This is a genomic window from Anaerovibrio lipolyticus, assembly GCF_021531495.1.
Taxonomy (GTDB): domain Bacteria; phylum Bacillota; class Negativicutes; order Selenomonadales; family Selenomonadaceae; genus Anaerovibrio.
On sequence record NZ_JADYTY010000015.1, the window covers coordinates 1 to 53,460 of the forward strand.

General features: G+C 43.4%; 44 protein-coding genes and 3 tRNA genes. 39 read left to right on the forward strand and 8 right to left on the reverse strand.

The window, feature by feature from the left end; all coding sequences use genetic code 11:
- Positions 1–145 precede the first annotated feature (145 nt).
- From I6E26_RS06595 to I6E26_RS06625, 7 genes are all read right to left on the reverse strand, one after another.
- Positions 146–1,369: a DUF401 family protein gene (locus I6E26_RS06595; RefSeq protein WP_235321061.1), complete on the reverse strand. Its 1,224-nt coding sequence runs from the start codon at positions 1,367–1,369 to the stop codon at positions 146–148.
- 214 nt (positions 1,370–1,583) lie between these two features.
- Positions 1,584–2,555 carry an ABC transporter permease gene (locus tag I6E26_RS06600; protein WP_235321062.1) on the reverse strand — a complete coding sequence of 324 codons (972 nt, stop codon included), beginning with the start codon at positions 2,553–2,555 and terminating at the stop codon, positions 1,584–1,586.
- A gap of 10 nt (positions 2,556–2,565) precedes the next feature.
- The gene (locus tag I6E26_RS06605; protein WP_235321063.1) at positions 2,566–4,065 is read right to left on the reverse strand and encodes a sugar ABC transporter ATP-binding protein; all 1,500 of its coding nucleotides are present in this window, start codon (positions 4,063–4,065) and stop codon (positions 2,566–2,568) included.
- A gap of 14 nt (positions 4,066–4,079) precedes the next feature.
- Complete coding sequence (locus tag I6E26_RS06610) at positions 4,080–5,048, reverse strand: ABC transporter permease (protein ID WP_235321064.1); 969 nt, start codon at positions 5,046–5,048, stop codon at positions 4,080–4,082.
- A 99-nt stretch (positions 5,049–5,147) separates the two neighbouring features.
- Positions 5,148–6,290: a sugar ABC transporter substrate-binding protein gene (locus I6E26_RS06615; RefSeq protein ID WP_235321065.1), complete on the reverse strand. Its 1,143-nt coding sequence runs from the start codon at positions 6,288–6,290 to the stop codon at positions 5,148–5,150.
- A 543-nt stretch (positions 6,291–6,833) separates the two neighbouring features.
- Positions 6,834–7,898 carry an HD-GYP domain-containing protein gene (locus I6E26_RS06620; RefSeq protein WP_235321066.1) on the reverse strand — a complete coding sequence of 355 codons (1,065 nt, stop codon included), beginning with the start codon at positions 7,896–7,898 and terminating at the stop codon, positions 6,834–6,836.
- Positions 7,899–8,075: 177 nt separating this feature from the next.
- The gene (locus I6E26_RS06625) at positions 8,076–9,137 is read right to left on the reverse strand and encodes an aldose epimerase family protein (protein WP_235321067.1); all 1,062 of its coding nucleotides are present in this window, start codon (positions 9,135–9,137) and stop codon (positions 8,076–8,078) included.
- Positions 9,138–9,578: 441 nt separating this feature from the next.
- On the opposite strand from I6E26_RS06625, the gene I6E26_RS06630 reads away from it, so the two are divergent.
- The 29 genes from I6E26_RS06630 to I6E26_RS06770 all read left to right on the forward strand — a co-directional run bounded on the left by I6E26_RS06630 (position 9,579) and on the right by I6E26_RS06770 (position 42,004).
- Positions 9,579–10,583, forward strand: coding sequence for an ABC transporter substrate-binding protein (locus I6E26_RS06630; RefSeq protein ID WP_235321068.1), 1,005 nt, complete (start codon positions 9,579–9,581; stop codon positions 10,581–10,583).
- A gap of 117 nt (positions 10,584–10,700) precedes the next feature.
- On the forward strand, positions 10,701–12,209 hold the full coding sequence (locus tag I6E26_RS06635) for a sugar ABC transporter ATP-binding protein (protein WP_235321069.1): 1,509 nt from the start codon (positions 10,701–10,703) through the stop codon (positions 12,207–12,209).
- The gene (locus tag I6E26_RS06640) at positions 12,209–13,270 is read left to right on the forward strand and encodes an ABC transporter permease (protein WP_235321070.1); all 1,062 of its coding nucleotides are present in this window, start codon (positions 12,209–12,211) and stop codon (positions 13,268–13,270) included. Before I6E26_RS06635 ends, I6E26_RS06640 begins: the two co-directional genes overlap by 1 nt.
- Entirely contained in the window at positions 13,267–14,274 is a 1,008-nt protein-coding gene (yjfF, locus tag I6E26_RS06645) for a galactofuranose ABC transporter, permease protein YjfF (protein ID WP_235321071.1), read from the forward strand. The genes I6E26_RS06640 and yjfF overlap by 4 nt, the downstream gene beginning before the upstream one ends.
- A 32-nt stretch (positions 14,275–14,306) precedes the next feature.
- Complete coding sequence (locus tag I6E26_RS06650) at positions 14,307–15,008, forward strand: L-ribulose-5-phosphate 4-epimerase (RefSeq protein WP_328228037.1); 702 nt, start codon at positions 14,307–14,309, stop codon at positions 15,006–15,008.
- A gap of 27 nt (positions 15,009–15,035) precedes the next feature.
- Positions 15,036–16,646: a xylulokinase gene (locus I6E26_RS06655; RefSeq protein ID WP_419179913.1), complete on the forward strand. Its 1,611-nt coding sequence runs from the start codon at positions 15,036–15,038 to the stop codon at positions 16,644–16,646.
- A 68-nt stretch (positions 16,647–16,714) separates the two neighbouring features.
- A complete protein-coding gene (araA, locus tag I6E26_RS06660; protein ID WP_235321073.1) occupies positions 16,715–18,139 on the forward strand; it encodes an L-arabinose isomerase in 1,425 nt (474 codons plus the stop codon).
- A 218-nt stretch (positions 18,140–18,357) separates the two neighbouring features.
- Positions 18,358–20,367 carry a GAF domain-containing protein gene (locus I6E26_RS06665; RefSeq protein WP_235321074.1) on the forward strand — a complete coding sequence of 670 codons (2,010 nt, stop codon included), beginning with the start codon at positions 18,358–18,360 and terminating at the stop codon, positions 20,365–20,367.
- Between the two features lies 1 nt (position 20,368).
- Positions 20,369–21,259, forward strand: coding sequence for a hypothetical protein (locus I6E26_RS06670; RefSeq protein WP_235321075.1), 891 nt, complete (start codon positions 20,369–20,371; stop codon positions 21,257–21,259).
- Positions 21,252–23,069, forward strand: a complete 1,818-nt coding sequence (locus tag I6E26_RS06675; protein WP_235321076.1) for a DUF2194 domain-containing protein — start codon at positions 21,252–21,254, stop codon at positions 23,067–23,069. Before I6E26_RS06670 ends, I6E26_RS06675 begins: the two co-directional genes overlap by 8 nt.
- Positions 23,069–24,496 carry a GT4 family glycosyltransferase PelF gene (gene pelF / locus I6E26_RS06680; protein ID WP_235321077.1) on the forward strand — a complete coding sequence of 476 codons (1,428 nt, stop codon included), beginning with the start codon at positions 23,069–23,071 and terminating at the stop codon, positions 24,494–24,496. Before I6E26_RS06675 ends, pelF begins: the two co-directional genes overlap by 1 nt.
- Positions 24,497–25,945, forward strand: coding sequence for an exopolysaccharide Pel transporter PelG (gene pelG / locus I6E26_RS06685; protein WP_235321078.1), 1,449 nt, complete (start codon positions 24,497–24,499; stop codon positions 25,943–25,945).
- A gap of 18 nt (positions 25,946–25,963) precedes the next feature.
- A complete protein-coding gene (locus I6E26_RS06690) occupies positions 25,964–28,006 on the forward strand; it encodes a transporter (RefSeq protein ID WP_235321079.1) in 2,043 nt (680 codons plus the stop codon).
- Positions 28,007–29,017, forward strand: coding sequence for an endo alpha-1,4 polygalactosaminidase (locus I6E26_RS06695; protein WP_235321080.1), 1,011 nt, complete (start codon positions 28,007–28,009; stop codon positions 29,015–29,017). It begins immediately after the preceding gene.
- A 171-nt stretch (positions 29,018–29,188) separates the two neighbouring features.
- Positions 29,189–29,536 carry an Hpt domain-containing protein gene (locus I6E26_RS06700; protein ID WP_235321081.1) on the forward strand — a complete coding sequence of 116 codons (348 nt, stop codon included), beginning with the start codon at positions 29,189–29,191 and terminating at the stop codon, positions 29,534–29,536.
- A 133-nt stretch (positions 29,537–29,669) separates the two neighbouring features.
- Positions 29,670–29,746: transfer RNA gene (locus I6E26_RS06705), tRNA-Pro, on the forward strand.
- Positions 29,747–29,752: 6 nt separating this feature from the next.
- Positions 29,753–29,829: transfer RNA gene (locus tag I6E26_RS06710), tRNA-Arg, on the forward strand.
- A gap of 98 nt (positions 29,830–29,927) precedes the next feature.
- Positions 29,928–30,004 (forward strand) — tRNA-Pro (locus I6E26_RS06715).
- A gap of 480 nt (positions 30,005–30,484) precedes the next feature.
- Complete coding sequence (locus I6E26_RS06720; RefSeq protein ID WP_235321104.1) at positions 30,485–31,990, forward strand: acetyl-CoA hydrolase/transferase family protein; 1,506 nt, start codon at positions 30,485–30,487, stop codon at positions 31,988–31,990.
- An 18-nt stretch (positions 31,991–32,008) separates the two neighbouring features.
- Entirely contained in the window at positions 32,009–33,655 is a 1,647-nt protein-coding gene (locus I6E26_RS06725) for an acyl-CoA mutase large subunit family protein (protein ID WP_235321082.1), read from the forward strand.
- A 23-nt stretch (positions 33,656–33,678) separates the two neighbouring features.
- Positions 33,679–34,071, forward strand: coding sequence for a cobalamin B12-binding domain-containing protein (locus tag I6E26_RS06730; RefSeq protein WP_235321083.1), 393 nt, complete (start codon positions 33,679–33,681; stop codon positions 34,069–34,071).
- Positions 34,072–34,176: 105 nt separating this feature from the next.
- Positions 34,177–35,199 carry a methylmalonyl Co-A mutase-associated GTPase MeaB gene (meaB, locus tag I6E26_RS06735; RefSeq protein WP_235321084.1) on the forward strand — a complete coding sequence of 341 codons (1,023 nt, stop codon included), beginning with the start codon at positions 34,177–34,179 and terminating at the stop codon, positions 35,197–35,199.
- Positions 35,200–35,222: 23 nt separating this feature from the next.
- Positions 35,223–35,645, forward strand: coding sequence for a methylmalonyl-CoA epimerase (gene mce, locus I6E26_RS06740; RefSeq protein WP_235321085.1), 423 nt, complete (start codon positions 35,223–35,225; stop codon positions 35,643–35,645).
- 39 nt (positions 35,646–35,684) lie between these two features.
- Positions 35,685–37,220: a methylmalonyl-CoA decarboxylase subunit alpha gene (gene mmdA, locus I6E26_RS06745; protein ID WP_235321086.1), complete on the forward strand. Its 1,536-nt coding sequence runs from the start codon at positions 35,685–35,687 to the stop codon at positions 37,218–37,220.
- A gap of 38 nt (positions 37,221–37,258) precedes the next feature.
- Positions 37,259–37,651 (forward strand): biotin/lipoyl-containing protein, encoded by a 393-nt coding sequence (locus tag I6E26_RS06750; RefSeq protein ID WP_235321087.1) that lies wholly within the window; start codon positions 37,259–37,261, stop codon positions 37,649–37,651.
- Positions 37,652–38,081: 430 nt separating this feature from the next.
- Positions 38,082–38,846, forward strand: a complete 765-nt coding sequence (locus tag I6E26_RS06755) for a carbohydrate binding domain-containing protein (RefSeq protein ID WP_235321088.1) — start codon at positions 38,082–38,084, stop codon at positions 38,844–38,846.
- A gap of 81 nt (positions 38,847–38,927) precedes the next feature.
- Positions 38,928–39,809 (forward strand): ROK family protein, encoded by an 882-nt coding sequence (locus tag I6E26_RS06760; protein WP_235321089.1) that lies wholly within the window; start codon positions 38,928–38,930, stop codon positions 39,807–39,809.
- 195 nt (positions 39,810–40,004) lie between these two features.
- Complete coding sequence (locus I6E26_RS06765) at positions 40,005–41,033, forward strand: 3-deoxy-7-phosphoheptulonate synthase (protein ID WP_235321090.1); 1,029 nt, start codon at positions 40,005–40,007, stop codon at positions 41,031–41,033.
- A 26-nt stretch (positions 41,034–41,059) separates the two neighbouring features.
- Positions 41,060–42,004 carry a nitronate monooxygenase gene (locus tag I6E26_RS06770; protein WP_235321091.1) on the forward strand — a complete coding sequence of 315 codons (945 nt, stop codon included), beginning with the start codon at positions 41,060–41,062 and terminating at the stop codon, positions 42,002–42,004.
- Positions 42,005–42,062: 58 nt separating this feature from the next.
- On the opposite strand, the gene I6E26_RS06775 is transcribed toward I6E26_RS06770, so the two are convergent.
- The gene (locus tag I6E26_RS06775) at positions 42,063–42,263 is read right to left on the reverse strand and encodes a DUF1858 domain-containing protein (protein WP_235321092.1); all 201 of its coding nucleotides are present in this window, start codon (positions 42,261–42,263) and stop codon (positions 42,063–42,065) included.
- Positions 42,264–42,407: 144 nt separating this feature from the next.
- Here I6E26_RS06775 and I6E26_RS06780 point away from each other — a divergent pair, with 144 nt between their 5' ends.
- The 10 genes from I6E26_RS06780 to I6E26_RS06825 all read left to right on the forward strand — a co-directional run bounded on the left by I6E26_RS06780 (position 42,408) and on the right by I6E26_RS06825 (position 53,357).
- Complete coding sequence (locus I6E26_RS06780; protein WP_235321093.1) at positions 42,408–43,268, forward strand: polysaccharide deacetylase family protein; 861 nt, start codon at positions 42,408–42,410, stop codon at positions 43,266–43,268.
- 127 nt (positions 43,269–43,395) lie between these two features.
- The gene (locus I6E26_RS06785) at positions 43,396–44,565 is read left to right on the forward strand and encodes an FprA family A-type flavoprotein (RefSeq protein WP_235321094.1); all 1,170 of its coding nucleotides are present in this window, start codon (positions 43,396–43,398) and stop codon (positions 44,563–44,565) included.
- A gap of 8 nt (positions 44,566–44,573) precedes the next feature.
- Positions 44,574–45,272: a YjjG family noncanonical pyrimidine nucleotidase gene (locus I6E26_RS06790; RefSeq protein ID WP_235321095.1), complete on the forward strand. Its 699-nt coding sequence runs from the start codon at positions 44,574–44,576 to the stop codon at positions 45,270–45,272.
- Positions 45,273–45,664: 392 nt separating this feature from the next.
- A complete protein-coding gene (gene glyQ / locus I6E26_RS06795) occupies positions 45,665–46,546 on the forward strand; it encodes a glycine--tRNA ligase subunit alpha (RefSeq protein WP_235321096.1) in 882 nt (293 codons plus the stop codon).
- Positions 46,543–48,603: a glycine--tRNA ligase subunit beta gene (gene glyS / locus I6E26_RS06800; protein WP_235321097.1), complete on the forward strand. Its 2,061-nt coding sequence runs from the start codon at positions 46,543–46,545 to the stop codon at positions 48,601–48,603. Before glyQ ends, glyS begins: the two co-directional genes overlap by 4 nt.
- A 72-nt stretch (positions 48,604–48,675) precedes the next feature.
- Positions 48,676–48,885 carry a hypothetical protein gene (locus I6E26_RS06805; RefSeq protein ID WP_235321098.1) on the forward strand — a complete coding sequence of 70 codons (210 nt, stop codon included), beginning with the start codon at positions 48,676–48,678 and terminating at the stop codon, positions 48,883–48,885.
- A gap of 427 nt (positions 48,886–49,312) precedes the next feature.
- On the forward strand, positions 49,313–49,576 hold the full coding sequence (locus I6E26_RS06810; protein WP_235321099.1) for a hypothetical protein: 264 nt from the start codon (positions 49,313–49,315) through the stop codon (positions 49,574–49,576).
- A 124-nt stretch (positions 49,577–49,700) separates the two neighbouring features.
- Positions 49,701–50,156 (forward strand): hypothetical protein, encoded by a 456-nt coding sequence (locus I6E26_RS06815; RefSeq protein ID WP_235321100.1) that lies wholly within the window; start codon positions 49,701–49,703, stop codon positions 50,154–50,156.
- A 439-nt stretch (positions 50,157–50,595) separates the two neighbouring features.
- Positions 50,596–51,990 (forward strand): MBOAT family O-acyltransferase, encoded by a 1,395-nt coding sequence (locus tag I6E26_RS06820; protein ID WP_235321101.1) that lies wholly within the window; start codon positions 50,596–50,598, stop codon positions 51,988–51,990.
- A 14-nt stretch (positions 51,991–52,004) separates the two neighbouring features.
- Positions 52,005–53,357 carry an alginate O-acetyltransferase AlgX-related protein gene (locus I6E26_RS06825; protein ID WP_235321102.1) on the forward strand — a complete coding sequence of 451 codons (1,353 nt, stop codon included), beginning with the start codon at positions 52,005–52,007 and terminating at the stop codon, positions 53,355–53,357.
- Positions 53,358–53,460: the final 103 nt, after the last annotated feature.

Consider the following 53,460-nt stretch of genomic DNA (forward strand, 5'->3'; position numbering starts at 1 on the left):
AAAGTCGTTATGACCGCAGGCTGTATTTCGAGAACCCACTGACATAACGACTTTCATTTCCAATATTTAGGGAGATAGGCCACTCTGCAAATCAGAATTTTTACTCTTGTAGATTACAGCACTGTGGGATTTGCATATAAAAGAATTAATACACCCAATAGGTTATGATAGAGAATATTGTCAGCACAATAATCTCTATCATAACCATTTTTTTCAATACGGCAAAGAAATCTGCTTTGAAATAATCAGTGGTTACCGTGAAGCAGACATGGGTTGGGGTTATCATCTGGCCAGCTACGCCATATACCATAGCTATAGCCGCCAGAGTAAGGCTGCCAGTCTGCATAGCTGCTACAATGGGCATAACAATGGCTACATGAGCCTGGCTCATGCCTGTAAGCATACCCACCACCAGAGAAATGCCAGCGATAATTACCGGAATAGGCAGAGGGGCTGCCTGAAAGGCTGTTACCAGCTCTGCCAGAGTGTTGGTAACAGTCAAGATCTGAATGAAATAGAGAATGCAAAGAACATTGATAAACATCTTTTTATCAATAGAGCCAGTAATCATTTCCTTTAGGGAAACCTGACGGCCCAAGGCTTTCAGAATGCCATAAAGCAGCAAGGTAGTAATTCCCATAGCTACAGATGCATTAAGACCAGCAAAAACTACCAACAAAAAGGTAAAGCCAATAGGAAAGATAGCCAGTAGAATATCCAAATAGGAGCCGGATGATGTACGGCTTTTATTCTGCATCTCTACTTTGGCAGAGCTTTTCATTCGTAAAGGTGTTAAGAGCACCAGCCAACCTACCATAAAGCATAACAGGGATACCCAGGCAGTCTGGCCCACAAAGTGAGCATAGGGTACCTGAGCAATGCTGCAGGCCATAATCATGCCAGGAATAATGGGATTGGAAAATTCATAGGGATGACGGAACCAGAAATTAATAGCCGCCCTGTCCTCTGGCGTAGCCTCCAGCTTGCCGCAGGCTTCCTCCACAATAGGCGCCGAGAATCTTGCTCCACCGAGAGAGGGCAGCAGACCTAGAAAGCCTGGCATAATAGCCAAAGTAACCTTGGCACTGGAAAACAGCCTTTGCAGGGCCATTACCATTTTGCTAAGAGTGCCACTGGTACGCAGGGCAATTTCTAGACACATAACCAGATAGAGGGAAAATACCAAATCGTAGGTGCGTCCCATCATCATAGTTTGCTGTAGAGCGGTTAGCAAATCCAGAGGCTGTCCAGACCGCATTAGCCAGATAAAGCCACCACCAGCCAGCATACAAAGGCCCACATAGATATGCCGCCGCATTAAGAGTATAATAATTGTCATGGAAATTACAAGAAGCAAAAAAATATTCATGAATACATCTCCTAGGGTTAAGATTTAACTATTTGTCATTATAGCACCTAAACTGGCCCAAGAAAATGCTTCTATATTTTTTGCATGGTATAAATAGATAGGAGAATATATTAGCCAAATAAAATGAGACTACCTGGCGATAGTCTCATTTTGTAAGTCCGATTATGAATATGGGGGATAAGGTATAGTAAATCTCAGGGAGAGGTGGATAGGATTATTTAATTACCTTCAGGGACTGGCGATCAGCAAAGACAGCTACGAAAATCAGGAAGATAACGCCCTGAATCAGCTGCATGGTCTGAGTAGTCAAGCCCATCATGGTCAAACCGCTGTAGAGTACATAGTACAGCAGAGTACCAACAATAATATTGGAGAAGCGAACCTTGGCACCGCCGGAAATAGGCATACCGCCCAGAACCAAAGCAATCAGAATCTGGGTTTCCAGCTGATTACCTACATTAGCTGTAGCAGAGCCGTTTTTGGCAATATTGATAAAGGCTGCCAAACCAGTCATAGCACCAGCCAAGGTGTAAATCAAGAATTTCATGCGGTCAGTACGGATACCAGCAAACATAGCACCCTTTTCACCAGCACCAATAGCCTTCAAATAAGTACCGAATTTGGTGTAGCGGAAGGCTACAAAGGAAATAGCAATAATCAACAGCATCAAAGGCAGCTTAATTTCAATGTGGTCAAAATTGTACACATCCATGCTGGCCCGGATAGGGGAGTCGGAAGCCATGTACTTGATGAAGCCACGGAACAGGAACATGGTACAGATGGTAACTATAAAGGAAGCAATTTTGCGGTTTACATAGAAATAGCCGTTAATCGCACCAATCACCGCACCAGCCACTACGCCACCGGCAATGGCAATACCAATACCATATTGGGAAAGAATACATACAGCAATGGAGGCAATACCCAGAATAGAGCCTTGGGAGAAATCCAAGCCTCCCATAGTCATGATAAAGAATACACCAGTTGCTGCAATCATACCTACATAAATCTGATTCAAAAGCAAGGTCAGATTTCTTTGACTGCTCATACCTCCATCGGTAAGGAAGTTGAACAGGGCAAATATTGCCACCAGGCCAACTACCGGCAGATAGGTCCGGATTTTATTCATACGGGAAGCCTTGGCCAGTTCTTCCTCTTTGGATAATATTTTTTCTTTGTCAGCCATAACTTTCTCCTTATACCATCTTGGAAATGAGCAGGTTCTCATCCAAATCTCTGCTTCTTGGCAGCTCACCGTTTAGCTTGCCGTCTTTCATAATAATGATACGGTCGCACATACCAATAAGCTCCATTAGCTCCTCAGAAATCATAATAATGGATTTGTTGTGCTTGCGCATGGTATCCATTAACTGATAAATATCCTGCTTAACCTTGATATCAATACCACGGGTTGGAGAATCCAGCACTAGAATATCAGAATCCTTGCCAATCCAGCGAGCCAATACAACCTTCTGCTTGTTACCACCGGACAAATCAGAAACAAACTGATCAATATTCTGCATCTTAACAGACATCTGAGCAGCAAACTTGTTGGCAAAATCGCTGAGCTTCTTGTCGCTAAGCAGCTTGCATTTGCCAGCTAAATCATCCAGGGAAGGGAGGGTAATATTATCACCAATGCTCTGGTTCATAATAATGGATTCATTATCACGATCCTTGGAGGTATAGGCAATGCTATGTTTGATAGCAGTAGGAATATCATTGATTTCAGTGCCGTCTGCCAAAGTAACAGTACCGGTACGGTCATAGGAAGCACCAAAGATGGCCTTGCCGATTTCGTGCATACCAGATTCAGACAGACCTCCAAAGCCTAAAATCTCGCCTTTGTGTAAGTCAAAGGAAACATCCTCCAGCACATTTGGTACAGAAACATTACGGACAGAAAGTACAACTTCATCAGAAACCTTTTCGCCATAGTCTGGACGATAATAATCACCAGTAACCTCACGGCCAACCATGAGACGCTTCAAATCGTCCTCTGTTACATCGGCACTTTTTACCGTATCAATGTAGACACCATCACGCATGATGGTAATGGTATCAGATTTGTCCAGAATCTCTGGCAGGTCATGAGAGATAAAGATAACCGTATTGCCTTCCTTGCGGATGCGGTCCATATGCTTGTACAGCTCTTCACGGCCTTCCTGGGAAAGGGCGGTAGTGGTTTCATCAATAACTACAATTTTGGGATGGAAGTAGGTGGCCTTTACGATTTCCACCAGCTTGCGATCCTCAAAATTGTATTCATCAATCTGATGCTCAGCCTTGATATGCTTGAAGCCATATTGCTGCAGCAGTTCGTTGGCCTTGCGGTTAATAGCCTCTCTGTTTTTGATGCCATGCTTTACAAACTGATCCTCATGGCCTAAGAAGATATTCTCTGCTACAGTCAGGCCAGACAAAGTGCCTAGCTCCTGTACAATAATGGAAATACCCTCCAGGTTGGCCTCTACCTGATTCTTAGGATGAACTTCCTTGCCATCCAGAATAAATTTGCCACTGCCAATTGTGTAAATACCTGTCAGCATATTAGTCAGGGTAGATTTACCAGAACCGTTTTCTCCTATGAGGGCATGAACCTCGCCTTTGTTGATATTGAAGGAAACATTCTGCACTGCCTTGGTGATACCAAAGGATTTACACAGATTCTGAACCTGTAATCTTATTTCACTCATCTATGCTCTCCTCCTTATTTTACGATTTCACCCTTGTTGATTTTAGTGGTAAGGGTAATGATAATCAACAGTGCAAAGCCGGTAATTACGTCCTGAATAGCGGTTGGTGCACCTAGTGCAACGAAGCCATAGAAGATGATATTAATCATAAACTCGCCTAAAATAATGGCCTGAATAGGCATGCCGTATTTTTTGAAGGCAACGCCGAAGAAGCATCCCATAGTAGGAATAAAGTTGCGGCTCATGGAAGCCATACCGGTTACAGCCACCATAGATGAACCATAGCTGATAGTGAGAATAGACATAATACCGAAGAAAATACCACTGATAACAAAGGCCAGAATCTTGTACTTGTTAACATTGATACCCATATTTTTGGCAATGAACTCGTTGCTGCCTATTGCATAGGTATAAGTACCAATCTTGGTGTAGTTCAAAATGAAATATGCTGCGGCAAAGGTAAGCAGGGCAAGAATTAAGTTGCCAGGCATCTGACCAAACATGCGCAGATCGGAGGGGAGAGTCTGCTCTACACCGCCAGCAATAATATTGGCAGTAGCCTCATAAATCAGAGCCAGACCAGTAGTTACAATCATAGATGGAATACGAAGCTTGATGTAGAAAACACCATTGAGAATACCGATAATGGCGCCTGCAATCAGACAGCCACCAATAAGGCCCATATAGCCAAGGCCCATAGAAGCGGCCAGCTTACAGCCGATAATGGAGGCCAGGATAATGGCGGCACCAATGGAGAAATCGAACATTCCCATAACGAGAACGAAGTAAAAGCCTACGGCACCAGCTGAGGCAATGAGACTTGCCTGAAAATAGCTGAGCATATTTTCTGGAGAACCGAAGTTATCCGGAGTTAAAATCTTGAATATGAGCCAGGATACAAATACCAAAGCGAAAAGGATAAGATAGCCCTTTACCTTGGCAGACATTTTTTTCCCGCCCACAGCATTCTTAGTTGAATCCATGTCGTCTCCTTCTGGGATAAATCCCTACAAAAATAGCCGGCATCGGTTTTGATGCCGGCTACCTTCCATTGCAGTGTTTATTTCAGCTTTGGAAATAAATTATTTAGCTGAACGTGCAGCTGCATCTTCGATAGACAGCTTGGAAGCTGCTTCCTTCAGCTGATCCAGTGGCAGCTTAGCCATCTCAACCAACTCGTCTTTGGTGTAAGGAAGCTGCTTTACAAAGTACTTGTCATACTCGCCATAGTCCTTGGAGGAGGATACATACAGATAAGGGAACTGAACATCAATGAAGTTGTTCTCAATACCAGTGTAGTTGCCCTTGATTGCGTTGTAAACCATCATGAAGGCATAGAGAGGGTCGCAGAAGTGACCGCCGGACTCACCAGCGATGGAACCATTCTCCAGTCTTTCGCCCAAGTCAGGCAGGAAGTCGGTGGAAACGATTTTGATGGACTGAGTCTTGCCAGCACGCTCTACAGCTGCAATAGCGCCCTGGAGAGGGTCGCCGCCGCCACCAGCAGGAATCAAAGCATCCAAAGTAGGATCTGCGCTCATGAGAGCCTCGGCAGCCTTTGCGCCACCTTCGGAGGAAGTACCAGCATACTGAGGATCGGACAGCTTAACCTGATCGGATGGATGAGCAGCATTCCACTCCTCAACACCAGCCTTGTAGCCTTCCCATCTGCCTAACCAGGTAGCATCGCCCTGCTCCCAGCCAATGAGGCCGATGTTGCGGCACTTCTTGTCAATGAGAATCTGAACCAGCTTCTTGCCGTTCTCAACTTCATTCTCGTGCACAGCACCAATGTAATAAGGGGACTTTACAGCCTGCTCATAGATATCAGCGTTCTTGTTCTTGTCAATAACACGGAAGAACTGAGCAAGATATACACCATTGTCGTTACAGGTCTTGATAGCGGAAGCCATCTCAGTATCAGAGGAGTTGCAGATGATGATACCCTGGCAGCCGGCTGCTACCAAAGATTCAACAGAAGCAGTAACTTTCTCGGATACATGGCCCTGGTCGACATACTGAACCTCTACGTTCAAAGCATCTGCAGCTGCATCAATGATGCGCTTGCACTGGGATCCTAATACGTCAGTGGAGCTCCAAATGGAAACACCGATTTTTATTTTACCATCGGCGGATTTTGCAGCCTGTTTGTCTCCGCCACCACAGCCTACCAGCATTAAGGTAAACATGAGCACACAGGTTAACACACATATAATTTTCTTCATTGTTATACCCCTTCTTTCCTAGATTGATAATTCCGAGCTTTGCTTTTCCCTGTTAAGTAATTTCTTAAGCTGTCAAAGCTCTCCTTTGAAGCTAAACAAGAAGCTAGCTTCGTTACTAAATCCTCTCCTCCTTAAATAATCTTTGATGACATTACAGTAATAACTGCTTGCAAAACTGTTTGACACTATATTGACTGTGCTCCTGTCCTATTTTCAGCTATGGTCTATCGCCCCTAAGACCTTGCCGTATTGCTAGACTAGGTAATACACATTACATCTTGTACCGTCAATTGTTAGTGCTCGTGCACAGTTCTTATTGTTATTGTAGACTGATATAGTTATTTTGTCAAGTTGAAATTTTCACTCAATTAAGAATTCTTTAGAAAAAATTGCTTTGGAGGTTGTTGTGGAAGAAATATATCTTGTTTTTAGGGAGAAAACAACGTGTTAGAGTATTTTAAAAGATGCATTAATAAAAAAGATGATTATATGTCAAGTGGATTGAGCATATCATCACCTTTCGTAAATAGTTAATAAGATATTCTATTTCTGATTGTATTCGATTATTTTGATATCCTTGTGCTGATTCAGATCCACCACATTTTCCTGGTCTATGCGAACCAGAGGATGCTGGGCAAAATCATTAGGATAGTTGACAATGGTTCCCTCAAGGCCGTTGCTTAGCATAACCTTGGAGCCTAGGAAGGCATCCTTGATTCTTTTGAGGATGGTAACGCTAATGGTTGGATCCAGCTTGGAATACATATCCTCAGTTATTTTGGCAATAGCATCAAAAGGAGTCTGCCGCACAAAGCCCTCCCGCTCAGTGGTAATATTGTCATATAGGTCAGCAATGGCAATGATTCTGGCGTATTCGTGAATTTCCTCACCCTTGGTGCCAAATGGGAAGCCACTGCCATCCATATATTCGTGATGCTGGAGAGCAGCCAGCTTGATGCCATCCGCCAGATGGGGATCCTCATTAATAAGATGGGAGCCATCAATGGTGTGCTGCATATACCGTTCAAAATCTTCTCCTTTTAGGGTTTCTACCCGGCGGGATTGGAGACGGTCAGGAAATTTGGTTTTACCAATATCGTGGAGGAAGCCAGCTAGAATCAGGTCATTGATTTCACTAGGCTTTTTGTACAGCCATTTGCCAATCACACCTGTTAGGATAGCCACTCGCATGGAATGGTTGTAAAGATCATCAGCCATGTGATTTAACTCGTAGAGATAGTCAATAACACCGCTTTGCTTGGACATAGGAGCCAGGGAGCTATGTACAAGATTTTTGCTTTTGTCTACAGGAATCTTTCCAGTATGGGTAGTAGCCTCAATAATGGAATTTACTTTCCGGAGTACCTCCTTGTACTCAGAGGCAAAGGCATTGCCTCGATTGAAAAGTGCCATTACAGATTGATAATTAGGGCTTAGCTCGTATTCGTCCTTGATGTATACGGATGGAATCTTTAAAAATCCCAGTCTGGTAATATGTGCCTTGGTGAGCAGGGTATTTTCTGAAAGAATTACCACCATGTCGTCATTTACGACTGTGCGGGCCAGCTCCATACCCGGCTGCAGCTTGTCTACGCTGATAGCCTTCATACTGTCCAATCTCCTTTACGCCGTTTATATAATAAAATTAATTTCAAACAAATTACATTACTAAGTATATATAATATCCTACCATAAAATCAATAAAAAAGAAAAGGGACAATAGTAGCATAAGAAAAGGAACCGCTTCATTTTTGGTAAATTTAATGAAACGATTCCTTAATCATGTTATTCTGCTAAACCAGCTTTAAAGATGGTGGTGGAGTTCCAGGTGTTGCCTCGTTTTAACACAGGCTGTGGAAATTCTGGATGCATAGGAGAGTTAGGGAAATACTGAGTTTCCAGGGCAAAGCCACTGCGGCGCTTGCAAGGAATATCCTTTTTGCCAGGGGTGCCATCCAGGAAGTTGCCACTGTAGAACTGCATACCAGGCATATCAGTATATACGGAAAGTGTAATGCCGCTTTCCTCAGAAACAGCAAAGGCAGCCTGTCTCAGGCCATCCTTTACAGGGCCACTGAGAATCCAGTTGTGATCATAGCCGGCACCCCAGATAAGCTGCTGGAAGTCATCGTCAATTCTTTCTCCAATAGGAGTCAGTTGACGGAAGTCCATAGGAGTTCCCTCGGCCTGATAGATTTTGCCGTTTGGCAAAGCCTCAGCATCGGATTCAGTAAGGCTATCTGCCATAATCTGCAGCTTGTGGTTGAGAATGGTACCGCCGCCGATGCCATTTAGATTAAAGTAGCTGTGGTTGGTCATATTGCAAATGGTATCGCTATCGCAGGTTACCTGATAGTCAATCTTTAGAGCATTGTCCTCAGTAAGGTCATAGGTAACCTGAGCGGTAAGAGTACCAGGGAAGCCACCCTCTCCATCTGGACGGAACTGATACATCAGCAGTTTGCCATTGTTGATTTCTGCACCCCAGATTTTGTCATGGAAGCCGGTGCTGCCACTGTGAAGGCTATTGGTGTGGTTAGCGCCATCATTGCATTCCAGGTAATAGGTAGTATTATTAATGGTAAATTCTGCATTCTGAATACGGTTGGCATGAGGACCTACAATAGCTCCCATGTAAAAGGTTTCTTCCTCGTAGCCCTTGGCAGTATCAAAGCCTAGAACGATATCCCTGAAATTACCCTCCTTATCAGGAACTAAAAAGCTCTGGATTCTTGCGCCATAGGTGATAATAGTAGCTTTTGCACCAGCACGATTTTCCAAGGTATAGCTATATACCAGGGAGCCGTTGCTGAGACGGCCAAATTCTTTTTTTGAGATTGATGCCATAATAAAAACCCCTTTTAAAATGTATAATTTTACGAATTACTTCTCTATGATGGCAGGTAACAGAGATAAAAGCCATCATGGAAAAACCTCATTGTTACTATAACATTACAGGCTGTTTATGTCAAAGTTGCATCCAATTGCCTGGCTCTGAAAAGAGAGATGATAAAAAATAAAATGTGCACGGACACAAAAAATCATTGACAATGGATTCCATAAAGTGTAGTATAGAAGCATAAGGATAAAAGACGAAAAAATACTGTGAAAATGTAGTATTTTCAGAATCTTTTGTTTAGGACTGGCCGGTTATTGCTGGGGAATGCAACTGACTGGACTGCAGGATTTTAAAGCAGAGGAGGGAAGAGGAAGTAGCTGCTCAGAAACAGGGGTGTTATCTGAGTCTTAGAGTTGGTAACTCGCTTAAAAGAAGGAGAGGATTTCTAAATGAAGAAAATTATCGCATTGGTTGTCTCCATGATGATGCTGCTATTGGCTGTTGGCTGTGGCGGCGGTGAAGAGCAGTCTAAGAAGGACGGCGACAAAATAACAATGGGTTTCTCTCAGATTGGTGCAGAATCTGAGTGGAGAACTGCCAACACTGAATCTGTAAAACAGGCTGCCAAGGATGCTGGCATTGAGCTTCAGTTCTCTGATGCTCAGCAGAAGCAGGAGAATCAGATTAAGGCTATTCGTTCCTTTATTGCCCAGGGCGTTGATGTTATCGCTTTTGTGCCAATCGTAGAGACTGGCTGGGATACTGTTCTGAAAGAAGCTAAGGATGCCAAGATTCCTGTTATTATTGTAGACCGTGACTTGAAGGTAGAGGATGATTCCCTCTATGTTGCCAAGATTGGTACTAATATGCTGACTGAGGGCCAGAAGGGCTTTGAGTGGTTGGCAAAATATGCCAATGAGAAGCAGTTGAAGCCTCGTGATGGTGGCAACAAGCTGAACATTGTTGTTCTGGAAGGCACTGTAGGATCTACTGCTGCTTTGGGCCGTACCAAGGGCTTTAATGATGCTATGGCTGCATCTCCAGATAAGGATAAGTTCAATATTCTGGCTTCTCAGACTGGTGAGTTCACCCGTCAGAAGGGCCAGGAAGTTATGGAGTCTTTCCTGAAGTCCTATGGTAACAAGATTGATATTCTGGTAGCTCAGAACGATGATATGGCTCTGGGTGCTATTCAGGCTATTGAAGCTGCTGGTTTGAAGCCAGGCAAGGATATTACCATTCTTTCCTTTGATGGCGTTAAGGGTATCTTCCAGGCTATGATTGAAGGCAAGAGCAATTGTACTGTTGAGTGCAACCCACTGCAGGGCGAGCTTTTGATGGAAACTGCCAAGAAGATTCTGAAAGGCGAGAAAGTTGACAAGATTGTTTATGTAGATGAAGGCGTATTCCCTGCTGACGTAGCAGAGAAAACCCTGCCATCCCGCAAATACTAATCGGGGCTGTAGCCTAGGTTAGCTGTAGTTAAAATGAGCCGCGCCCCGGCTCTTGGAGTCTGGGCGTGGTTTTTTATACCCTATAATAGGGTATTTTTGATAAGGGAGAGGATTTTTATGGCAGCTGCATTGTTGGAAATGCGCCATATAGATAAAGTATTTCCAGGCGTTAAGGCCTTGTCAAATGTAGATTTTACCTTGCATGCCGGAGAAATACATTCCTTGATGGGAGAAAATGGCGCAGGCAAATCAACTCTGGTCAAGGTGTTGACAGGGGTTTACCCCAAGGATGGTGGTACCATACATTTGAATGGTAAGGAAATTTATCCTAAAACACCAAAGGAGGCTCAGGAGGAAGGTATTTCCACTGTTTATCAGGAAGTAAACCTTTGTCCTAACCTAACTGTAGCAGAGAATATTTTTATTGGTCGGGAGCCAAGAAGATTTGGCTTTATTGATTGGAAGGAAGTAAATAGAAGATCTATAGAACTTCTTAAGAAATTAGATGTAGACATTGATGTAAGCAAGACACTGGACAATTATCCAGTGGCTATTCAGCAGATGGTGGCTATTGCCAGAGCTGTAGATGTAGACGCTAAGATTTTGATATTGGATGAGCCAACATCGTCTCTGAATGAGGTGGAAACCGAGCGGCTCTTTAGGATTGTGCGGCAGTTACAGAAGCAGGGAATGGGAATTATCTTTATATCTCATTTCTTGGAGCAGATTTATGAGCTGTGTGATCATATAACTATTTTGCGCAATGGTGAGCTGGTTGGCTCCTATGAAGTAGCAAAATTGCCAAGATTGGAACTCATCGCCAAGATGGTTGGCAAGAACCTGAATGACGTTAAGGATATGGATAAGATGGCAGAGAAAAGCGTGCCGTCTGATGAGGTATTTATTGAAACAAATCATGCTGCCAGCACAGGGCAGATTAAGGATGTGTCTTTGCAGATACACAAGGGTGAGGTTATAGGTCTGGCAGGTCTTTTAGGTTCTGGCCGCACCGAAACTGCCGAGATGATGTTTGGCCTCAAGGAGGTTACTGGCGGCAGCTTGAAAATTAATGGCAAAGAGGAAAAACTCTCCAATCCTATGGCAGCTATGAAGGAAAAAATTGCCTTTTGTCCGGAGGATCGGAAGCTGTCCGGTATTATTGGAGATCTTACTGTACGGGAAAATATCATTTTGGCCTTGCAGGCTATGGATGGTATGTTTACGCATATTCCCTATAGCAAGCAGGTGGAACTGGCAGATAAATTCATTGACAAATTGCGGATAAAGGTATCAGATCGGGATCAGCTGATAAAGAATCTGTCTGGTGGCAATCAGCAGAAAGTTATTATTGCCCGCTGGCTGGCTACCCAGCCTAGATTCCTGATATTGGATGAGCCTACTAGAGGTATTGATGTAGGCACCAAGACCGAAATTCAGAAAATGGCAGTGGAGCTGGCTAAGAATGAAGGCATGTCCGTAGCCTTTATCTCCAGTGAAATGGATGAAATGGTACGTACCTGCTCCAAGCTGGTAGTAATGCGAGACCGTAAAAAGGTGGCAGAATTAACAGGAGATCAGATAAGCTCTGAGGGTGTTATGGAAGCAATTGCCGGAGGTGAAAAATAATGGATAAGTTAAAGAGTTTTACCTCCAGTTCCCTGTTTTTGCCGATTGTGGCTCTGGCGGTACTGTTGATTTTTAATGGCATTTTTGTAGAAGGTTTCTTTGATATACAGATTACCGAGGATGGCCGACTTTTTGGCCGTGTTATTGATATTCTTACCCGTTCCAGCTCTCTGGTTATCCTATCTCTAGGTATGACCTTGGTTATTGCTACCAGCGGCATTGATATTTCTGTAGGTGCAGTGGTGGCTATCTCAGCTGCTGTTGTTTGTACCTTGATTGGTGGCCGTGGCGATGGTGCAGCAGAAACTCCTATGGCTTTGGCTATGCTGGCTTCTGTGGGAATTGGTATTTTGTGTGGTATTTGGAATGGTATTCTGGTAGCCAAATTTAAGATTCAGGCAGTTGTTGCGACTTTGATTCTGATGACGGCTGGCCGTGGTATTGCTCAGCTTTTGACAGAAGGACAGATTGTAACGGTTTATTACAAGCCCTTTGCTTCCATTGCCGGTGTAATTCCTGGTATGCCATTGCCAACTAATGTGTTCATTGCTTTGGCTATGGTATTGCTGGTGGTTTTCGTTATGAAGAAAACCAGTATTGGCTTGTTTATCCAGTCTGTAGGTATCAACCCTACAGCAGCTAAATATGTAGGTATCAATGTAACTTTGGTTCTGTTTCTGGTATATGCTTTCTCTGGTTTCTGTGCTGGTGTAACTGGTTTGATTGAAAGCTCTTTGATAAAGGCAGCTGATGCCAATAACGCAGGTTTGAATATGGAAATGGATGCCATTCTGGCTGTTGCTTTGGGTGGTACTTTGCTTTCCGGTGGTAAATTCTATCTGGGTGGTTCAGTTATAGGTGCTGTTACAATTCAGACCTTGACTACAACCCTGTATGCCTTGGGCGTATCTGCTGACCAGCTGCCAGTAGTTAAGGCAATTGCGGTTATTGCTATCTGCCTGATTCAGTCTAAAAAGGCTAGAGATTTGTTTGATAAGTGGAAGAGCGGCCGCAGTGCCAAGGCTGTGACAGCTGATGCAAAGGCGGTGAACAAGGCATGAAAAAGAAGATAAGTGAGTTGATTGCCTCCAAGTATTTTTCCTTTTTTGTAACCGTAATACTTTTTGCCATACTTTATGGCGTAGGTATTGGTATGTATAAGGGATTTATGAAGCCACAGGTATTTTTGAATCTCTTTATTGATAATGCAGCCTTGATTATTGTAACCATCGGTATTACCTTCACTCTGCTAATAGGCGGTATTGACCTGTCTGTAGGTGCAGTGCTGGCTTTGACCTGTATGGTATTGGCTTGGCTTTTGGCAAACACTGGCATATCAGTATTTGCTGCTATAGCCTTGGTGCTATTAATGGGAACAGCCTTTGGGGCAATTCAGGGATATCTAATCGCTAAATTCGATTTGCAGCCCTTTATTATCACCTTGGCTGGTATGTTGTTCTGTCGAGGTATGACAGCGGTTATATCCAGAGAAACTATCAATATTACGAATCCTACCTTTGTGGCTATGGCAGATTTTAGACTGTCAGTGGGAGCAGGATTTGTATCTATGGGTGTTATTATTGCCATTATTGCTTTGATTGTGGCAGCGGTGGTACTGGGCTTTACAAGATTTGGCCGTAATATCTACGCACTAGGTGGCAGCGAGTCTTCAGCTTCACTGATGGGCCTGCCTGTATTTAAAACTAAGGTAAGTGTATATACCATTAGTGGTTTTTGTTCCGCTCTTGGTGGTATAGCTTATGCTCTGATGATGTTGACTGGCTATAATCTGCATGGTATGGGCATGGAAATGGATGCAATTGCTTCCTCTGTTATTGGCGGCACATTGTTGACTGGCGGTGTAGGTTTTATTCCAGGCGCATTATTTGGTGTATTGATTCAGGGCGTTATCCTGACCTTTATCAGTTTTCAGGGAACCCTGTCTGCTTGGTGGACCAAGATTGTGGTAGGTGCTCTGCTGTGTGTATTCATTATCATGCAGGCCTTCATTACCGAGCACAAGAGCAAGCTTACAGCTAAGAGCTCCTTGGAAGAAAATAGTTAAAAATGGTTTTTATATAGAAGGAGGAAACAACTGTGTTAGAAGAATTGAAGCAAAAGGTCTATGAAGCAAATATGCTGCTGCCAAAACATGGACTGATTACCTTTACATGGGGCAATGTTTCCGGTATTGACCGGGAGTCAGGCTTGTTTGTCATTAAGCCATCTGGGGTGGAATACGATGTTATGAAGCCAGAGGATATGGTGGTTGTAGATTTGGATGGCAACAAGGTTGAAGGGGAACTGAATCCTTCTTCCGATACAGAAACTCACAGAGTTCTTTATAAGGAATTTCCTAATATTGGCGGCGTGGTTCACACTCATTCCCGTTGGGCTACTACCTTTGCCCAGGCTGGTCAGGGTGTGCGGGCTTATGGCACCACTCAGGCAGATTATTTCTATGGAGAGATTCCATGTACCAGAGATATGACACCAGAGGAGATTCAGGGTGAATATGAATATGAAACTGGCAGAGTGATTGTGGAAAGATTCAAGAAGTATGGTATCGATCCAGATCATGTACCTGCTGTGCTGGTAAAGAATCATGGTCCATTTACCTGGGGTACGGATCCTTTTAACGCCGTACACAATGCGGTAGTCCTGGAGGAGGTAGCTATGATGGCTTTCCACACCCAGATGTTAACAGGGGATAGGGATGCTATGCCACAGGTTTTGTTAGACAAGCATTTTATGCGGAAGCACGGCCCTAATGCTTATTATGGTCAAAAGAAAAAGTAATTTTGCAAGCAAGGTAAGGAGGGGACTATCTTGACAGTAGAAAATATCAGGGAAAAAATCGTTAACGGAGAAACAGCCCTGGGCATAGAGTTAGGCTCTACTCGTATTAAGGGAGTGCTGTTAACCTCAGAGATTGAAACCATTGCCGTAGGCAGCTATGGCTGGGAGAACAAGCTGGAGAATGGGGTATGGACCTATGATTTGGCTGAGGCCTGGAAAGGTGTGCAGACCTGCTTTGCCAATCTGGCTCAGGAGGTAAAGACCAAATATGATGTGGAGCTAAAGAGAATCGGCTCCATCGGCATTAGTGCCATGATGCATGGCTATCTGGCTTTTGATGCCAAGGATGAGCTGCTGGTGCCATTTAGAACCTGGCGCAACAATATTACTGGCGAAGCAGCAGATTACCTGACCAAGGCTTTGGAATTCAACATTCCTCAGAGATGGAGTGTGGCTCATATTTATCAGGCTGTGCTGAACAAGGAGCCTCATGTACCTGAAATCAAGTTCTTCACAACCTTGGCTGGCTATATTCATTGGCAGCTGTGCGGTGAGAAGGTATTGGGTATTGGCGATGCTTCTGGTATGTTCCCCATAGATGAAAATATTGCTTCCTACGATAAGGATATGTTAAAGAAATTTGATGAATTGGAAAATATCCGTAATCTGCCTTGGAAGCTGGAGAATATTTTGCCAGCAGTTTTGCCAGCAGGCAAGGTTGCCGGTATCTTGACTGAAGCTGGTGCAAGGCTGTTGGATCCAACTGGTGTGTTGGAGGCGGGAGCAACTATGGCACCACCAGAGGGTGATGCAGGTACTGGTATGGTAGGCACCAACAGTGTAAGAAAACGCACTGGTAATATTTCTGTAGGTACATCTGCTTTCTCCATGAATGTTTTGGAGGAGCCATTAAAGGCAGTACACAGAGATATTGATATTGTTACCACACCTGACGGTGCACCAGTAGCTATGGTGCACGTTAACAATTGCTCCTCAGATATTAATGCCTGGGCAGGCTTATTTGGTGAATTTGCCAAGGCATTGGGGGTAGAGGTAGCACCAGATACTCTGTATAGCGTGTTGTTCAATCAGGTTAAGGAAGCAGCTGCTGATGCTGGGGGCTTGGTAAACTATAGCTTCCTGTCTGGTGAGAATATTACAGATACTCAGGCTGGACGGCCTATGTTTGTTCGCACTCCTCATAGCAAAATGAATCTGGGCAATTTCATGTTGGCTCAGCTTTATTCAGCCTTTGCTACCTTGAAAATAGGTATGGATGTGCTGATTAATGAGGAGCATGTCAAGACTGATGTCATGCTGGCTCAGGGTGGCTTGTTCAAAACTCCGGTTATTGGTCAGCAGGTATTGGCTAATGCCTTGGAAATTCCTATTACCATTATGGATAGCGCTGGCGAGGGTGGTCCTTGGGGTATGGCTGTATTGGCTGTATATACCAAATTCTGTGATGACACCGTGGCTTTGGCAGATTTCCTGGATGAAAAGGTATTTAAGGATGCTTCTGCTACTACCTTGGCACCACAGCCAGAGGGGGTAGAGGGATGCCGCAGCTTTATCAAGCGGTTCCAGGCTGGTATTGAGGTAGAGAATGCTGCTGGCAAAGCATTTGTAGATGAATAAAATCTGTTAACAAATTTTACAGTTAAAAATAAAGGAAAAATTCGTAGAAACAAAGGGGCGAAAACAAAATGTTAAATGTAAAGGATTATGAGTTTTGGTTTGTAGCAGGAAGTCAGCATCTTTATGGTGAGGAAGCATTGAAGGCTGTAGAGAAGAACACCAAGGAAATTGCTGATTATCTCAATGGCACTGGCAAGCTGCCTTACAAAATCGTATTCAAAGGGGTTATGACCACTGCCGACGGTATTACTCAGTTCATGAAGGATGCGAATTACAATGACAATGTAGCTGGTGTCATGGTTTGGGCTCATACCTTCTCCCCAGCTAAAAACTGGATTCGTGGTACCAAGCTGCTGCAGAAGCCTTTGCTCCACTTGGCTACTCAGTATCTTAATAAGATTCCTTATGACACCATAGATTTTGATTATATGAATCTCCACCAGAGTGCTCATGGTGACAGAGAATACGGCTATATCAATTCCAGATTGAAGCTGAACAACAAGATTGTTTATGGTCATTGGCAGGATGAGGAGACTACTGCTGAAATCGCTGCTTGGCAGGATGTGGCTGTAGCCTACAACGAAAGCTTTAATATTCGTGTTTGTCGCTTTGGTGATACTATGCGTGATGTTGCCTGCACTGAGGGTGACAAGGTAGAGGCTCAGATTAAGCTGGGCTGGACTGTAGATTATTATCCTGTAGGGGATTTGGTTGCCTATGTGGACGCTGTGGCTGAAGCTGATATTGATGCAGAATATGCCAAGCTGGCAGAGGCATATACCCTGAATCCAGGCCACAATACTCAGGAGCATTTTGAGCACTGTGTCCGTTATCAGCTGAGAGAGTATATTGCCATTAAGAAATTCCTGGAGGATAATGGCTACAATGCTTTCTGCACCAATTTCCAGACTTTGTTGGGCTTGGAGGAGCTGCCAGGCTTGGCTGCTCAGCTGTTAATGCGTGATGGCTATGGCTTTGGTGCCGAGGGTGATTGGAAGCTGGCGGCCTTGACCAGATTGCTGAAGGTTATGTCCCATAATGACCGTACTGTATTCATGGAGGATTATACTCTGGATTTGCGTAAGGGCCATGAGGCAATTCTGGGTGCTCATATGCTGGAGGTAGATCCTACTATTGCCAGCGATAAGCCTAGAGTAGAGGTTCATCCATTGGGCATTGGTGACAAGGATGATCCTGCCCGTTTGGTATTTACCGGTGCCGAAGGTGATGGTATTGATGTCACCATTGCAGATTTCAGAGATGGCTTCCGTCTGATTAGCTATCCAGTTGATTGCCGCAAGCCAGAGGCTGAGACTCCACATCTGCCAGTAGCTAAGCAGCTTTGGACTCCTAAGTGTGGTCTGAAGAAAGGCTCTACTGAGTGGATTAAGGCTGGCGGTGAGCATCATACTGTATTGAGCTTTACCATTACTCAGCAGCAGATTGTGGATTTGGCCACCATGTTTGGCATTGAGATGGTTGATATCCAGTAATTAAATAGCCCTTTCCTTACTCAATTTTGAGTATTACTTTTTTCCCTTCCTCCGGCAAGGAGCTGTGAATATATTTTCACGGCTCCTTGCTTTTTTGTGGTGGAGATAAATCTATTTGCTACAATTGTGACAATATTCTCCATCTATAGTCCTATTTATCTGATAGAGAAATAATATTACAATTAAAGTGTGAGTGAATTTTTTATATGGGTTAGGGTATGATTATGGAGAAAAATATAAAACAGTTTAGGAAGAATGTCCTTATGGCCGGCAGGCCTGGTTTTCTTGCGGATTTTTTGCGAAACTGCCTGAACAAGGAGGGATGGGATACCTCTGATTATCAGGAGGAGAGCTTCAATCTCTACAATCCTAGTGCCGTAATGTATTTCTCATATGGCAAGGAGGAGGGGGATCTTTCCAGGGTATTGGAGGATATAAGAACCCACAAGATAGAGCATTTCCTTTATGTTACTAGAGGATTGTCAGTTCAGAGATGCTACGAGGATTTTGTGTTGGCATGGGGCAAAACCCATCAGCAAAATGTTAGCGTAGTTCATATGCCAGAGGTATTTGGTCAGGGACAGCAGCCAGAGGAAGGCACTATTGCCAGATTACTGACGGCAGCTTGGGAAAAGAAAGATTTTTATTTGGCTGGTTCAGATACAGAGCCTGCCTCGGTGCTTTATGCCAAGGATGCGGCTTATGCCTTGTTTTCCATTTTGCAGAAAAAAATAAATAACAGTCGTATTGTGGTGGAATCTCAGGAAACAGTCAGCTTTACCCAGATTGTGTTGACTGTAAACGGCTTTGCTCAATTGCCTCAGATAGAAGTGGCTGGCAAAGGAGAGGATTTCTTTGTTGCCAACAGCTGGCAGGCAGATGAGGAAAATACTTACTATTTTGTTCTAAAGACCAAATATCCTGTGCTGGAAATGCTAAAGCCGGTTTACAAAAGTATTGCTGGCTCGGCAGAGACTGTTGAACATGCGGAGGAGAGCTGGAAAACTAAATACTTACCTAAAATCAGGCCTTATTTAGAAAATATAGGCCTTTTTCTGGTGGTGCTGTTTATTAGCATTTTGCAGGGAGGCACTCCGGTTAATCAGGCTACAGGCTTGGATATTTGCTATATTTACATTATTATCATGGGCATTATCTATGGCAAAAAGCAGTCTATGCCAGCAGTATTGCCCTGTATAGCATTGCTTACCTGGGGCTTTTTGAATAGTCATGGGGAAATTGCCAGCATATTATATATTCCAGAGAATCTTTTTCATTATTCCACCTATCTGTTTTTAGGTGTTTTCACCGGCTATGTGGCAGATAGCTGGCAGGGAAAGCTGGAATCTATGGGATATAAGCTGGACCATATGTATCAGCGCTATGGCTTCCTGCAGAAAAATTATGAAAAATCTATTGAGATTAAGGACAAGCTTTATTATCAGATTGTTAATTCTGATGATAGTATTGGCTGGCTATACGGTATTATTCAACAGTTGGATACAGTACAGGTGGAGAATATCTTTACCCAGGCGGCAGTTATTACCAGCAAGATTATGGGAGCCAATAATATTGCTATATATGTTATGGGCAAGGATCAATACTATTTGCGCCAAAAGGTGCGTTTGGGAGATAAAACCAGACAATTGCCTCATTCCCGTAAGACTGAGGAAAATGCCTATATTGGAAATATGCTGGAGAATCACCATCTTTTCGTCAATCATGGTCTGCAGCTGAATCTGCCTGATTTGGCCGCACCTATTATTTATAACGGTCAGGTTATTGCCATTATTGAGATTTATGGTATGGATTTTGACCAGTGGAGTATTTATCAGCAAAATCTGTTGTCTGTAACGGCGCGCTTGATTTCCATGGCTATGGGCAAAGCCTATGTCTATGAGAATGGTATTCAGAGTAAGAGATTTGTGGCAGATACCAGAATTATGCAGGAGGAAGAATTTGCCAGACATCTGGCTGGCATTAAGGAAAGAGCACAGCTGCAGCATGATGTGCATAATGTACTGCTGGAGCTGGGAACAGAAAATGTTAATTATCAGGAGCTGGATAATCGTCTTAGTGGCTCTATTCGTCAGGAGGATACAGTGGGCATTATGGATGGCAATGTCTATCTGCTGCTGCATGATACAGACGAATATGGCTTGCAGCTGGTTAAGCAGCGTTTGCAGCATCGTGGTATAGAAATCAAGGATATTAGGGAGCTGGTTTAGGATGGATGGATGGCTTTGGCCAATGGCAGGGTGCCATCTGATTATGGTGCTGGCTGCCTATTTGTACGCTCGCAGACAAGGGGATGCTATTCAGGGAGCTACGGAGGCCTTGATAGTCTTCCTTATGCCAGTGGCAGGCTTTGTGCTGGTAGTGGGAGCAAGAATTATCAAGGGAATAAAGCCCTTTCAGTGTCATATAGATCCTCACAAGCTAATGAACCAAAACAATGTATTTACCAATATGATTAGCTATGATGAAAATGTTATTCCCTTGCATGACACCTACTTGGTAGATGATGTTAGTGCTAAGCGCAAGGTTTTTTTGGATGCAGTTAAGCAGAATGTTTTGGAAAATCCAAGAGTTCTGAAAATGGCCACCTATGATCAGGATCGGGAAATTGCTTATTATGCCGTGTCCATGATTTCTGGTCATATTGAGGAGCTGGAAAATAAAATCAGCAAGGTGGAAGGGAAGCTGCTTCAGGATAAGGATAATATGGAGCTGCAGAGAGAGTATGCCTATCTGCTAAAGGATTATCTGGAACAGGAATTTGTGGATAATATTACCAAAAAGAATCGTACTGAGCAATATGTAGCCCTACTGGATCGTCTTTTGCAGGCATATCCTGATGAAGTGGAATTTTTGCAGGAAAAAATCCGCAAGGAGATAATATTGGAAAATTATACCAAGGCTCAGGAAGCCTGTGAAAGTTTTCAGCAGGCTTATCCAGACCGGGAGGAGCCTTATTTGGAATACATAAAATTATATTTCCATATGCGGCAGCCGGCTAAAATGGAGGAAAAGCTCAATGAATTAAAGGCTATTCCGGGAGAATTATCATTGCACGCATTAGAGTTGGTGCGTTATTGGGGAGGTATTTCCCATGGATAATTTTAAGAAAGAAATCTGGAGTGTATTTATTATCACCGCCCTGCTGGGGGTATTTTTTCAGATTAATAGAATGGATGCCTTCTTGCATCTTAATTCCTGGCAGAACAATATTCAGGCAGGAAATATTTGGCAGGATATGGAAAATTCAAAGGCTGCCAAGGAGAATTATTTGCTGATTTATGATCCGGCAGATGTGCAAAGTGTGCTAAGCAGGCATATTGTAGAGAAAATTATTCGTGACCAGAAAAAAACTGTTCAGACCATACCTTTTTATCAGCCAGTGGCGATTGACAACAAATGCCAGGGGGTAATTATTGCTACCAACAGGCTGAAAAGCATAGCAGGTATGTCTGCTGTGGCAGGGTATGTTGAGCAGGGTGGCCGGGCGGTTATTTTGCGTAATCTGCAGGGAGAGCTGTTGCCGGAGGATATGACAGCTAAATTAGGCATAGCTTCTATCGGGCAGGAAATTTCTGTGCCTGGTGTTCGTGTGCCGGGAGATATGTTCCTGGGATTGCAGGGCTATGGCTTTGATTCTACTAGCTATATGACTGGGGTGACAGATGTACAGCTGACAGGGGATGCAGTGCCAGAGGTTACATCTCAGGATGGACATCCTATTATCTGGAGCCATAATAGCGGTCAGGGAAAATATATTGTCTGCAATAGTCGGGAGAGAGACGACAAGAATAATTATGGTACATATACAGCTATTCTTAGTCAGTTGAATGAGGACTATATTTATCCAGTGATGAATATAAAATTGTTCTATATAGATGATTTTCCCTCTCCTGTACCAGAAGGAAATTTTGACAAAATATATCAGGAAACAGGCTATAATACCTCGGATTTTTATCGTCGTCTTTGGTGGCCTGAGATGCTGAATAACGGAGAAAAATATAATGTTAAGTATACAGGCTTGATTATTGAATCCTATGGGGATCAGGTAAAGGGGCCATTTAAGCCTTTGGACAATGGAGCGGCTCGCAATAGTCTGATTGCCTACGGCAGAGAGCTGTTGAAGGCTGGCGGTGAGCTGGGTATTCATGGCTATAACCATCAGTCCCTGGCTCCTGCTGGCTATGGACAGGATAAGCTGGGCTATGCCACTTGGGAAAGTCAGGCTGATATGGAGGAATCCCTTAGAGAGTTAAAGCGCTATATTGAGGATGTATATCCAGGCTATGAAATTCATGCCTATGTACCTCCATCTAATATTCTTAGCCCAGAGGGCAAGGCAGCCGTTAAAAATGTCTTTACAGATATAAAAGTATATTCTTCCTTGTGGGAAGGATTGGCTACAGCCAAGGAATATTTCCAGAATTTCCAGTTGAATAGTGATGGCACCAGCGAGATACCTCGCGCTTCCTCTGGTTATGCCCCTAGCCAGGAGGAAATCTGGGAGGCCTATAATGTTTTAAATTATAATGGTGTATTTTCTCATTTTGTCCATCCTGATGAAATTTTCTATGAGGAAAGTGAAAATTTGACCTGGGCTATTATGAAGCAGGGCATGACGGATCTTTTGTCAGAACTGCAGAATAGATTTGGCTGGCTGGAGCCAGTTACAGCTACTGAGGCCTATGAAAAGCTGCAAGATTATGTTCAGATGGATTACAGCTTAACAAGGAGTAAGGAGGGCATCAAGATTAACGCTTCTAACTTCCAGAAGCCACTAACCTTTATTTTGCGTACTGATAAGGAAATAGGCTCTGTAACCGGAGGCAGTGCCAAAAGGATTCAGGCAAATGCCTATGTGCTGACTGTGACGGATAGAGATTTTGAAATCAAATGGGCGGGTGAAGAATAATGAGAATATGCATGCTGGTAGAGGGGGCCTATCCCTATGTCGTAGGAGGTGTTTCCTCCTGGCTTCAGATGCTGATGGAGGGATTGCCTGAATATGAATTTTTTATTTATGCTATTGGGGCAGATTCTCGTGATAGAGGTAAGTTTAAATACAAATTCCCTGCCAATGTGGTAGGCATTCAGGAGGTTTTTCTGGATGAGATTTTGAGCTGTCATTCACCTAAGCTGCAGGAGAATATTCTCAATGAACAGGAAAGACAGTGCTTATATGATTTGGTGGTGGGAGAAAAGCCCATTGATATAGAAAGTATTGTCAATATGTTTTCTCAGGCAAAGCACAAGAAAAATCCTTTGACCATTTTTATGAGTAGTGATTTTTTTGATATTATTAGTCAGGTTTATGCGGATAAATACAGCTATCTGCCCTTTACAGATTTTTTCTGGACCATGAGGTCCATGCTTTTGCCTTTGTTTTATTTCTTCCATCATCCTTTGCCACAGGCTGATTTATATCATACCGTGGCAACTGGATACTGTGGTATTATTGGCAGTATTGCGGCCAAAATGTATCATAAGCCATTCTTGATTACGGAACATGGTATTTATTCCCGGGAAAGAGAAACAGAAATTGTCAAATGTGGCTGGGCCAAGGGAGATTTTAAATCTGTCTGGATACAGTATTTTTATAATATTGCTAAGCTGGCCTATACAGCTGCTAACATGGTGGTAACCTTGTTTGAGCGCAATGCTATTATTGAGCAGGAGCTGGGCTGTCATCCTGATAAAATCCGCATTGTGCCTAATGGTATCCGTATGGAAAGATTTGCCCATATACCGGAGCTTACAGATCATGATGGTCCGTTGGTTATTGGAGGGGTAGTGCGGGTGGTGCCTATTAAGGATATTGTTACCATGCTGCGAGCCTTTCTTCTGGTGCAGCAGGTTTTTCCAGATGCCTGCCTTAAGGTAATTGGGCCTTATGCTGAGGACCCGGATTATTATAAAATGTGCCTTCAAACAGTGGAAACCCTAAAGCTGAAAAATGTGGAGTTTACTGGCTCTGTAAATGTGGCAGAGGTATTCCCTCAGCTGGATATTGTATTATTGTCCAGTATCAGTGAGGGACAGCCTCTGGCGGTACTGGAGGGACAGGCCGCCAGACGGCCTTTTGTTACCACAGATGTGGGCTGCTGTCGAGAGCTGATATATGGTGGCTCTAATGATGATTTGGGGCCGGCAGGAGCAGTGGTGGCTCCTATGGATTATGAGCAGATGGCCAAGGAGATTATCCGCTTGGGCAAAAATTTCCCTTTAAGGCGCAAAATGGGCCAGGTAGGTTGGCAGCGGGTAAAAAATGGCTATACCTATGAATATTTCATTGATTCGTATCGAAAGATATTCCAGCAATTGGAAGGAGCTGAGAAATAAATGGCAGGAATTGGCTTTGAGCTGAAAAAACTTTTTAATCGCCGTACTCTGACTGGTCACGCCATGGCCTATGGCTATTCTGCGGTGATTACAGCAGGCCCCTTTGCCTTGCTGACCACTATGGTTTTGGCTATTCAGCTTTTATTTCTTCGCTATAGCATTGATGTAAATAACAGCCAGCTATATGTTTCCTCTGTTATTTATCCCTTTGTATTTTCCCAGTTGATTTCCTGTGGTTTTTCTATTATCATAACCAGATATCTGGCAGATTGTTTGTATGAAGGGGAATATGATAATGTATCCGGTTCCTGCTATGGAATAATTTTTATGGCTCAGCTGGCAGGGGCAGTGGCTGCCCTGCTGTTTTATTGGGATAAGCCTCTGCCCTTGCATCTGAAGCTGATAACCTATACCTTCTTTGCAGAAATGATAGCCATGTGGCTGCAAATGGTATATTTAACAGCTCTCAAGGATTATAAATCCATATTTGTCAGTTATTTTGCGGGAGCGGCTATAAGCATTGTCCTTACCTGGCTGAATCTGCAATATGGTTTTATGGCTCCTGTGGAGGGCACCATGCTTTCTATGTGTATAGGAGTAGGTATTTTGGATTTGTGCTTTATGGTGCAGATTGTCAGGTATTTTGGTTATCCATCCCATGCTATGAATTTTGAGTTTTTGCCATATTTTGAACAGCATTACAAGCTGTTTCTGCTGATAATTTTTTATACCTTGTCTATCTATGTGGCAAATTTTATTGTTTGGAACAGCTCCTGGGGAGTTATGGTGGCAGGTACGTATCTTTATTCCCCAAGGTATGATGTAATTACTTTCTATGCCTTTTTGTCCATCCTGCCGATTATGATTATGTTTGTGGTTTCTATGGAGCTGAAATTTTATGAGCAATATGCCATATATTTTACCTATATTACGCAAAAAGGTAATTTTAAAGAGGTGGATGATTCCCGGAAAGATTTGCTTTATACCCTATGGACAGAGTTTAAGAATATCATGGAGTTCCAGTTGGTATTTTCTTTGATTTTCCTGGCCTTGGGCAGTTATTTTCTGACTTTGGGAGGAATGGCTTATCAGGATGTAAATATCTATCGTCTTTTGGTTATAGGGGCATTTTTCTGTGGCATCCTGCAGGTGGTATATACCCTGCTTCTCTATTTGGAGGATCAGCATGGTGCTTTGATTATAACAGGCAGTTTCCTGCTGGCAAATCTGGTATTTGGCATAGCAGGACAGATGGTGGGAGAGATAAGCTATGGCTTTACCTTTTTCCTAGCAGCTGTGCTGGCTTGTGCTGTGGCTATTTGGCGGTTACAATATTTTTGTCAGAGAATTAATTATTTTGTATTTTGCAGCAGGCCGGTGTTATTTGAACACACTAATGGTATTTTTACCAAATTGGCAGCTTATCTGTATGGGGATAAATTAAACTGAGGAAAGGAGGAAAACATAATGCGAATGTCCAGAATTCGGCAACGCCGTTTGTTACTGCAGCAGCGCAGGCAAGCCAGTCACAATCGTCAAAAAGCTGCAGCTGCTGTTTTGGGAAGCTTGGCGGTAAGTGTTCCCCAGCAGTCTAATGCTGCGCTGAATGTATTACAGGATATTAATAATGATTTTGATTATATGCAGGATAGCTTGGAAAGCATTAATGCTTATGATGCAGCTAAGGATTGGGTGGTAGATGCTGTCAACAATGTAGCTTTGGCTCAGCAGTATTTGGATGAAGCTATCCAGACCTGTCGGGATGCAGAGGAGAATCTTTTGCAGGCTCAGGACAACCAGCAGCAGGCAGAGGAAGTTTTGGCAGAAACAGAAAAGGAACTAACGGAGGCAAGGGCGAATCGTATAGAGTTGACACAGCAGGCTATTGCCAGCCAGCAAGCTGTGGCAGACTATCTACCTACATGGTATGAGGCTCAGGCCCAGCTGCAGCAATGTGTGGATGTGCAGGAAGCAGCTGCTTTAGACCAGCCCTATAGTGCAGGGGCTGGTGGTGGCTGGACAGCTAGTGATGAACAGCGGGCTCAATGGATTCAGGAGGCCTGGGCGGAGGTAGGCTATGAAAGTAATCGCCTGCCAGAGATTGAGGCTAGATTCAGCGGTGAGGGAGGTGGCTACGATGCTGCTGAGGCTCAGGCTGAACAGGATGCCTATTGGGAGAGAATGGCTGAGCTGGACAGAGAGGTAGAGGAAGCTAGAGAATATTTCGATTCTGTTAGTGAGTATCTGGATGAGTTGAAGGCACAGCAGCTGGAGGCTGAGGAGGCAGAGGCTGATGCTAGACAGAATGTTATAGAGCTGCAGATAGAGTTGGCTCAAAATAAGCAGGATTTACTGGATTGCATTCAAGATGTCAAGATTTGCACTAAGGAGAAAGATGAAGCTATCACCAATAGACAACAGGCTGTAGTAGATTTGGATGAGGCTCATAAGGATGAGGACTTGGCTCGCTTTGGCCTTTTGCATTTTGGTGAAGGTATGGGGGCACAAAAGAGCCTGGAATATTATAGCTGGCAGGGACCGGAGGGATGCAGCGGTCATCAGCTCTACAGTGGTAATTCCTTTTATTGGAGCAAGAATCACTATGATTTTTCTTTAAGCAATGCCTATGTTATGTCCAATACAGGCTTGGCTGGAGGAGAGATGTCAGGGGTGACGGATACTTCTTTGACAGCTATGTATACCAATAAGCATCCTGTTTATGATGTGCGTTATGGCTTGGAGGTTAATCTGCCTACAGGAAGCAGCCGGACAAATAATAATGCTGTGGTGCCTGATTATCTGGCTAGGGTTTCTAGACTGGGAGAGGGCTGGAATTTTACCCCTCGCCTGGAAGTCGTTCGCCATTTGGATAAATATACCAGTATGACCTGGCGAGGCTCCTATTCCTTCCGAGGAGCTTATGAGGAGGACTATGATGGTCTGACTGGGAATACGCATCCCGGTAATCAATGGACTAATGAGCTGGAATATTTGCATACAGATAAGAAAACTCATTATATGTTGAAATTCCAATATACGAATAATAGTGATAAATCCTCTATTAGTGGCACAGCTAATGATTATAGCTTTACCGAGGGTGATGGCCTTGGGCTGCGGGGGTATTATCGCAGCTGGTTTACACCAAAGGATTCCTGGGGAGCCTATGGCGCCTGGACCTTTGATGGTGGTACAGCCTATGATAATGGTTTGGCTCCTGGCTCAGGTGTTCATCGGCTGTATTATGGTGCGGGGTATTTTCACCAATTTGATAGTAAAAGACAGCTGAGATTGTTTGCCAATTGGCTGCGAGCAGATGGAGAGAGCTATGATCCTTTGACTAGGCTTATCAGTGCCTCTGGGCGGAGGTTTTCTGTTTCTCTTGGCTATGATTGGCGTATGGATGATAAAAACAGCTTGTCCCTGGATATGGAGCGGGGAATATTGCGACAGCAGGGAGATGCCAACTATCGCAGCTGGGGTGTTATGCTGAATTACAATAGGAGCTTTTAAATGAACATAAAAATTTTGCTGGCTGCTGCCGGAATTGTTGCTTCTCTGGCAGGGCTGTATACTTATCACAATATTGCTGCCGCCAATAACAGTAATAAGGAGGAGATTGCTTACCGTCAGGAAATGGGCAATCTTATTTGTGATATTAAGGAATATGGACAAGAACATGGCAAGGGAGATTTTTTCATTATAGCCAATGGTGGAGCTGGCCTGATGGAAAGCAATGAAATGTTTCCTGAGGATGATTGCGACAAGATGAAAGCCCATTTGGATGGGGTAATGGTTGAGTCTGTAAATTATGGCTGGGATATGGCTATGGATAATCCTACCCCTGTAGAGGATCAGGAAATTTTCCATGATTTATTGGCAGAGGCCAAAAAATCTGGGGTAGTACCTTTGGTTTTGGATTACTGTCGAGAAAAGCCAGAAACTCAGAAATCCTATCGTGAGGATAGGGATTATGGCTATTTGGGTTGGGTATCTGCCCGCAGGGATTTGGATAGATTGCCTAAGGAAGCACCTAATAATAACAATGATAGGGCCTGCACAGAGCTGTCTCAGGCCAAAAACTATTTGGTACTGTTAAATCCAGAAGCATTTTCCTCTAAGGAGTCTTATATTGCTAGTTTGGCAGCCAGCAATTATGATTTGCTCATTATAGATGCTTATTATGGGGACTCCATGTTGACACCTCAGGATGTGGCTAGGCTGCAATACAAGCCAGGTGGCAGCAGACGTCTGGTAGCTTCCTATATGAGTGTAGGGGAGGCAGAGGATTATCGTCCTTATTGGCAGCCTAAGTGGAAAACAAATCCTCCTGACTGGATGTGGATTGCCAATGGTGATTGGGAAGGCAATTATAGAGTTAGATATTGGAGTAAGGATTGGCAGAAGATGCTGATGGGAAGTCCTCAGTCCTATTTGGACCAGATATTGGCAGCTGGCTTTGATGGAGCATTTCTGGATGTAATTGATGTCTTTTATGCGTTTGAGGATATTGCTAATCAGTAAAAATCTTGTTAGAATGTAGATAAAGTAAAATGAGACTTATTCAGTGGGAGCTTTAGACTCCCACTGAATTTAGTCGAATAAATCCAGAGCTTTACGGGTGCTTAACTCCCTCCTAAGAGGAGGGAGCCTTAGCACCCGTTAGCATGGGGTAAATTTCTGGAGGTGCGGGTAATGTCAGCTCTTATAGATAAACTTACCGATTATGGCTGTAAGGTGAATGAGTCCATGGGCAGGTTTTTGAATAATGAGGATTTTTACGGAAAATGCTTTACAAAATATATACATGATGAATCCTTTGGGGAATTGGGTGAAGCTATCAAGGCTGGTGATGTGAAGGCGGCTTTTGGGGCAGCTCATGACTTAAAGGGTATTAGTGCCAATATGGGGATTACCCCGGTATATGATTTAGTCATAAGCATTGTGGAGGAGTTTAGAGCAGGTAGAATGCCAGAACATGCCTTGACCACCTGGGAAGAAATTATGGCTGTTAGAGAAAAATTACAAAAAATTATTGAATAAATGCTTGCATTTTTGAGATGATAGTGTTATAATTACCAATGTTGTGCAGGAAAGAGCTAAAGACGAATTTTGAAAAAAGCAAAAAAATGCTTGACAGAGTTTGAAAGATGTGGCATAATATTTCTTGCGTTGTCGGGGCGTAGCTCAGTTTGGTAGAGCACCTGGCTTGGGACCAGGGGGTCGTAGGTTCGAATCCTGTCGCTCCGACCACTTTTCGCGTCTGTAGCTCAGTTGGATAGAGCAACGGCCTTCTAAGCCGTGGGTCGGGGGTTCGAATCCCTCCAGTCGCACCATTTTTTGACAACAACGATTTCATATATAGCTTGCTTGTGTTTCGCATCAGTACGACGATGAAATAATGAAGTATGATGGCGCGAGACGAAGTTAAAATCGGGGCGTAGCTCAGTTTGGTAGAGCACCTGGCTTGGGACCAGGGGGTCGTAGGTTCGAATCCTGTCGCTCCGACCATTTGTAATCAGAACTTCTCAGAAATGAGAAGTTTTTTTTTGCCAAAATTTCACGGGAAATAAATTTGTCATACATATAATGAGAAAGAATAAGAATTTTTTTCTACAGATTAGTACAAATTTTGAATTTGTGGTATAATATTTGTGTAAGTTGGTTCAATCAATTACTATGAGTTATAGTAAGCTTTGTACTGCATAAATTTGCAATATAAAATAAGATAAAGTACATCAGTACAATACATTATTTCAGTGGGTAAATACATTTTTACAAATGTTCAAAAACCATAAAACTATCAGCAAAACCACTACTTGACTGAATTTGTGTATAGTGGTATCCTTTTAAATAAGGTTAATATGTACTGTGAATTTTATGATAACTTGTCCTTGATAAGACGATAACTTTTAGTTATAAACTGAGCAACCTTAGTCATCGGCATAAAATTCATAGCAGATTTTAGGTATATACAGGGGGAGATTTTTGATGATTGATATTCTCAATCGTGTACGCAACAAAGAATTACAGGCAAAGATCGTAACTGCAGAAGAGGCAGCTGCTTTCATTAAGCCAGGCATGAATGTTGGTACCAGCGGCTTCACCCCATCCGGCTATCCAAAGGCAGTTCCAATGGCCTTGGCAGCCCGTATGGAGAAGGAACATTTCCAGATTAATCTCTGGACAGGTGCATCCACCGGCGACGAAGAGGATGGTGCACTGGCAAGAGCCAATGGTATTAAGTTCCGTATGCCATACCAGACCAACAAGGATATGAGAAACGCCATTAACAGCGGCAAGATTGATTATTGCGATCTGCATCTGTCCGAGTCTGCTCAGTTGGCTCGTTACGGCTTCCTTGGTGGCAAAATTGATGTAGCCATTGTAGAGGCTTGTGCTATTACTGAGGAGGGTAATATTATTCCTACCACCTCTATGGGTAACAGTGCATCCTATGTGGAGACTGCAGATGTAGTTATTGTAGAGGTTAACACCACTCAGCCTATGGAGCTGGAGGGCATGCACGATGTTTATGTACCTCTTGATCCTCCAAATCGTCTGCCAATTCCAATCGTAAAGCCAAATGACAGAATCGGCACACCTTATATTCCATGCACACCTGATAAGATTAAGTTTATCGTACCTTGCGATATTCCAGATCATACTCGTGCATTGGGTGAGATTGATGAGAATTCCCGCAAGATGTCTCAGAATTTCATTGAGCTTCTCCACAAGGAGGTTGCTGCTGGCCGTATGCCAAAGAATCTGCTGCCATTGCAGTCTGGTGTAGGTGCAGTAGCCAATGCAGTTATCAGCGGTTTTGTTGATTCTGATTTGAAGGATTTGACAGTATTTACCGAGGTTATTCAGGATGGTATGTTTGATCTGATTGATGCAGGCAAGCTGTCCTTTGCTTCCGGTACTGCTTTAAGCCCATCTCCAGAGGGATTGGAGCGTTTCTACAAGAATATCAAGGAATACAGAAAGCATATCGTACTGCGTCCGCAGGAGGTTGCTAATAGCCCTGAGATTGCACGTCGTATTGGTATTATCGCTATGAATACCGCTATTGAGTGCGATATCTACGGCAATGTTAATTCCACTCACATCATGGGCTCCAAGATGATGAATGGTATTGGCGGCTCCGGCGACTTCGCCCGTAATGCTTACCTGACTGTATTCTTTACAGTTTCCACTGCCAAAGGTGGCGCAATTTCTTCTATCGTGCCTATGTGCTCTCATATTGACCACACTGAGCATGATGTTGATATTATTGTTACCGAGCAGGGTTTGGCAGACCTGCGTGGTTTGTCTCCTCGTCAGAGAGCAAAGGTTATCATTGAGAACTGTGCACATCCTGACTACAAGCCAATGCTGATGGATTATTATGAGAGAGCTTTGAAAGAGACCAAACAGGCCCACACTCCTCATATTCTCACTGAAGCACTTTCCTGGCATGAAAGATTCCAGGAAACCGGTACCATGAAAAAATAATAGGGGGTTTTTAAAATTATGAGCAATGAAAAAATTCAGGCTGGTTTAGAGAAATATAATGCCAGCGTAGAGAAGGCAATTTCCCGCTTCCCAGAGCGTCCACACCTGCCAGAGCAGCGTTTGTACACTCCATTGGATATTAAGGATACTGACTATGCCGATGAAATTGGCTTCCCTGGTATGTATCCATATACTCGTGGTGTACAGCCTACTATGTATCGCGGTCGTTTCTGGACTATGCGTATGTATGCAGGTTTCTCCACTGCTGCAGAGTCCAACAAGCGTTATCGCTATTTGATTGAGTCCGGTGCTACTGGTTTGTCTTGTGCTTTCGACCTGCCTACTCAGATTGGTTATGATTCCGATGATGCTATTTCTGAGGGCGAGGTAGGCAAGGTTGGTGTTGCTATTGACTCCCTTGCTGATATGGAAGTTCTCTTCGACAAGATTGACCTGGGCAAGGTTTCCACTTCCATGACTATCAACGCACCTGCATCCGTTCTGTTGGCTATGTACATCGCTGTTGCAGAGAAGCAGGGTGTACCAGCTGACCAGCTGAAGGGTACTATTCAGAACGATATTTTGAAGGAGTATGCTGCTCGTGGTACTTATATCTTCCCTCCACGTCCATCCATGCGTCTGATTACCAATATCTTTGAGTATTGCTCCAAGAACGTTCCAAAGTGGAATACTATTTCTATTTCCGGTTATCATATCCGTGAGGCAGGCTCTACTGCTTCTCAGGAAATTGCATTTACCATTGCTGATGGTATTGCATATTGCGAGGCTGCTATTAAGGCTGGTCTGCACATTGATGATTTCGCAGGCCGTCTCTCCTTCTTCTGGAATGCACATAACAACGTTCTGGAAGAAGTTGCTAAGTTCCGCGCTTCCCGCCGCGTATGGGCTAAGGTTATGAAGGAGCGTTTCCACGCTGAGAAGCCAAAGTCCATGATGCTGCGTGTTCATACTCAGACTGCAGGCTCCATGTTGACTGCACAGCAGCCTAACAACAACATCGTTCGTGTTGCTCTGCAGACTGCAGCTGCTGTTATGGGTGGTACTCAGTCCCTCCACACCAACTCCCGTGATGAGGCTTTGGCTCTGCCAACTGAGGAATCCGTAATGATCGCTCTCCGCACCCAGCAGATTGTTGCTTATGAGTCTGGTCTGGCTGATGTAATTGATCCATTGGCTGGTTCCTACTATGTAGAGGCTCTCACCAACAAGATTGAGAAGGAAGCATGGGAATACATTAACAAGATTGATGAAATCGGCGGTGCTGTTGCTGCTATTGAGAAGGGCTACATCCAGAAGGAAATTCAGGATTCTGCTTACAAGTGGCAGATGGATGTTGAGTCTGGTGCAAAGACCATCGTTGGTGTTAACAAGTTCCAGGTTGAGGAAGAACCTCCAAAGGGCCTGCTGAAGGTAGATGCCTCTGTTGGTGTTGCTCAGTGTGAGCGTCTCCATGCCATGAAGGCTAAGCGTGACAATGATGCTGTAAAGGCTGCTTTGGCTGACCTGAAGGCTGCTTGCCAGGATGAGAATGAGAACCTTATGCCACACATTTTGAAGGCTGTACACACATATGCAACTCTCGGTGAGATTTGCGGTGTAATGCGTGAAGTATTTGGTGAGTATGAGGCTCATGTAAATCTGTAATTAGTAGTTGGAGGTACATAGAAATGGAAAAGCGTATTAGAGTTTTAGTTGCAAAGCCAGGCCTGGATGGCCATGATCGTGGCGCTAAGGTTGTTGCCCGTGCACTCCGTGATGCAGGTTTTGAGGTTATTTATACTGGTCTTCGTCAGACTCCTGAGCAGATTGCTGAGGCAGCTCTGCAGGAGGACGTAAATGTTGTAGCAATGTCTATTCTTTCCGGTGCTCATCCACATCTGTTCCCTAAGGTTGTAAATCTGGTTCGGGAGAAGGGCATGGATGATGTTCTGATTATCGGCGGCGGTGTTATTCCTGAGACTGATATTCCAGCTCTGAAGGAAGCAGGCGTAGCAGAGGTATTTACTCCTGGTACTCCTACCAGCGCTATTGTAGACTTTATCAAGGCTAACGTAAAATAAGCTTTAGTAAATAATTTTGACAGAGGCGGTCATTATCCGGAGGAGTCTTTAGAGGCTGCTCTGGATATCTGGCCCCTGTGTCATTGTACTTATTGGTGGTGCAGAATGGACATTGTAGAAGAATTGTTAAAAGGCAACCGGCTAGCTTTATCCCGTGCTATCACTGCTATTGAAAATGAGTATGATGAAGCTGTGGACATAATGAAGCGGCTTTATGCTCATACTGGTCACGCTTTTGTTCTGGGAATTACCGGGCCTCCGGGAGCAGGCAAAAGTACCTTGACTGATAAGCTGGCTAAGGCTTATCGTGCTCAGGGAAAGACTGTTGGTATTATTGCCATAGATCCTACGAGCCCATTTACTGGTGGTGCTATCCTAGGTGATCGTATTCGTATGAATAGCCTAACTATGGACGAGGGTGTTTTCATTCGTAGTATGGGAACCCGCGGCAGCCTGGGTGGATTGTCACATAAGACTGCGGATGCCATCAAGGCAATGGATGCCTTCGGTAAGGACATTATTTTTGTTGAGACCGTAGGTGTAGGACAGTCTGAGGTTGACATCGTGAAGGCTGCGGATACAACCATGGTTGTGTTAATCCCTGGCATGGGTGATGATATTCAGGCTATCAAGGCAGGTATCTTGGAGATTGGTGATGTATTCACTATCAACAAGGCAGACCATGATGGCGCTGACAAGCTGGTTCGCGAACTGAATATGATGCTGGATTTGGATGCTCATGGCATGCAGATGGAACAGACCGATACTGAGAAAGCCTTAGCTGATCAGTTCCACCATCTCAATGTGGCCAAGCATGCTGTAGGAAACACATGGCGGCCGCCTATCCAAAAGGTTATAGCCAGTCAGAATGAAGGCATCACTGAAACTGTTGAGAATATCGAAAAGCATTTCAAGTACATCAGTGAGACAGGAATTCTCCAGAAACGTCGCACTGAGCGTTCCAAGAATGAAATGCTGGATGTTCTACATAGCAACATTGGCAAGTATATTACTGGCAAGCTGGATGAAACCGGCAAGCTGGATGAATATGTAGAGCAGATTAAGCGTCGGGAAACCGATCCTTATACTGTAGTAGCTGATGTTATGCATGATATGCTAAAAGAGTAATTGTATTTTAGGGGGTATGCTAAATGGCATTCAAGATTTTAGGTGTAGATCACATTGGTGTTGCTGTAAATGATTTGGAAGAGACTCAGAACTTCTGGACTGCAATCGGACTTCCTTGCACTGGTCAGGAAACTGTAGCTGAGCAGAAGGTTACTACTACTTTCAATCCAACTCCAAATGGCTCCGAGATTGAGCTTTTGGCAGCAACTGAACCAGATAGCCCAATTGCTAAATTTATTGAAAAGAACGGCGGCCGTGGCGGTATTCAGCACATTGCTCTCCGTGTAGATGATCTCCCTGCTGCTATTGCAGAATTGCAGGAAAAGGGCATCAGAATGATTGATACCAAGCCTCGTAAGGGTGCAGGCGGTGCAGATATTGCATTTGTACATCCAAAATCCACCTTTGGCGTGCTCCTGGAGCTCTGCCAGCACGAGGACAGATAAATAACTCAGCCAATTATAGGGCTGTTGAGGAGGTAAAAAATGGCTACAGTTCAGGAAAAAATTGAACTTATGAACGCCAAGAAGGCACATATCCTTCAGGGCGGTGGTGAGAAGCGCATTGAGAAGCAGCATGCAAAAGGCAAGATGACTGCTCGTGAGCGTCTGGAAAAGCTTTTTGATGAAGGCTCCTTTATTGAGCTGGATCAGTTCGTAAAGCATCGTTGCACCAACTTTGGTCAGGAGAAGAAGGATTTGCCAGCTGAGGGCGTTGTTACCGGTTATGGTACTGTTGACGGCCGTCTGGTATATGCATTTGCACAGGACTTCACCGTTGAGGGTGGTTCTCTGGGTGAGATGCATGCCAAGAAAATCTGGAAGGTTCAGGATCTGGCTATGAAGATGGGCGCACCTATTATCGGCATTAATGATTCCGGTGGTGCTCGTATTCAGGAGGCTGTAGATGCTCTGTCTGGTTATGCAGGTATCTTCTATCGCAACACTGCTGCATCTGGCGTAATTCCTCAGATTTCCGTAATCATGGGTCCATGTGCTGGCGGTGCTGTATATTCTCCAGCTATTACTGACTTTATCTACATGGTAGATAAGACTTCCCAGATGTTCATTACTGGTCCTGCAGTTATTAAGTCCGTAACCTATGAGGAAGTAACTGCTGAGGCTCTGGGTGGTGCAGTAACTCACAACTCCAAGTCCGGTGTTGCTCATTTTGTAGCAGCTAATGAGGATGACTGCATCCAGCAGATTCGTTATCTGCTGAGCTTCCTGCCAAGCAACAACATGGAGGAGACTCCTATCGTTGCTACCAATGATGATCCAAACCGTATGGATCCAGAGCTGAACACTGTTATTCCTGACAATCCAAATGCTCCTTATGACATGAAGGATGTTATCAGGATGCTGGTTGATGATGGCCAGTTCTATGAGGTTCATCAGCATTTCGCTACCAATATCATTTGCTGCTTTGCCCGCTTTGATGGCCGTACTGTTGGTATTATTGCCAACCAGCCAAAGGTTATGGGTGGCTGCCTGGATATTGATGCATCTGATAAATCTGCACGTTTTATCCGTTTCTGCGATGCCTACAACATTCCTCTGGTAAATCTGGTAGATGTACCAGGCTTCCTGCCAGGTGTTGGTCAGGAGCATGGCGGTATTATCCGTCATGGTGCCAAGATGCTGTATGCATACTCTGAGGCTACTGTGCCAAAGATTACTGTTATCACTCGTAAGGCCTATGGTGGTTCCTACATTGCTATGTGCTGCCGTGAGCTGGGTGCTGATCAGGTTATGGCATGGCCTACTTCTGAGATTGCAGTTATGGGCCCTGCTGGTGCAGCTAATATTATCTTCAAGCGTGATGAGCCAGAGCAGAAGGCTAAGAATACTCAGGACTATGTAGATGAGTTTGCTACTCCATACAAGGCTGCTGAGCGTGGCTATGCTGATATGGTAATTGAGCCATGCGAGACCCGTCCATTGATTATTACTGCTTTGAATGCTTGTGCAAGCAAGCGTGAGTCCATGCCTGCTAAGAAGCATGGTAATATTCCATTGTAAGAGATAGCTAGTATCATTAAAATTTGGAGGTACATTAGATGAAAAAGTTCAACATTACTGTAAATGGCACTGCCTATGAGGTTGAGGTTGAGGAAGTAAAGGCAGCAGCTCCTAAGGCTCCTAAGGCTCCAGCAGCACCTGCACCTGCTCCAGTAGCAGCTCCAGCAGCACCTGCACCTGCAGCACCAGCCGCTCCAGCAGCAGCACCTGCAGCTGGCGAGTCCGCTGTTAATGCACCAATGCCAGGCAAGGTTATTAAGCTGGTAGCATCTGTTGGCCAGGCTGTAAAGGCTGGCGAAGTAGTTCTCATTCTTGAGGCTATGAAGATGCAGAATGAGATCGTTGCTCCTGTTGACGGCACTGTAAAGGCTATCAACGTAGCAGCTGGCCAGGCTGTACAGTCCGGCGATGTTCTGGCTGTAATCGGCTAATCGGTTATTTATAGTACGACATGAGGGAGGCATCCTTTAAGGGTGTCTCCCTTTTTATTATGCTTTTTTAATATAAAAAAATACAACAAAACATCTAATAACAGAACTTAAAAATAAAAAAAGATATAACTTTTATTTGAAATAGTGTATGTTTATGATTATAATAAGTAATGTAGATAAAAGAAGAAAACTTATAGATGATTAATTGGTATTATGAGAGAGGAGCATAACATATGTAAGAACCGTAGGAACTACGGGGATAGCCCAGTGTATCTGAATCCGTTAGGATTCTTGGCTGGGAACCCCGCGACTTTAGTCGTGGGAGGTTAAGGATACGAATTTTGACCAGCCTTATATGATAAGCAAAAATAGGGGCCAGGAGCTTTCCAATGGCTTTATTATATTTTATAATAAAGATGCCTCTGTATTTATGAATGAATCGGCTGATTTTACCAAGATTGCCGTGAAGAAATCTGTGGCAAAGGATGCTTATGCTTATCTGCTGGCGCCTAGCTCCTATCAGCGGGTGCTGGGGGATTTACAGCTAGTAGCAAAGTTAGGTGGTAGAAATGATAGCGTAGCATTTGTTATCAGGGATAAGGCTGGCAAGCTGCTGCGTGAAATTCCAGCGGTGGCAGAAAATAATCTGGCCAAGGCTGTTCTAAGCAAGGCAGAGGTTAGCAGTCTGGGAGCCCAGATTGCCAGTGTGGAGGTAATGGTAGGTGGCGGCCTATCAGATAAGGTGCCTGTACTGTTGAATATGGCTGCTCCTGCAGAAAATCCTTTATTGGTAGATGATTTTGATAATTATTATGGCGATAATGGTTTGCTCGGTGGGGCCTATAATGCCAATACCGGCTCTGGTTGTACAGTAGTGCCGAAGCTGTCTGGGGAAAAGCATGGTGGAACGAATGGACTAGCTTTCCAGTATAGTATTAACAAAGGTGGCTATGCAGGTATTGTCAAGAGCTTAAAAAATGTAAATTGGAGTGGCTGTCGTGGTCTGCAGTTTTGGCTGAAGCCTGATGGCATGGGACAAAAGCTGATAATATTGCCATTTGATTCCTTCAAGGGAAAGAATGGAGGACGTTTGGAGCCTGCTAATATTAAGCATTTTGGGATTTACTGTAATACAGTGGGTGAAAAGACCGTAGATTCTGTTATGTATTTTGACGATATACAAGCAGTTAAATAATTCCTTTGGCTGTAGATAAATTGCTCCCTGGGAGAAATAGAGGCTGATTAATGAGAAATCAAGGAAGTGAAGGTGGTTTAGATGGCAATTTTGGCATTTGATGTTGGAGGCAGCAGTATAAAGTTTTCTGTGATGACAGCAGATGGAGAGATTTTAACAAAGGGTAGTGTGGATACACCGGATAATTTGGATGATTTTTATAATGAATTGATACAGGTAAAGGAAAGCTTGGCTGTGAAGTACAAGCTAATAGGAGCTGCCTTTAGTCTGCCGGGAGCTGTGGATGATGCTGCAGGTATCATTGGCGGTACCAGTGCTTTGCCATATATTCATGATTTTCCCATTAAGAGGGCCTTGGGTGAAAAGCTTTTCCTGCCAGTGGCTATGGAAAATGATGCTAATTGTGCGGCGCTGGGAGAGGCTTGGCTGGGAGTGGCCAAGCTCTGCCAGGATGTAGTATTCCTGGTTATTGGCACCGGTGTTGGTGGTGCTGTGGTTAAAAATAAGCAGATTCATCACGGTATGCATCTTCATGGTGGCGAATTTGGTTATATGGTTATGGATGATAAGGGAACTACGCTCAGTAATGCAGCTTCTACCATAGCCTTGGCAGAGAAGGTGTCTCTGGCCAAGGGATTGGATAAGAATGCCCTGAATGGCAAGGATGTTTTTGCCCTGCAGGAGACTGGAGATGAGATAGCCCATAAGGCTGTTGAGGAAATGTATGAGGCTTTGGCAATAGCTATCTATAATATCCAATATTGCGTGGATCCTGAGTTGTTCGTTATTGGCGGAGCTATTAGTGAGCGTCCGGATTTTGCTGAAAATATCAACCGCTATATCCACAGCATTTTAGCCAAGGTAAAAATTGCCAGAATCTGTCCTCAGGTAGTAAGGGCGGAGCATGGCAACGATGCAAACCTAATGGGTGCTGTATATAATTTCTTGCAAAAAAATAAATAATTTCAAATTAAAGGGACTGTTCCTTGGTGTATAATGGGGAGCAGTCTTTTTTCATAAAAATTCATCTGATAAATTATTCTGGTAAGGTGGACTTTACTTTATTTTATCATAGGAATCGTGTTATAATAGTAGAGAACAATTTTCAGCGGGGGACTTTTAGCTTAACCTGCCCTTGAATTGAAAGGAGCAATATATATGGGATTCACCTTTGTAACCAAATTACCAACACCGGAAGAAATTCGTCAGCAATTACCACTGGCACCAGAGCTGGCAGCCAAGAAGCAGGAGCGAGATGAGGAAATTCGCAAGGTCTTTACTGGTGAAAGCGATAAATTTATAGCTATTATCGGACCATGCTCAGCCGACAATGAGGAAGCTGTTCTGGACTATGTTTCCCGCCTGGTAGATGTACAGGAAAAAACCAAGGACAAGCTGATTATCATTCCTCGTATCTACACTAACAAGCCTAGGACAACTGGCGAGGGATATATGGGTATGATGCATCAGCCAGATCCAGAGAAAAAGCCAGATTTGCTGGAGGGTATTATTGCTATTCGTCATCTTCACATGAAGGTGCTGCAGGAAACAGGCTTCTCTACAGCAGACGAAATGCTGTATCCAGATAATCTGCCATATCTGTCTGATATTATGTCCTATATTGCTGTAGGTGCTCGTTCATCTGAAAACCAGTATCATCGTCTGGTAGCCAGTGGCTGTGATGTACCTGTAGGTATGAAGAATCCAACTGGCGGCGATTTAAGCGTTATGTTAAATTCCGTAGTAGCTGCTCAGGTGCCTCATGATTTCATTTTCCGCAACTATGCAGCCCATACCCCAGGCAATCCATTGGCTCATACTATTCTTCGTGGTTCCGTGAACAAGCATGGTCAGAATCTGCCAAACTATCATTATGAGGACCTTCGTTTATTAAGCGATCTTTACGCTCAGCGTGATTTGCAGAATCCAGCTTGTATTGTAGATACCAATCACAGCAATTCTGGTAAAAAGTATCAGGAGCAGATTCGCATTGCCAAGGAGATTATTCATAGCCGTAACCATGCTGATGACATTAAGAAGCTGGTAAAGGGACTTATGATTGAAAGCTATATTGAGCCAGGCAATCAGAAGATTGGTGAGCATTGCTACGGCAAATCTATTACAGATCCATGCCTGGGCTGGGCTGATTCTGAGAAGCTGCTCTATGAGATTGCTGAATTAGTATAAAATAAGGTAAAAGTGAGGGATCTATTATGGCAAAGAGTATTTGTGATGTGCTGGGAATCAAATATCCAATTATTCAGGGAGGTATGGCTTGGATATCTGATGCGGTTATGGCAGCGGCTGTATCCAATGCTGGCGGTGCAGGTATTATTTCCTGCGGCGGTCGCACCACTGATTATGTAAGAGAGGAAATCCGCAAATGTCGTCAGCTGACAGACAAGCCTTTTGGTGTTAATGTTATGCTGATGGCTCCTAACAAAGAGGATATTGTCAAGGTTATTATTGAGGAAAAGCCAGCCTTTGTTACTTTGGGAGCAGGCAATCCTGTACCCTATGTGGAGCCTCTCCACCAGGCAGGTATCAAGGTGATTCCTGTAGTACCTAATGTTAAGCTGGCCAAACGCTTGCAGGATAATAAGGCAGATGCTATTGTGGTAGAGGGCATGGAGGCCGGCGGTCATATTGGCGTATTGACTACTATGGCTCTTATGACTCAGGTTATTCCAGAGGTAGATATTCCAGTGGTTATGGCTGGTGGCTTTGCTGATGGCCGGGGTATTGCAGCCGCATTGCTGATGGGAGCTGCTGGTGTGCAGATTGGCACCCGCTTCCTGATTGCTGAGGAATGTCCAGTTCACAATAATATGAAGCAGAAGCTGATTGAGGCTGTGGATACTGATACCATTGTTACTGGTCAGACTATCAAGAGTGCTGTTCGAGGTATCAAAAACAAATTTGCTGAAGAATATCAGGCCTTGGAATTCTCAGGCAAAGCAGACAAGGCAACTCTTCTGGAGAAGGCCACTGGCACCAACAAGCTGGCAGCAGTTGATGGTGATGTGGAAAACGGCATGATGCAGGCCGGTCAGAGCTTGACTCCATTGAAAAAGATTGAGCCTATGGCTGTGATTATGGAAAATCTGGTAGCTGAGGCAAGAGAAACCTTGAAAAAAGCAGCAGAGATTAAGCTGTAATTAAATTTTAGCAAAAAAATGACAGTCAACTCCGAGGAGCTGACTGTCGTTTTTTGTTTTACTGCTGAGGCACTACATCGTTGAGAGCAGTAATCAGCTCATCAACGTCAATGCCGTGAGCCAAAGCACCTTGCTCAATGTTCTCGAAATGAGCAGCGGCACAGCCGATGCAGCCCATGCCAGACTGCATGAATACAGGTACAGTATCAGGATAGTTAGTAACAACTTCCATAATGGACATATCTTTGGTAATCATCATATAAATTCCTCCTTTGAGAGTCTCTTGATAACTAAATTATTATATCATAGATTGAGTTTTTGGGCAAAAAATGTATAATAATATATGTGTCTTGTACATAAAGTGATATGATTAGCGTTAGTGAAAATAGTTTAGGAGAATGTCATGGGGATGTTAAAGGAAAAGCTGGCCAGGCTGTCCAGCAAGGAATTTTTGATTTTTATGGGTGTGGTGATTATTGGCCTGATGTTGGTGGCTGGTGGTCACCTTTGGCAGGAAAAGCAGGAGGAGGAGACTCTGCCTGTTTCGGCAGTAACTGTAGAACAGGATAATCGGACTGTTCTGGTGCTGAATTATCACAAAATCGCCAATGAGCACAAATCCCTATCTGTTACTTTGGATGACTTTGAACAGCATATGAAATGGCTGCAGGAATACAGCTTTACCTGTATTACGCCGGGACAACTATACGATTTTGTGGCCAATGGGGCAGATTTGCCGGAGAAGCCGGTGCTGATTACTTTTGATGATGGCTACAAGGATAATTATACCAATGCCTTTCCTATTATGAAAAAATATGGTATGAAAGGTACTATTTTCGTGGTTACAGGTTTTCTGGGGGTATATGACAATTATCTTACCTGGGATCAGGCCAAGGAACTTTTGGAGGCAGGCTTTAATATTGAATCTCACACCTATAGTCACAAGTCCATGACTGAGGCCAGCGACGAGGATATTACCAAGGAGCTGGTTAAATCCAGGCAGACCATCAAGGAAAAGCTGGGCATAGATTCTGATTTTATGGCCTATCCTACTGGAACCTATAATCTTCATATTGCAGAGCTGGTAAAGGAAGCTGGCTATAAGGGGGCTTTTACCATTAAATACGATAATGTCAGTCGGGACAGCAATGTTTATGCCTTGGAGCGAGTGCCGGTATTCCATACCAGCGAAACCAACAAGGATTTTTGGGAGCGGCTGCAATATATACCACTGCTTTATAAATATGGTTGGATAAAGAATTAATTATCTTGACATCCAGAGTATTTTTCTATATAAATGAAGTAGAGATTGTACAACAAATTTCGGATGGATATTGCCTGACAAAAGGGCAAATCCTTAAAGGCTTTTTTGCGGAAAGGTGGTTTATTTTATGTTACCTGTGGAGATTAAAAAAGATATTTATTGGGTGGGCTCTATGGATTATTCCATGCGCAGCTTCCACGGCTATAGCACAGAAAAAGGTTCAACCTATAATGCTTATCTAATTATGGACGAAAAGATTACTTTGATTGATACGGTGAAGGCGCCTTTTTGCCTTGAAATGCTAGGTCGTATTCGCAATATTGTGGACCCTGCCAAGATTGACTACATTGTTTCCAATCATGTGGAGCCTGACCATTCTGGCGGTATTCCTTTTATGTCTCAGCAGTGTCCTAATGCTAAAATTATTACCAGCGATCCTAACGGTCTAAAGGGGCTGACTGGCCGTTATGGAGAAAAGGATTATATTACTGTTAAGGCAGGGGATACCTTGTCTCTGGGCAAGCGTACTTTGCAGTTTGTACCTACTCCTATGCTGCATTGGCCAGATAGCATGGTAACCTATTGCCCTGAGGAGGAGATTTTGTTCTCCAACGACGGTTTTGGTCAGCATCTGGCTACCACTGAGCGCTTTGCTGATGAGCGTAATTTGGATGAGGTTATGCATCAGGCCAAGAAATACTATGCCAATATTCTGATGCCATATGGTATGCAGGCTCAGAAAGCCATCAGTGCTTTGGCAGGCCTGAAAATCAGCATGATTGCCACTGGTCATGGTGTATCCTGGCGTACCAATATTGAGGATATTATCAAGGCCTATCAGGATTGGAGCAGCTTCCAGAAAACCGATAAGGCTGTGGTAGTATTTGATACCATGTGGCATACAACTGAGATTATGGCCAAAAATGTAGCGGATGCTTTCTATCATATTGGTATTAAGCCTGTACTTTTTGATTTGCGTTGTGACCATATTTCTGATGTTATGACAGAACTTTTGGATGCTAAATATATTGCTGTTGGCTCTCCAACCCTGAATAACAATATGATGCCTAGCATTGCAGGATTCCTTTGCTACATGAAGGGCTTGGCACCAAAGGGATTGAAGGGCTTTGCCTTTGGTTCCTATGGCTGGGGTGGTCAGAGCATTGGTCAGGTAGAAAATGCGTTGAAGGATTGCAAGGTTGAGATTTGTCTGGATATGCAGAAAATCCTGAATACGCCAAATCCAAAGCTTTTGAAGGATTTGCAGAATGCTGTTATGGGCCTGAAAGAAGCATAAGGTGTAATATGAGCAAAATAAAGGTGGTTCTTTGGGATATTGATGGCACCCTTTTGGATTTTCATCCAGCAGAGCGCTATGCCATTAAGGCCTGTTTTGAAGCCTTTGATCTGCCTAGATGTACTGATGCCATGGTGCAGGAATATAGCAATATCAACAAGAAGTATTGGTTGGCTATGGAACAGGGACGTATTACCAAGGATGAAGTATTGGTAGGCAGGTTTCGAGAGTTTTTTGCCAATCAGGGAATAGATACTTCTTTGGCAGAAAAGGTTAATGCCATGTATCAGGTTCGCCTAGGGGACGGAGTGTATTTTTTTGCCGATGCTCTGGAAACTGTTAAGGCCTGCAAGGCTGCTGGTTTGCTGCAATGTGCGGTAACCAATGGTACAAAGGTGGCTCAGGTGCGGAAGCTGGCCAAAAGCGGATTGGACAAAATCCTGGATTACATTTTTATTTCTGAGGATGTGGGTTTTGAGAAGCCATCTAAGAAATTTTTTCAAAAGGTATTTGATCGGATAGGATACTACAAGCCGGAGGAGATTCTGATTGTAGGAGATTCTCTTACCAGTGATATGCAGGGCGGTCGGGATGCAGGGATTCATACCTGCTGGTTCAACCCTCGGGGCATGGCGAAGAATTTCCCTATCAAAACAGAATATGAGATATTGAATATAGCCCAGGTGAAGGATATATTAGGAATATAGGTAATAAGAGGAGCTGTCGTTACATTGTAGGGCGACAGCTTCTTGTTATGGCTGAAGGCACACCGTATTTAAGGACTTTACTTGACTTTTGCAGAAAATATAATTTTTAATATATTTGTATTTCCTAGATTGACAATTCTCGCAAAATTTGATAGACTCATTTTGCAATGAAGAAGAGGAGTAGTTCCACATTAGCGAGCAGGGAGGGTGAAAGCCTGCAGGGGAACGAAGGGCGCTTTGGAGCAGCAAGCAAATATCCATGAGGCGGAGCAGAGTTTTCTGTTCAAGCAGGGTGGAACCGCGGGTAATTACTCGTCCCTGTAGCATTTTTTGTAAATGTTACAGGGGCGTATTTTTTTGCACTGTAACATCTTTGAAGGAGGATAACTTATATGAAATTTCAGGAAATCATCCTGGCTTTGCAGCAGTTCTGGTCAGAACAGGGCTGTATTTTGGGCGAGCCTTACGATGTAGAAAAGGGTGCAGGTACTATGAACCCATTTACTTTTTTGCGGGTTTTGGGGCCTGAGCCTTGGAATGTAGCTTATGTGGAGCCATCCAGACGTCCTGCTGATGGCCGTTATGGCGACAATCCAAACCGTCTTTATCAGCATCATCAGTTCCAGGTTATTATGAAACCATCTCCTGACAATATTCAGGAGCTGTATCTGGCTTCCTTGGAGCGTCTGGGCATTAATCCAAAGGAGCATGATATCCGTTTTGTAGAGGATAACTGGGAGTCTCCAACTCTGGGTGCCTGGGGCCTGGGCTGGGAGGTATGGCTGGATGGTATGGAAATCACTCAGTTCACCTATTTCCAGCAGGTAGGCAGTCAGGATATTAAGCCTACTGCGGTAGAGATTACCTATGGTCTGGAGCGTCTGGCTATGTATATTCAGGGCGTGGAGAATGTTTATGACATTCAGTGGACTGGTGACTACACCTATGGTGATGTTTTCCATCAGAATGAGTTTGAGCAGTCTACCTATGCCTTTGATTTGTCTGATGCTGATTTGCTCTTTGACCTGTTTGATAAGTATGAGGCTGAGGCTGTAAGAGTTATTGAAAAGGGCTATGTACATCCTGCTTATGATTATGTATTGAAGTGCTCTCATGCCTTCAATCTGCTGGATGCTCGTGGTGCTATCAGTGTTTCTGAACGTGCTGCCTTTATCGGTCGTGTAAGAAAGCTGGCTAGACTGTGTGCTCAGTGCTATCTGAAGCAGCGTGAGGAGCTTGGTTATCCTATGATGGGAAAGGGGAATAAGGCATGAGCAAGACTTTATTGTTAGAAATCGGTACTGAGGAGGTTCCAGCTCATGTAATGCCAGGAATCCTGTCCCAGTTGAAGGAAAATGCAGCTAAGACCTTTGAGGAGCTGCGTATTGAATACAAGAATATTAAAACTTTGGGTACTCCTCGCCGTAGTGCCCTGCTGGTAGAGGGCTTGGCAGAGCGGCAGGCAGACCTTTCCAAGGAAAACCGCGGCCCTGCTGTAAATATTGCCTTTGATGCAGATGGAAACCCAACTAAGGCAGCTCAGGGCTTTGCCCGTGGTCAGGGTGTAAAGCCTGAGGAGCTGGTTACCAAGGATGGCTATGTTTATGCTATGGTTCATGAAAAGGGTGGCCAGACTGTTGATTTGCTGGGCGACACCTTAAAGGGCCTGGTTGATGGTTTGAATTTCCCTAACAATATGCATTGGGCAGATTTGGACTACAAGTTTATCCGTCCGCTTCGCTGGCTGGTGGCTCTCTATGGTCAGGATGTTATTGATTTTGAGGTTGCCAATGTTAAGTCTGGCAGAACTTCCCGTGGCCATCGTTTCCTTTCTGAGGGAGATTTTGAGATTGCCAATGCTGAGGATTATGTAGAGGCTTGTCGCAAGGCTTCTATTATTGTAGATCAGAATGAGCGTTGCGAAATGATTCGCCAGCAGATTGCTGAGGTGGCTGCTGCCAATGGCGGTCAGGCTGAGGTTAATGAGGATTTGCTGGAGGAGGTTCTCTATCTGGTAGAGTATCCTACTGCTCTTTGTGGCAAGTTCGACGAGAAATATTTGGCTCTGCCAGCTGAGGCGGTTATTACTCCAATGCGTGATCATCAGCGCTATTTCCCTGTTTTGAAGGATGGCCAGCTGCTGCCTCTCTTTATTACTATTCGTAATGGTGGCAAGGAGCATCTGGAGACTGTACAGCATGGTAATGAGCGTGTACTGCGTGCTCGTTTGGAGGATGCTCAGTTCTTCTTTGATGAGGATAGAAAAAAGACTCTGGAGCAGCATGGTGAAAAGCTTAAGACTGTTGTGTTCCAGGATGGTCTGGGTACTATCTATGACAAGGCTCTCCGTTTGGAGGTTCTGGCTGGTTATATTGCTGATGCTATTGGTGCCAATGAGCAGGATAAGAAGGATGCTGTACGGGCTGCCAAGCTGGCCAAGGCTGATTTGGTAACTGGCATGGTTACTGAGTTTACTGAGCTGCAGGGTGTAATGGGCCGTGAATATGCTTTGCTGGATGGCGAAACCAAGGCTGTAGCTCAGGCTATTGATGAGCATTATATGCCTCGTTTTGCTGGGGATAGCCAGCCTGCTTCTGTGGCTGGTAGAATTGTTTCCCTGGCAGACAAGATTGATACTATTGTAGGTACCTTTAGCAGAGGTCTGATTCCTACCGGTTCTCAGGACCCATTTGCTCTGCGCCGTCAGGCTTTGGGTATTGTGAATATGCTGAAGGAAGCTCAGTATCATATTTCTCTTAGCCAGCTGGTAGCCAAGGCTATGGAGCTTTTGAATATTGCTGATGCTGGTCAGCAGGCCAAGCTGCAGAATGATGTAGCTGATTTCATGAAGCTGCGCTTGAAGAACGTTCTGGCAGATGCTGGTATTCGCTATGATGTAGTGGATGCTGTATTTGTAACTGTAGATGATATTTATGGCGTATTCCTGAGAGCACAGGCTGTTAATGAGGCTGTAAAGCAGGATATGGAGAAAACCATTCAGGCCTTTGTGCGCACTGGTAATATTGCTCGCAAGGCTGAGGATGTTCAGGCTGCTGTAGAGACTGATCTTTTGGCTGAACAGGTGGAGAAGGATTTGTGCAAGGCTTATGAAGCTGCAGCTTCCAAGGTAGAGAGGGAAATTGAGGCTCAGGATTATGCTGGTGCTATTGCTACCTTGTCTCAGCTGGCTGCCCCTATTGATGCATTCTTTGATGGGGTTATGGTTATGGACAAGGATGAGAAGATTAAGAATAATCGTCTTGGTCTTTTGAAGCTGGTGGATAATTTGATTTGTCAGGTGGCTGACTTTAGTAAAATTGTGCTGGCGTAAAAAAATTTTTCCACAATATGTACAATCTATGTTATAATTATCTTAACTTTGTTGTAGAGGAGAGGTTGAAAAATGACACAGGAAGCTATTGAGCAGATTCTCAAGGAAAAAATTGCTGAGGAGCGTAGCAAGCTGCCAACTCACGAGTATATTGATCTGAATGCAGTATCTAATGGTCGTGGAGTTGCAGATGGTGGTCTTTTGTATCTGAAGGCTGTTGATACAGCTCTGGATATTATGAGCAAGAGTGTTGCTGCTACTTTGGCACAGGTTGTAAAATAAGATTTAGCATGAAAGGCTGTCGCTGGTCGGCAGTCTTTTTGCGTATACAAATAAAGCTGTTTGATTCTGAGAAATTCTGATTTACCAAATACATAAATTCTCTATATGGCGATATGGGAGTACCCTTTCAGGCACGCTTTCGCTACTTTTCTCGCCTAGCGGTACTAAAGCTCTCATGAGGCAATTCGTGGCTAACGCCCCGAAAGCTCATGAATCGCTAAGTACCGAGGCGCGAAGAGTACCTGTGCAGGGTACTCCCATACCGCTCGTTAGTGTATTCATTGTATCTTCCTGCTTTGGCATTATTTGAAATGACCTATTTCCTACGAAGATAGCAGAATTATTGGAATTAATAGTATCGATAAGCCTTGATGATTCGGCAACAGCCGGAGGGTCATGACACTTTTGCGTCGGGAGACTCCTGCTTTTGCGTAGCAAAAGTGGCCCCGGTGGCACTCTCTATCGTTACGGCCTCTGTGAATTGGCTCAGCGACAAGCGGTATTATTGCGTAAGGATAAATCACCAGATAGGGCCATTAAGTCGGACAGAGCAAAAGTCGTTATGACCGCAGGCTGTATTTCAAGAATCTTTGACATCCCGAATTATATTTACATCCTTAGGGAGATAGAAAACTCGGCAAATAAAAATTTTTTCTACTTAGGCAGGAGATTGGAAAATATTGTCGAATAATAAATACGTAAATCCTTTGTAAGTTTATTTTTGCAAAGGATTTTTGTTGCCCATAAATAAAATATTGGGAGGTGTAAGGACAAGAAATTGCCTACGGTATCATATTTTTTAGTATCAACTTGATTTGGATGTTCTGGATGTACCAAGGCTTACAGGGGAGCAGGTAGAAAAATTTACCAGTGATTTTCAGATTATTGCAGACTATTTTGTACAGCTTAGTAAAAATAAGGATTATGTACCAAAGGATAAAATCATCAGGCATACAGATAGTTTCTTGAAATTAATGTCTGTATTAACACAAGATAATAAATATGTTGAAATGGGTAGAGAACTTTCTCATGACAAGGGGGGAATCAATATGTGTGAAGTATTGGACAAGGTAGAAGCACGTGGTGAGGCGCGTGGAAAAGCCATTGGTGAGGCAATGGGCGAGGCAAGGGGCAAAGCTATTGGCGCGTTAAATAACACTGTAGAAATTTTGCGGGTGATTATTGCCAAGAATAGCTGGTCTAAGGAACAGGCCATGGAGTTTATTGGCATACCTAAGAGTGAATTTGCCAAATATGCTGCTTTATTGTAAGGTTGCAGAATATATTGTACGAAAAAATCCAATACAACAAATTTAATCAATAACCAAACAATAAGAAAAACTAAATATTTACAAACTTTGTGAAAAAAGGGGCGTATTCGGCTTGTAAGGCGGCTATGCCCTTATTTTTGTGCCAAGAATAAGGCTGTTGCAGGCAGGTGTTAGAGGCGGGCTGTGAGGGAATATAAGGATAGGGGAATTGGTAGGGGTAGATGATTTGCAGATTGGTTGCAATAATATGTTAAGCTTCAATTACTGTTTCTAATATTTGTCAATGAACAGGTCTGAATTTAGTTCAGGCCTGTTTTGCTGGGTAAAGAGAATAGTTTTAGCTCATGTGATTAAAGTCTTGTACGGGGGGGCGAATGTGTTAATATAATGGACAGGCATAAAGCCAATGGTTTGATATATTAACATGGAGGCGAGACATTTGGTATTTTCATCTACAGTATTTTTGTTTTTATTTTTACCATTTACGGTAATGGTTTACTATAATCCGTGTCTAAACAGCCGTAAATTTCGCAACAATTTCCTGTTGCTAATGAGCTTGGCATTTTATGCATATGGCGAACCATTATTTGTTTGCATTATGATTTTTGAAATTATCATGGGATGGTTAATAGGTTTGAAGCTAGAATTTACAGATAGCAAAAAACTCCGAAAAAGATGGCTGACCATAGGTACAGTGTTCTTTGTATTTATGCTTTTTGTGTTCAAATATCTTACTTTTGTCAGTGAGCAATTTGGTGGATTATTGTGCATTGATACATCAAATATAAATATAGCCTTGCCAGTTGGAATTTCATTTTTTACTTTTCAGTTATTATCATATATATTTGATATCTATTATGGTAAAGCCAAGGCACAACGTAGTGTGCTTAATGTAGGATTGTATATAGCACTGTTTCCCCAATTAATTGCTGGACCTATAGTTCGCTATGATGTTATTGAAAGACAAATTATAGAACGACAAGAAAATTTGCGGGATTTTGCTGATGGTATGTTACGTTTTAGTTATGGTCTGGGCAAAAAGGTTTTAATCGCAAATTATATGGCTATGCTAGCTGATAATATATTTAATGCAGGTATGCCAGAATCAATGGCTACGGCATGGTTAGGCGCAATAGCATATACACTTCAGATATATTTTGATTTTTCGGGTTATTCAGATATGGCAATTGGACTTGGCAAAATGTTTGGGTTCAAATTTCCGGAAAATTTCAATTATCCATATATATCCAGCAGTATAACAGAATTTTGGCGTAGATGGCATATATCACTTAGTTCATGGTTTAGGGATTATGTATATATTCCCTTAGGTGGTAATCGCTGCAGCAAAGGACGCTGGCTGGGAAATCTTTTTGTGGTATGGGCATTAACCGGTATGTGGCATGGTGCTAATTGGACTTTCATATGTTGGGGCCTTTGGTATTTCCTGTGGTTAGTAGTAGAGAAAATCATAGGCATGCCAAATAAAATGGCAGTTATATCTCATATATATGCAATGGTAGTGGTTATTATTGGCTGGGTGTTCTTCCGTTCCGATAGTATAGGAGATGCTCTAGGATATATAGGAATTATGTTAGGCGTTGGCGGAAATAAACTTGCGGATGAAATATTTTATCATTATTTATCAGGCAGTTATATGTTGCTTGTATTGGCGTTTTTATTATCCATGCCGGTAGTACCATATTTGCAAAAGAAGTTTTGCTGTCAGGTATGGGGACAAAATATTGAAGGGATATTAGGCACTGCGATATTTTTATTATCTGTTTTAATGTGTATTAGTGGAAGCTATAACCCTTTTATTTATTTCAATTTCTAGGGGGAAAGTAGATAATGAAGATTATTAGTTTTAGAGAAAAAGCTATGCTTCTGTGTATGCTGGTGTTGATATTTTTCTTTATAAGCATATTTGTTCGTTTAGGTGCAAAGCATATTTTAATAAAAAGGCTTCATTGGGATAATGCTATTACGCACACTATATTTTTTGACAATAAAAGATTGCAGCGAACGGAGGTTGATGCAAAGTATAGAAAAGTTGATGTAAATTGGAAGAAAGCATATCCATTTGATGACGCAGAGGATGTAACAATCTGGCAGAGGGGAAGAGCCTTTGAGGCCAAAATACATACCCTAGAGGATACAAAAATAGTTGATTGGTGTACTAAATGGCTCGTTTTGTACAGATGGTTTGTAGAAGCCGGGCGTGAGGTGGAGCAAAAAATTGGCTGGAATGTTATCAATCCTGCTATGCAGGTAGCCAAAATGCAGGATGGTTATCTTACTTTTGTGGAAAACAATAAAAATCAGGATGAGCGTATTGCTGCGGTAAACGAATTTGCAGATTTTGTAAAATCTCAAAATGCTGAATTTTTGTATATTCAATCCCCAGGCAAAACTAATCCTTGGGGAGATAGTGAAATGAAGGGCATAGATTATAGTAATGAAAATGCAGACAGATTATTGGAAGGTTTGAAGGCGAAAGGTATATCTGTATATGATTTACGACAGGATTTGTATGAGCATGTAGGAAGTGCTGGGTGGCATCAGGCATTTTTCCGTACAGACCATCATTGGAAGCCGGATACAGCTCTTTGGGCTGCTGGCAGGATAGTTGAAAAATTGGCAAATGACTATGGTGTAGATGTCAATCGGGAACATTTTTCGCTAAATGATTATTATGATGATAAATATGAAAAAAGTTTTTTGGGTTCTCAGGGGAAAAAGCTAACTTTGGTCAATACAGAGTTGGATGATTTCGATATTTATTATCCTAAATTCAAAACAAATGTTTATATGGAAATTTCAGAATGTGGCATTAGGGAAACAGGCGATTTTTCCATTTTTTACAATAAGCAGGAATTCGGTTCAGGAGATGTTTACAATGAAACTCCATATGCCATGTATGGATATGGAGATCAGCCAGAAATAATAGTGCATAATTTTGCCAATGAAAATTTGCAGGATAAAAAGATTTTGCTTATCAGGGATTCTATGCTAGATACTGCAATGACATTTTTATCTATGGGGTTGAAGGATTTGCGTCTATTGGATATTCGACATTTTAATGGAAGTGTTAGAAAATATGTTTCCGAATATAAGCCTGATATAGTATTGGTAATGTATAAAACAAGTTATGGTGAAGATGTTAAGTGGGTTGGTCATAATGATAAATTCGATTTTCGTTAAATTCTGATTTGCCGAGATGCCTATCTCTCTCTAGTATCATAAATATAAGTCGTTATGTCAGTGGGTTCTTGAAATACAGCCTGCGGTCATGGCGACTTTTGCT

Bases quoted from the DNA above. Each gene is read 5' to 3' on its own strand.
- I6E26_RS06595 (WP_235321061.1), bottom strand. From the start codon at position 1,369: ATGAATATTTTTTTGCTTCTTGTAATTTCCATGACAATTATTATACTC.
- I6E26_RS06600 (WP_235321062.1), bottom strand. From the start codon at position 2,555: ATGGCTGACAAAGAAAAAATATTATCCAAAGAGGAAGAACTGGCCAAG.
- I6E26_RS06605 (WP_235321063.1), bottom strand. From the start codon at position 4,065: ATGAGTGAAATAAGATTACAGGTTCAGAATCTGTGTAAATCCTTTGGT.
- I6E26_RS06610 (WP_235321064.1), bottom strand. From the start codon at position 5,048: ATGGATTCAACTAAGAATGCTGTGGGCGGGAAAAAAATGTCTGCCAAG.
- I6E26_RS06615 (WP_235321065.1), bottom strand. From the start codon at position 6,290: ATGAAGAAAATTATATGTGTGTTAACCTGTGTGCTCATGTTTACCTTA.
- I6E26_RS06620 (WP_235321066.1), bottom strand. From the start codon at position 7,898: ATGAAGGCTATCAGCGTAGACAAGCTGCAGCCGGGTATGGAGCTGGCC.
- I6E26_RS06625 (WP_235321067.1), bottom strand. From the start codon at position 9,137: ATGGCATCAATCTCAAAAAAAGAATTTGGCCGTCTCAGCAACGGCTCC.
- I6E26_RS06630 (WP_235321068.1), top strand. From the start codon at position 9,579: ATGAAGAAAATTATCGCATTGGTTGTCTCCATGATGATGCTGCTATTG.
- I6E26_RS06635 (WP_235321069.1), top strand. From the start codon at position 10,701: ATGGCAGCTGCATTGTTGGAAATGCGCCATATAGATAAAGTATTTCCA.
- I6E26_RS06640 (WP_235321070.1), top strand. From the start codon at position 12,209: ATGGATAAGTTAAAGAGTTTTACCTCCAGTTCCCTGTTTTTGCCGATT.
- yjfF (WP_235321071.1), top strand. From the start codon at position 13,267: ATGAAAAAGAAGATAAGTGAGTTGATTGCCTCCAAGTATTTTTCCTTT.
- araA (WP_235321073.1), top strand. From the start codon at position 16,715: ATGTTAAATGTAAAGGATTATGAGTTTTGGTTTGTAGCAGGAAGTCAG.
- I6E26_RS06665 (WP_235321074.1), top strand. From the start codon at position 18,358: ATGATTATGGAGAAAAATATAAAACAGTTTAGGAAGAATGTCCTTATG.
- I6E26_RS06670 (WP_235321075.1), top strand. From the start codon at position 20,369: ATGGATGGATGGCTTTGGCCAATGGCAGGGTGCCATCTGATTATGGTG.
- I6E26_RS06675 (WP_235321076.1), top strand. From the start codon at position 21,252: ATGGATAATTTTAAGAAAGAAATCTGGAGTGTATTTATTATCACCGCC.
- pelF (WP_235321077.1), top strand. From the start codon at position 23,069: ATGAGAATATGCATGCTGGTAGAGGGGGCCTATCCCTATGTCGTAGGA.
- pelG (WP_235321078.1), top strand. From the start codon at position 24,497: ATGGCAGGAATTGGCTTTGAGCTGAAAAAACTTTTTAATCGCCGTACT.
- I6E26_RS06690 (WP_235321079.1), top strand. From the start codon at position 25,964: ATGCGAATGTCCAGAATTCGGCAACGCCGTTTGTTACTGCAGCAGCGC.
- I6E26_RS06695 (WP_235321080.1), top strand. From the start codon at position 28,007: ATGAACATAAAAATTTTGCTGGCTGCTGCCGGAATTGTTGCTTCTCTG.
- I6E26_RS06700 (WP_235321081.1), top strand. From the start codon at position 29,189: ATGTCAGCTCTTATAGATAAACTTACCGATTATGGCTGTAAGGTGAAT.
- I6E26_RS06720 (WP_235321104.1), top strand. From the start codon at position 30,485: ATGATTGATATTCTCAATCGTGTACGCAACAAAGAATTACAGGCAAAG.
- I6E26_RS06725 (WP_235321082.1), top strand. From the start codon at position 32,009: ATGAGCAATGAAAAAATTCAGGCTGGTTTAGAGAAATATAATGCCAGC.
- I6E26_RS06730 (WP_235321083.1), top strand. From the start codon at position 33,679: ATGGAAAAGCGTATTAGAGTTTTAGTTGCAAAGCCAGGCCTGGATGGC.
- meaB (WP_235321084.1), top strand. From the start codon at position 34,177: ATGGACATTGTAGAAGAATTGTTAAAAGGCAACCGGCTAGCTTTATCC.
- mce (WP_235321085.1), top strand. From the start codon at position 35,223: ATGGCATTCAAGATTTTAGGTGTAGATCACATTGGTGTTGCTGTAAAT.
- mmdA (WP_235321086.1), top strand. From the start codon at position 35,685: ATGGCTACAGTTCAGGAAAAAATTGAACTTATGAACGCCAAGAAGGCA.
- I6E26_RS06750 (WP_235321087.1), top strand. From the start codon at position 37,259: ATGAAAAAGTTCAACATTACTGTAAATGGCACTGCCTATGAGGTTGAG.
- I6E26_RS06755 (WP_235321088.1), top strand. From the start codon at position 38,082: ATGAATGAATCGGCTGATTTTACCAAGATTGCCGTGAAGAAATCTGTG.
- I6E26_RS06760 (WP_235321089.1), top strand. From the start codon at position 38,928: ATGGCAATTTTGGCATTTGATGTTGGAGGCAGCAGTATAAAGTTTTCT.
- I6E26_RS06765 (WP_235321090.1), top strand. From the start codon at position 40,005: ATGGGATTCACCTTTGTAACCAAATTACCAACACCGGAAGAAATTCGT.
- I6E26_RS06770 (WP_235321091.1), top strand. From the start codon at position 41,060: ATGGCAAAGAGTATTTGTGATGTGCTGGGAATCAAATATCCAATTATT.
- I6E26_RS06775 (WP_235321092.1), bottom strand. From the start codon at position 42,263: ATGATGATTACCAAAGATATGTCCATTATGGAAGTTGTTACTAACTAT.
- I6E26_RS06780 (WP_235321093.1), top strand. From the start codon at position 42,408: ATGGGGATGTTAAAGGAAAAGCTGGCCAGGCTGTCCAGCAAGGAATTT.
- I6E26_RS06785 (WP_235321094.1), top strand. From the start codon at position 43,396: ATGTTACCTGTGGAGATTAAAAAAGATATTTATTGGGTGGGCTCTATG.
- I6E26_RS06790 (WP_235321095.1), top strand. From the start codon at position 44,574: ATGAGCAAAATAAAGGTGGTTCTTTGGGATATTGATGGCACCCTTTTG.
- glyQ (WP_235321096.1), top strand. From the start codon at position 45,665: ATGAAATTTCAGGAAATCATCCTGGCTTTGCAGCAGTTCTGGTCAGAA.
- glyS (WP_235321097.1), top strand. From the start codon at position 46,543: ATGAGCAAGACTTTATTGTTAGAAATCGGTACTGAGGAGGTTCCAGCT.
- I6E26_RS06805 (WP_235321098.1), top strand. From the start codon at position 48,676: ATGACACAGGAAGCTATTGAGCAGATTCTCAAGGAAAAAATTGCTGAG.
- I6E26_RS06825 (WP_235321102.1), top strand. From the start codon at position 52,005: ATGAAGATTATTAGTTTTAGAGAAAAAGCTATGCTTCTGTGTATGCTG.